The organism is Labrys neptuniae (assembly GCF_040797145.1).
Taxonomy (GTDB): Bacteria; Pseudomonadota; Alphaproteobacteria; order Rhizobiales; family Labraceae; genus Labrys; species Labrys neptuniae.
Map to the genome: position 1 here is coordinate 57,672 of NZ_JBFNQD010000017.1, position 54,067 is coordinate 111,738.

At 60.2% G+C, this 54,067-nt stretch carries 46 protein-coding genes and 5 pseudogenes (1 of these 51 running past the window's edge); 20 read left to right on the forward strand and 31 right to left on the reverse strand.

Annotated features, from left to right (window positions below):
- From ABXS05_RS29660 to ABXS05_RS29685, 6 genes and pseudogenes are all read right to left on the reverse strand, one after another.
- Positions 1-335: the beginning of a sigma-54-dependent transcriptional regulator gene (locus ABXS05_RS29660; RefSeq protein ID WP_367626361.1), read on the reverse strand. Its footprint begins 1,009 nt before the window's first position; 335 of the gene's 1,344 nt are visible here — the first part of the coding sequence; it begins with the start codon at positions 333-335; its stop codon lies beyond the left edge, outside the window.
- A gap of 175 nt (positions 336-510) precedes the next feature.
- Positions 511-1,461 carry a polyphosphate polymerase domain-containing protein gene (locus ABXS05_RS29665; RefSeq protein WP_367626362.1) on the reverse strand — a complete coding sequence of 317 codons (951 nt, stop codon included), beginning with the start codon at positions 1,459-1,461 and terminating at the stop codon, positions 511-513.
- An 80-nt stretch (positions 1,462-1,541) separates the two neighbouring features.
- Positions 1,542-2,117 carry a DUF4956 domain-containing protein gene (locus ABXS05_RS29670; protein ID WP_367626363.1) on the reverse strand — a complete coding sequence of 192 codons (576 nt, stop codon included), beginning with the start codon at positions 2,115-2,117 and terminating at the stop codon, positions 1,542-1,544.
- A gap of 398 nt (positions 2,118-2,515) precedes the next feature.
- Positions 2,516-2,986: pseudogene (locus ABXS05_RS29675) on the reverse strand (ParB N-terminal domain-containing protein); the annotation flags it as partial.
- Between the two features lie 143 nt (positions 2,987-3,129).
- A complete protein-coding gene (locus tag ABXS05_RS29680; RefSeq protein WP_367626364.1) occupies positions 3,130-3,630 on the reverse strand; it encodes an SRPBCC family protein in 501 nt (166 codons plus the stop codon).
- A complete protein-coding gene (locus tag ABXS05_RS29685) occupies positions 3,614-3,970 on the reverse strand; it encodes an ArsR/SmtB family transcription factor (protein ID WP_149250183.1) in 357 nt (118 codons plus the stop codon). Before ABXS05_RS29685 ends, ABXS05_RS29680 begins: the two co-directional genes overlap by 17 nt.
- Positions 3,971-4,109: 139 nt before the next feature.
- Between ABXS05_RS29685 and ABXS05_RS29690 the strand changes: the two genes are divergently transcribed.
- A complete protein-coding gene (locus ABXS05_RS29690; RefSeq protein WP_367626365.1) occupies positions 4,110-4,751 on the forward strand; it encodes a dihydrofolate reductase family protein in 642 nt (213 codons plus the stop codon).
- A 277-nt stretch (positions 4,752-5,028) separates the two neighbouring features.
- On the opposite strand, the gene ABXS05_RS29695 is transcribed toward ABXS05_RS29690, so the two are convergent.
- The 3 genes from ABXS05_RS29695 to ABXS05_RS29705 all read right to left on the reverse strand — a co-directional run bounded on the left by ABXS05_RS29695 (position 5,029) and on the right by ABXS05_RS29705 (position 6,900).
- A complete protein-coding gene (locus tag ABXS05_RS29695; protein ID WP_367626366.1) occupies positions 5,029-5,799 on the reverse strand; it encodes a hypothetical protein in 771 nt (256 codons plus the stop codon).
- A gap of 3 nt (positions 5,800-5,802) precedes the next feature.
- Positions 5,803-6,273, reverse strand: coding sequence for a hypothetical protein (locus ABXS05_RS29700; protein ID WP_367626367.1), 471 nt, complete (start codon positions 6,271-6,273; stop codon positions 5,803-5,805).
- 255 nt (positions 6,274-6,528) lie between these two features.
- Positions 6,529-6,900 (reverse strand): winged helix-turn-helix transcriptional regulator, encoded by a 372-nt coding sequence (locus ABXS05_RS29705; protein ID WP_367626405.1) that lies wholly within the window; start codon positions 6,898-6,900, stop codon positions 6,529-6,531.
- Between the two features lie 134 nt (positions 6,901-7,034).
- Between ABXS05_RS29705 and ABXS05_RS29710 the strand changes: the two are divergent.
- Together ABXS05_RS29710 and ABXS05_RS29715 are read left to right on the forward strand one after the other, a co-directional pair.
- A pseudogene (locus ABXS05_RS29710) lies at positions 7,035-7,154 on the forward strand (KR domain-containing protein); the annotation flags it as partial.
- A gap of 7 nt (positions 7,155-7,161) precedes the next feature.
- Positions 7,162-7,830 (forward strand): annotated as a pseudogene (locus ABXS05_RS29715) (LysR substrate-binding domain-containing protein); the annotation flags it as partial.
- A 604-nt stretch (positions 7,831-8,434) separates the two neighbouring features.
- Here ABXS05_RS29715 and ABXS05_RS29720 read toward each other — a convergent pair.
- The 6 genes from ABXS05_RS29720 to ABXS05_RS29745 form a co-directional block, all read right to left on the reverse strand.
- Positions 8,435-9,448: a methyltransferase gene (locus ABXS05_RS29720; RefSeq protein WP_367626368.1), complete on the reverse strand. Its 1,014-nt coding sequence runs from the start codon at positions 9,446-9,448 to the stop codon at positions 8,435-8,437.
- Between the two features lie 781 nt (positions 9,449-10,229).
- Complete coding sequence (locus tag ABXS05_RS29725) at positions 10,230-10,943, reverse strand: IclR family transcriptional regulator (RefSeq protein WP_367626369.1); 714 nt, start codon at positions 10,941-10,943, stop codon at positions 10,230-10,232.
- Positions 10,944-11,051: 108 nt separating this feature from the next.
- Positions 11,052-11,717 carry an amino acid ABC transporter permease gene (locus ABXS05_RS29730; protein ID WP_367626370.1) on the reverse strand — a complete coding sequence of 222 codons (666 nt, stop codon included), beginning with the start codon at positions 11,715-11,717 and terminating at the stop codon, positions 11,052-11,054.
- Positions 11,718-11,720: 3 nt separating this feature from the next.
- Positions 11,721-12,392 carry an amino acid ABC transporter permease gene (locus tag ABXS05_RS29735; RefSeq protein WP_367626371.1) on the reverse strand — a complete coding sequence of 224 codons (672 nt, stop codon included), beginning with the start codon at positions 12,390-12,392 and terminating at the stop codon, positions 11,721-11,723.
- A gap of 11 nt (positions 12,393-12,403) precedes the next feature.
- Positions 12,404-13,135 (reverse strand): amino acid ABC transporter ATP-binding protein, encoded by a 732-nt coding sequence (locus tag ABXS05_RS29740; RefSeq protein WP_367626372.1) that lies wholly within the window; start codon positions 13,133-13,135, stop codon positions 12,404-12,406.
- Between the two features lie 82 nt (positions 13,136-13,217).
- Entirely contained in the window at positions 13,218-14,126 is a 909-nt protein-coding gene (locus tag ABXS05_RS29745) for a substrate-binding periplasmic protein (protein WP_367626373.1), read from the reverse strand.
- A gap of 210 nt (positions 14,127-14,336) precedes the next feature.
- Here ABXS05_RS29745 and ABXS05_RS29750 point away from each other — a divergent pair, with 210 nt between their 5' ends.
- The 4 genes from ABXS05_RS29750 to ABXS05_RS29765 all read left to right on the forward strand — a co-directional run bounded on the left by ABXS05_RS29750 (position 14,337) and on the right by ABXS05_RS29765 (position 19,992).
- Positions 14,337-15,662, forward strand: coding sequence for a pyridoxal phosphate-dependent aminotransferase (locus ABXS05_RS29750; RefSeq protein WP_367626374.1), 1,326 nt, complete (start codon positions 14,337-14,339; stop codon positions 15,660-15,662).
- 15 nt (positions 15,663-15,677) lie between these two features.
- Positions 15,678-17,372 carry a dihydroxyacetone kinase family protein gene (locus ABXS05_RS29755; RefSeq protein WP_367626375.1) on the forward strand — a complete coding sequence of 565 codons (1,695 nt, stop codon included), beginning with the start codon at positions 15,678-15,680 and terminating at the stop codon, positions 17,370-17,372.
- 142 nt (positions 17,373-17,514) lie between these two features.
- Positions 17,515-18,411, forward strand: a complete 897-nt coding sequence (locus ABXS05_RS29760; RefSeq protein ID WP_367626376.1) for a dihydrodipicolinate synthase family protein — start codon at positions 17,515-17,517, stop codon at positions 18,409-18,411.
- Between the two features lie 198 nt (positions 18,412-18,609).
- Positions 18,610-19,992 (forward strand): MFS transporter, encoded by a 1,383-nt coding sequence (locus ABXS05_RS29765; protein WP_367626377.1) that lies wholly within the window; start codon positions 18,610-18,612, stop codon positions 19,990-19,992.
- A gap of 711 nt (positions 19,993-20,703) precedes the next feature.
- Here ABXS05_RS29765 and ABXS05_RS29770 read toward each other — a convergent pair.
- On the reverse strand, positions 20,704-21,627 hold the full coding sequence (locus ABXS05_RS29770; RefSeq protein ID WP_367626378.1) for a LysR family transcriptional regulator: 924 nt from the start codon (positions 21,625-21,627) through the stop codon (positions 20,704-20,706).
- A gap of 398 nt (positions 21,628-22,025) precedes the next feature.
- Between ABXS05_RS29770 and ABXS05_RS29775 the strand changes: the two genes are divergently transcribed.
- The 6 genes from ABXS05_RS29775 to ABXS05_RS29800 all read left to right on the forward strand — a co-directional run bounded on the left by ABXS05_RS29775 (position 22,026) and on the right by ABXS05_RS29800 (position 27,584).
- A complete protein-coding gene (locus ABXS05_RS29775; protein ID WP_367626379.1) occupies positions 22,026-22,811 on the forward strand; it encodes an amino acid ABC transporter ATP-binding protein in 786 nt (261 codons plus the stop codon).
- A 13-nt stretch (positions 22,812-22,824) separates the two neighbouring features.
- Complete coding sequence (locus ABXS05_RS29780; protein ID WP_367626380.1) at positions 22,825-23,484, forward strand: ABC transporter permease; 660 nt, start codon at positions 22,825-22,827, stop codon at positions 23,482-23,484.
- A gap of 11 nt (positions 23,485-23,495) precedes the next feature.
- The gene (locus ABXS05_RS29785) at positions 23,496-24,227 is read left to right on the forward strand and encodes an ABC transporter permease (RefSeq protein WP_367626381.1); all 732 of its coding nucleotides are present in this window, start codon (positions 23,496-23,498) and stop codon (positions 24,225-24,227) included.
- A complete protein-coding gene (gene alr / locus ABXS05_RS29790) occupies positions 24,217-25,353 on the forward strand; it encodes an alanine racemase (RefSeq protein WP_367626382.1) in 1,137 nt (378 codons plus the stop codon). Before ABXS05_RS29785 ends, alr begins: the two co-directional genes overlap by 11 nt.
- Positions 25,354-25,385: 32 nt before the next feature.
- The gene (locus ABXS05_RS29795; protein WP_367626383.1) at positions 25,386-26,231 is read left to right on the forward strand and encodes a transporter substrate-binding domain-containing protein; all 846 of its coding nucleotides are present in this window, start codon (positions 25,386-25,388) and stop codon (positions 26,229-26,231) included.
- 63 nt (positions 26,232-26,294) lie between these two features.
- A complete protein-coding gene (locus tag ABXS05_RS29800) occupies positions 26,295-27,584 on the forward strand; it encodes a CapA family protein (protein WP_367626384.1) in 1,290 nt (429 codons plus the stop codon).
- Positions 27,585-27,660: 76 nt separating this feature from the next.
- Here the strand turns inward: ABXS05_RS29800 and ABXS05_RS29805 are convergent.
- Together ABXS05_RS29805 and ABXS05_RS29810 are read right to left on the reverse strand one after the other, a co-directional pair.
- Positions 27,661-28,011 (reverse strand): annotated as a pseudogene (locus tag ABXS05_RS29805) (IS21 family transposase); the annotation flags it as partial.
- Positions 28,012-28,124: 113 nt separating this feature from the next.
- Entirely contained in the window at positions 28,125-28,703 is a 579-nt protein-coding gene (locus ABXS05_RS29810; RefSeq protein WP_367626385.1) for a TetR/AcrR family transcriptional regulator, read from the reverse strand.
- An 86-nt stretch (positions 28,704-28,789) separates the two neighbouring features.
- Here ABXS05_RS29810 and ABXS05_RS29815 point away from each other — a divergent pair, with 86 nt between their 5' ends.
- Both ABXS05_RS29815 and ABXS05_RS29820 read left to right on the forward strand, forming a co-directional pair.
- Positions 28,790-29,902, forward strand: a complete 1,113-nt coding sequence (locus ABXS05_RS29815; protein WP_367626386.1) for an efflux RND transporter periplasmic adaptor subunit — start codon at positions 28,790-28,792, stop codon at positions 29,900-29,902.
- Positions 29,902-33,018, forward strand: a complete 3,117-nt coding sequence (locus ABXS05_RS29820; protein ID WP_367626387.1) for an efflux RND transporter permease subunit — start codon at positions 29,902-29,904, stop codon at positions 33,016-33,018. The genes ABXS05_RS29815 and ABXS05_RS29820 overlap by 1 nt, the downstream gene beginning before the upstream one ends.
- Positions 33,019-33,405: 387 nt before the next feature.
- Here ABXS05_RS29820 and ABXS05_RS29825 read toward each other — a convergent pair whose 3' ends face one another.
- The 8 genes from ABXS05_RS29825 to ABXS05_RS29860 all read right to left on the reverse strand — a co-directional run bounded on the left by ABXS05_RS29825 (position 33,406) and on the right by ABXS05_RS29860 (position 44,083).
- Complete coding sequence (locus ABXS05_RS29825; protein ID WP_367626388.1) at positions 33,406-35,043, reverse strand: GMC family oxidoreductase; 1,638 nt, start codon at positions 35,041-35,043, stop codon at positions 33,406-33,408.
- A gap of 1 nt (position 35,044) precedes the next feature.
- Positions 35,045-36,559, reverse strand: a complete 1,515-nt coding sequence (locus ABXS05_RS29830) for a GMC oxidoreductase (RefSeq protein ID WP_367626389.1) — start codon at positions 36,557-36,559, stop codon at positions 35,045-35,047.
- 11 nt (positions 36,560-36,570) lie between these two features.
- Positions 36,571-37,668 carry an ABC transporter ATP-binding protein gene (locus tag ABXS05_RS29835; RefSeq protein WP_149249142.1) on the reverse strand — a complete coding sequence of 366 codons (1,098 nt, stop codon included), beginning with the start codon at positions 37,666-37,668 and terminating at the stop codon, positions 36,571-36,573.
- 4 nt (positions 37,669-37,672) lie between these two features.
- A complete protein-coding gene (locus tag ABXS05_RS29840) occupies positions 37,673-38,551 on the reverse strand; it encodes a carbohydrate ABC transporter permease (protein ID WP_367626406.1) in 879 nt (292 codons plus the stop codon).
- Positions 38,552-38,561: 10 nt separating this feature from the next.
- On the reverse strand, positions 38,562-39,458 hold the full coding sequence (locus ABXS05_RS29845) for a carbohydrate ABC transporter permease (protein ID WP_367626390.1): 897 nt from the start codon (positions 39,456-39,458) through the stop codon (positions 38,562-38,564).
- Between the two features lie 80 nt (positions 39,459-39,538).
- Positions 39,539-40,789, reverse strand: a complete 1,251-nt coding sequence (locus ABXS05_RS29850; RefSeq protein WP_367626391.1) for an ABC transporter substrate-binding protein — start codon at positions 40,787-40,789, stop codon at positions 39,539-39,541.
- Positions 40,790-40,871: 82 nt separating this feature from the next.
- A complete protein-coding gene (gene hisD, locus ABXS05_RS29855; protein WP_367626392.1) occupies positions 40,872-42,188 on the reverse strand; it encodes a histidinol dehydrogenase in 1,317 nt (438 codons plus the stop codon).
- Between the two features lie 92 nt (positions 42,189-42,280).
- Entirely contained in the window at positions 42,281-44,083 is a 1,803-nt protein-coding gene (locus ABXS05_RS29860; protein WP_367626393.1) for a thiamine pyrophosphate-binding protein, read from the reverse strand.
- Between the two features lie 407 nt (positions 44,084-44,490).
- Here ABXS05_RS29860 and ABXS05_RS29865 point away from each other — a divergent pair, with 407 nt between their 5' ends.
- Complete coding sequence (locus ABXS05_RS29865; protein WP_367626394.1) at positions 44,491-45,180, forward strand: hypothetical protein; 690 nt, start codon at positions 44,491-44,493, stop codon at positions 45,178-45,180.
- Positions 45,181-45,203: 23 nt separating this feature from the next.
- Here the strand turns inward: ABXS05_RS29865 and ABXS05_RS29870 are convergent, their stop codons facing one another.
- Entirely contained in the window at positions 45,204-46,028 is an 825-nt protein-coding gene (locus ABXS05_RS29870; protein WP_367626395.1) for a helix-turn-helix domain-containing protein, read from the reverse strand.
- A 170-nt stretch (positions 46,029-46,198) separates the two neighbouring features.
- Here ABXS05_RS29870 and ABXS05_RS29875 point away from each other — a divergent pair, with 170 nt between their 5' ends.
- The 3 genes and pseudogenes from ABXS05_RS29875 to ABXS05_RS29885 all read left to right on the forward strand — a co-directional run.
- Positions 46,199-47,155, forward strand: coding sequence for a Gfo/Idh/MocA family protein (locus ABXS05_RS29875; protein WP_367626396.1), 957 nt, complete (start codon positions 46,199-46,201; stop codon positions 47,153-47,155).
- Positions 47,156-47,197: 42 nt separating this feature from the next.
- Positions 47,198-48,124 carry a sugar phosphate isomerase/epimerase family protein gene (locus tag ABXS05_RS29880; RefSeq protein WP_367626397.1) on the forward strand — a complete coding sequence of 309 codons (927 nt, stop codon included), beginning with the start codon at positions 47,198-47,200 and terminating at the stop codon, positions 48,122-48,124.
- Positions 48,121-48,618 (forward strand): annotated as a pseudogene (locus ABXS05_RS29885) (DUF1349 domain-containing protein); the annotation flags it as partial. The gene ABXS05_RS29880 and the pseudogene ABXS05_RS29885, both read left to right, overlap by 4 nt.
- Here ABXS05_RS29885 and ABXS05_RS29890 read toward each other — a convergent pair.
- The 4 genes from ABXS05_RS29890 to ABXS05_RS29905 all read right to left on the reverse strand — a co-directional run bounded on the left by ABXS05_RS29890 (position 48,572) and on the right by ABXS05_RS29905 (position 52,409).
- The gene (locus ABXS05_RS29890) at positions 48,572-50,539 is read right to left on the reverse strand and encodes a recombinase family protein (protein ID WP_367626398.1); all 1,968 of its coding nucleotides are present in this window, start codon (positions 50,537-50,539) and stop codon (positions 48,572-48,574) included. The pseudogene ABXS05_RS29885 and the gene ABXS05_RS29890 sit on opposite strands and share 47 nt — an antisense overlap.
- Positions 50,536-50,811 carry a hypothetical protein gene (locus ABXS05_RS29895; RefSeq protein WP_367626399.1) on the reverse strand — a complete coding sequence of 92 codons (276 nt, stop codon included), beginning with the start codon at positions 50,809-50,811 and terminating at the stop codon, positions 50,536-50,538. Before ABXS05_RS29895 ends, ABXS05_RS29890 begins: the two co-directional genes overlap by 4 nt.
- Positions 50,812-51,020: 209 nt before the next feature.
- Positions 51,021-51,488, reverse strand: coding sequence for a Ros/MucR family transcriptional regulator (locus tag ABXS05_RS29900; protein ID WP_367626400.1), 468 nt, complete (start codon positions 51,486-51,488; stop codon positions 51,021-51,023).
- Positions 51,489-51,767: 279 nt separating this feature from the next.
- Positions 51,768-52,409: a methyltransferase gene (locus ABXS05_RS29905; protein WP_367626401.1), complete on the reverse strand. Its 642-nt coding sequence runs from the start codon at positions 52,407-52,409 to the stop codon at positions 51,768-51,770.
- Between the two features lie 771 nt (positions 52,410-53,180).
- On the opposite strand from ABXS05_RS29905, the gene ABXS05_RS29910 reads away from it, so the two are divergent.
- The gene (locus ABXS05_RS29910) at positions 53,181-54,029 is read left to right on the forward strand and encodes an AfsR/SARP family transcriptional regulator (protein ID WP_367626402.1); all 849 of its coding nucleotides are present in this window, start codon (positions 53,181-53,183) and stop codon (positions 54,027-54,029) included.
- Positions 54,030-54,067: the final 38 nt, after the last annotated feature.

A 54,067-nucleotide genomic window follows, 5' to 3' on the forward strand; every position in this document is an offset into this window, starting at 1 on the left:
TGCAGCACGGGCAGTTCGATAGGCTTGGTCAGGAATTGCTCGGCGCCTTCCTTGACCGCCTCAACCGCCAGTTCAATGGTGCCATAGGCCGTCAGCACGATGAGGGGAACACTGGGGTCGACCTGCTTGAATGCGCGCAACAGATCGAGGGCGGTGCCATCGTGTAACCGGTAATCGATAACCGCGGCGTCCGGTGTGGACGCCAGAAACAGTTCCTTCGCCTTCTGGCAGCTGTCGGCTTCGAAAACGCGGTATCCCTGCGATTCCAGAAAGGCATGCACCCCAAAACGAATGCTGTCTTCATCGTCGACGATCAATATGCGCTTGCTTGACAAGGTGTGCCCTCCGCAGATTCCCGTTGCCCTATCGGACAGGCTGCATCGGCATCGGGTCTGGATTATCCGCTCTTGTCCAGCACTCGATATAGCTCAGCATGATACGTAGATGTCCATTCCAATAACAGCCGGGCCGTGGTGGCCCTGCTTTTGCAACCAGCCAACGGCCTTCCTCTCAACAGGTTGCCGGATGCCGATGTTCGAGCGAGGCTGTCTTGACAGGCTGCGACGGCTTCGCCAGCCATGCGCCGCTCGAGGTCGGAACCACGCCGAGCCTGCGCAAGGCGCCCAAGAACTTGTTGGACTTGGAGACTTCATTCAATGCCGCCATCGCCACGCAATATTTCGAACAGGTGTTGGTAGGATGCTGGTGCAGCCGCCGCAGGATCTTGTCGGCAATGCCGTTGGCGTTGCCCGACTTGACTTCCACTAGGATCAGATCGCCGTCGATGGTTTGTGATCCCGAGGTGCCCGCAAACACAATTCCGGTATCGATCGTTACACGCTCGCCACCCCGCTTGGCCACGAGCGTCACGCGCTGATAACGCATCGCGAGCGTGGGTTGCAGTTCACGCGTGAACTCGCGCCGGTAAAGGTCGCGATAACTGGAGGCGACGAACTGACGTGCCTCATCGTCCATCGTCCCGTACATTTCCACCGGACACTGAAGCCGCTCCTTGATCGTCATCCCGCGCATATGCTTGAGCTTGACTTCGACAAAGCAAAGATCTGCATCGACATATTTGCGCATCCGGACCTTGCAGCGGATACGCCGCCCCTTGTGGTGATCAAAATAGGCGGAGCGTTCCGCATCGTCGAAATAACAGGTATCGTATGTGAAATTGCGCTTGCCGTCGATCTCCAGAATATCGAATTGCTGGATCAGCTCACCGATCGCCTGGTGGAGCATATCGGCACGCACCACATATTTGTTGTCACGCCGGTCCAGCATATCGGCCTTTGCGTCGAGTTGCTCGAGCCCAATCGGCCGATAGGGTTCAACCAGCCAGCGAGGAACAATGGTGCGAGGCGCCGGAAAACTGAACAAGGGCTGTATATCAGCCTGGGCCGCGGCATCTTGGCCAATGCTGCCTCCCATCGGAAAGCCTCTTTCTCTGGTGAACATGGCATAGCCTCTCCAGTTCTCATTGTCGTGAGCGCACGGGACGACCGGGCACTGCATGTCTCGGCGCCGCTGTCAGGGCGTCACTTGTTGCGGAAGAAGACGTTGATCAAGGCGGTTTCGTTCACATAGTCGAATGCCTTGATTTCATAGTAGATCACCTCAACTCCCAGGCGTTTGCCAAGGTCAGTGCGCATCGCCGGCTCATCGGTAAGGGCGCGATGGTCGATCTCGTCGAGTACGATCTTCACGCCACTGACGGCTTGCAGGAAGCGGGGATGATCGAGAATGAATGCGCTGAGCAGCAGAAACACCACCACCGTGGCGACCAGCCCGAGCATCGTACCCGTTACTGAGCAGACCAGCGCGATGGCGATGGAGGCAAAGAAATAGCTGATTTCGACCTTGTCGAACTGCTCCGACCGCAGCCGGAACAAGGCCAGGATTGCAAAGAGGCCAAAACCGGCAGCGACACCGAATTCGACCGAAGACAGGATGATGAGGACCGAAAATGTCGCAACGTTGAACATCACCGCCGTCGTTGCGAATTCCTTATCGTAGCGACGGCGGTAGTACATGCCGAAGATCAACAAAAGCACGGCAATGATGTCGATGCCGAACCGCATCAGCAGTTCGAGTGGTGGGATAGGCAGCGCCAATTGTGTTCTCCGCAACAGCATGAGGGACCTTGCGAGTGACTCCGCAAGATGTGTGCCAACAACGGGAAATTCTCGAAAAACTATGAATATACAAGATATAACAATGAGTTACTTAAGTTTCCGGCGCATTGCTCATGGCGACCAGCCGTGAGGCTGTCATCTTGGAGAGAGCAGAATCCAGAATCTGGACTCATCATTTTCCAAATACTGTACTGCGAGCATAAGGACGGCAGGCGGGCGAATACCGGAACGGGTCGGCGCCGCCTTTCAGACAGCCCAAAGCGCGAACCCTGCTTTCGGTGACGAATGTGTATTATACGCAAGGAGGCAGCTAAATCGTTTGCCACCGGCATCGCCGACCTCCGACATCATAAAACGCCAAAAATCCCCGTCCTGGCCCGGCTGTGGCACAGCCTCACATTTGCTACCTTCACCGTCACCGTGGCGTTGTTGATCAGGACGGCCTCGTGGCCCCAGTCGAACTGGTGGGCGTCGCCCTCTGCAAAACACAGCGGAATGAACGCCTGCGCCATGATCGCGCCGCGCTCTTGCTCCCAAGCTCGAGCGTATCGGCGTACCGCCGCAAGCCGCAGGCGCTGCTTCACCACCTGGGCCGTGGTGAAGAAGGCGGCGGCGATGGCCTCCTCGCTCAGGCCCTTGGTGCGCAGGTCGGGGAAGGCGCGGAATTGGTCGAGGGGATGGAGCGCCACGCGCTGGGTGTTCTCAGCCGGGCTGTCGTCCTCGGCGAGGATCGAAATCGAGGGCTCGCGCACGACACAGGGTACAGGCGTGGTCTTGGCCAGGCGCTTTTGCTTCACGAGCAGTGCAAGCGCCTGATAGCGGCGGCCGCCGGCCGGTACCTCGAACATGCCGGTTTCGGAGCCCTTGGCATCGAGCACCGGACGGACATTCAGGCTCTGGAGCAGCGTGCCGCGGCGGGCGATGTCCGCGGCCAGTTCCCCGTCTCAGCCATTCGACGCCTTCGACGCAGCCCCTGAAGGCCGCTGCCCGACTAGTCGGCCTCAGCTTTTGCTCGCCCGTCCAGCCAGGCGGCGAGGCCATCCAGCGTCTGCAGTCCGTATTCCACCGCGCCGAAGCCGATGACCGCCTGGCGCCGTTCGCGGCTGGGGTGGAGCTGGCGCATGGTCAGCACCGTCTTGCCATCGGCCTGCTCGTCGAAGGTCACCGTGACGCGGAAACGGTTGGGGTCGTGCGGGTCGGGCGTGCCATGGTCCATCACGATCCGCTCGTTCGGCACGATTTCCAGGAAACGCATGAGGTTGGGGAAGCGCTGCTCCTTGCCTTCGAACATGCCAACCATATCGAAACGCCAGACCCCGCCCTCGCGGATATCGGCTTCGTGGCTCTCGATGTTGAGGGCGGTCGGGCCGAACCATTGGGCGAGTGCCTTGGGATCCATCCAAGCGGCAAAGACCTTGGCGCGCGGGTGGTTCAAGAGCTTGACCAGCACGATCTCGCGGTCAAGCGACCAGGTCTCAAACTGGCTTGCCATGTCTTTCCTCGTCCTCTTCCGTCTTGTCCAGATAGGCTTCCAGTCGATCCAGCCGTTCGGCCCAGCGCCGGCGCTCCGCTTCCATCCAGTTCGCCGCCTCGTCGAAACGCGGCCGCACCAGCCGGCACCAGCGGCTGCGCCCGCGCTTTTCGCTGGCGATCAGCCCGCAATCCTCCAGCACCCTGAGATGCTGGGCGAACGAGGGCAGCGCCATGTCGAACGGCTCGGCCAGGACGCTGACCGGCACCTCGCCCTCGGCAAGCCGCGACACCACCGCGCGGCGGGTCGGATCGCTGAGAGCATGAAAGGCAAGGTCGAGGGGGGTCGAATGGTAGGGCATGTGCATCCGTAAAGCGGTCGCGGACTCCGGTCAACGACAAAAAGGCACTTGCCTTAGTGTTGCAGTTCAAACATAAAGGCACTTGCCTTAGTATTTGGCTCGCACAGGGCGAGCATGCAACCACACCAAGGAGGCCCCGGTGGCAGTTCGTGTCGATTTCAACCTCTCGCTCGACGGTTTCGCGACAACGACGGACCAGACGCCCGAGCAGCCGATGGGCGCCGACTGGATGCGCCTCGTCGGCGCCTATATCGCGACAAGGACGATGCGTGAGCGCGTATTCAAGGACACCAGCGGTGAAGGCACGACCGGCGTCGACGACAGATACGCCAGGGCCTATTTCGACAATATAGGTGCGGAGATCATGGGCGCCGGCATGTTCGGGCTGCACAGCTTCCCCGATGACCCGAACTGGAAGGGGTGGTGGGGTGACGAGCCACCGTTCCGTGTCCCGGTCTTCGTCCTGACCCACAGGAAACGGCCCTCGATCGAAATGGCCGGCGGCACGACATTCCATTTCCTCGACGCCACGCCAGCCGAGGCGCTCCGGCAAGCCGTTGCCGTCGCAGGTGGAAAGGACGTGCGGGTTGGCGGCGGCGCCAGCACCGTCCGTGATTTCCTCAAGGCGGGGCTCGTCGACCGCCTCCACGTCGCCATCGTCCCGATCCTGCTCGGACGCGGCATCCGCCTTTGGGACGATCTGCGTGGCTTCGAGCTTGGCTACACGGCGGAGTCGGAAACGGCAGAGAGCGGCACCATTCACCTGACATTCCGGCGCTAGCCGCTAGCCCATGGACAGAATGATCATGGACTGCCCACAGGCGTCCATGATGTCGGCTTTTCGAACAGTCAGCGCCGGCGCCGCCAGTCCGCTTCTGGGTCCGTATTTGACTGTCCGCAATGCGCCCCATCCTGGTCGTTCCGCCTTGTTCAGCGTGACCCTGAAACCTGCCATGCGGGCATCCCGTTGCCGGCGATGACGGCAGCCCTCTAATGACTCCGCTTCGGCACTATCCCGACCTTGCTGGCCACGCGCCCCCGAGTTGCCTTGCCTGTGGTCACTTCGTAACTAGCAGGCCAGACTTCTCCACATGCGCCTGTCCGGTCGGCAATATCTGGACAGTGGCCGCTTTCTCGTCAAAATGAACCAAGGCTTTCTTATGCAGATCCTTCAGCACCTTGCGTTTGAAGTCGGTTCCGTTCTTATACTCGACCCACGCTTGTAGCTGCGCCACCGAGACGGGTTTGCTTTCAGCATAGAGCAGGATCAGTACCTTCTGACCCGACGTTTTCGCCGGTTCGAGCACGCGCCGAACGTTGCCGCTCGACCAAACAATGTGAAAAGTTCTAGCGGTGACCGCTTCGACAACAGCATGTGAATCTGCCAGCGGGAGTTGCGAATAATTACGAACCAGTTCGCCCATTACCCACTTCATGCCACGCAGGAAAAACTCCGCGTCCATGTGGTTAGGGCTAATCTCAGCAGAGACATGGCCAATCGCTCTATTATTACGAAGCTCATACAACGCCGCTAATGCCTTCGGCACCTGCATACAAAGCGAGCGTCCTTTAGTACCGTTGTACTGCTCTAGATCGCGACATGCCTGCGGGAAATTGCCCGGCTTCGACGGGCTTGTGGCATGGGTTCCGGTCGCATGACCTGCACATATACAATACGCTACCTCGCAGAACTTTCCTGCTTTGAGGCCAACCTTTTCCCAGTCTGCCGCGCGATATTCGTCGAGGGCTTGCTCAAACTCCTCGATCAATGGATTGCGCAACCCAGCAGGAATGGCGCTGAGGGCATCTTTGAGAGTTGGTAGGGTCAAATGTCACCCACGATCCCAGAAGTACTGCCAAGGTCCTTTTCCAACCTTTGTCCGCTGGATGATGCCCTTGCTGAACATTTGGCTCGTGGCAGCGCCAACTTGATTGAGATTGTGCGTCCAACCTTTGGTCTTAAGAGCTTCTACGATATCCGCTGGAGAGCGATGTTCCTTGAAGAACCCTTCTTCTTTCAGAATTTGGATTCGAGCCGGACATGATTGACCAGCAGGTGGCTGTTTAACCGATTTGCGGACACGCTTCTTGGATGTCTCTGTCGCATCGGCTGATACTTCATCAGCGACATCGCTTACCGGATCAGCGATTGGATCAGTGCTGACCGTGCTTCGCGGACGACTTCCGAATCCCACTTCCTCAATCAGAGGGAATAGCTTTCCAAGAAGCCCTTCAACGAAATCCTTCTCGCCTTCGATCTCGACCACGCCAGCAGGCGCGTCGATATGAACCCTGTTCGTCATGATACCCCCATAATCGCAACCGGCATACTTGCCTGAGTATCCCGAACGATCAAGGGATTCTATATTTGTTCTGTCTTCCTGTAGTCCCACGAATCGCCGACCCACAAATATCTCGGCGAACGGCCGCTTTCCCAACTACCGTTCTCAAAATCCGCCATTCCCCTTCCGGCCTCTCAGTTGCCCTTCGCGGGCGCTTCTTGTTGTTGAGATTGTTTCCAATCCCTTCCGAAAACGAAGTTGGACAAACGGGCCGTTTCAACCAGCCGCATCGAACGCCATACGGGCGACCTTGATCGCGGCATGGCTTCGATTGGCCCATTGGACGAGGGATGCCAACGGTTCAAGAATTGTGGCGCCAAGGGGCGTCAGCCGGTACTCGACGCTTGGCGGCCTGGTGGGGAACACCGTGCGTGCGACCAGGCCGTCACGTTCCAAATCGCGAAGGGTCTGCGTCAGCATCCGCTTGGATATGTCCGGAATCGCCCGCAGGAAGGCGCTGAATCGGTGCGGGCCTGCCGCGAGAGTGGCCAGGATCAGCGTCGACCATTTGTCGCCGATACGGTCCAGAACATCCCGCACCGGGCATTGGGAGTCGAGTGACCCGTCGGGCCGGCGTGCCAATACCAATCCGCTCGGTGTTGCATCGGGTGCCGGCACGGTTACTTCTGTCTCACCCTGTCCCAAAATTCTGCCTCCTTCACGACGGCATCGGTCTCACTTAATTACCTTGTGCCAGATATGAACCACAAGGAGAACGACCCATGCCCACGACGCCGAAGCTTTTCGTGACCGGCGCAGCCGGCCAGCTAGGCACGCTCGTCATCGACGCGCTGCTCGAGATGGTGCCCGCCCGTGCCATCGTGGCGGGCGTACGGGATATCGCCAGGGAAGATCGAGACTGAGATCGCGGCGCTCATGGAATTCCGTGACAAGCCGGCTGGCAAGATCCGCATAACGTTGTCGGACCATGCTTTGAATTCACTGGTGTGGCCGAAACTCCGGCCTGTTCTGGCGTCCTATCCCGATATCAAGCTCGAGTTCAGCGTCGACAATGGTCTTCGCAACATCATCGAGGACGGCTTCGACGCCGGTATCCGGCTTGGAGAAAGCGTTGAGAAGGACATGATTGCCATCCGTATCGGGCCGGACTGGCGCATGGTCGCCGTCGCCTCGCCCCTCTACCTCGAGGCGCATACCCCGCCGGCGCATCCCCAAGACCTGATCCGGCATAATTGCATCAACATGCGCCAAGCCACGGCCGGCGGTCTGTATGCCTGGGAGTTTGGAAGAGACGGACAGGATTTGCGTGTCAGAGTGGATGGCCAGCTCACCTTCAGCACGTCCTATGCGATGATCGATGCGGCCTTGAGTGGCTTGGGCGTCGCCTTTTTGCCAGAGGACCTTGTCGAGTTCCATGTCGCCTCTGGAGATCTTGTCTTGTTGCTGGACGAATGGTCGCCCAAATTTGCGGGCTACTACATTTATTATCCAAGCCGGCGCCAAAACCTGCCCGCATTCAAAGTCATCGTGGACGCACTTCGGCATCGGAATGCTTGATCGTCACTCGCCGCTCGTTCGGCAGGCCGATGCTCCAAGATCTACGACCATTGCGGCTCGATGAATCGAGCTGAGCGGCTACCGGGAACGCAGCTGAGAGGAGCTCTCCTGCTCCGCGCGGTATGCGGAAACGTCGATGTGACGCCGAAGCGCGGCGGCTCTGAACGCTGTTATCGATCAACGATGCAATCATGCCGGTCGCTCCGAGCGGCTGTGTCGCAAACGGAGCATCGGGATCTGACAGCCGCGAGACGGTTTATCCGCAGGGCGCTTCAGCGGCATGACCGACCCTAGCGCACTGTCATCGAAGAGGAGTGCTATTGTGCCGCCTTAGTAGCCTATTCGCCTGATCGGAGCGGAGCGATTGCCGTAGTGCGCCTTACCCGAAATGGAGGTATGCGTGTCCGACCCCACAAGCCGATGAGATCATGGTTGCCATCGCCGACAAGGACCGCCCGCTGCCGCGCGTCGGGCCTGACCAAGCCGAGTCCAAGGGCAAGAACGACCTGCGCTGAAGGCCGTCCCTCAACATGCCTCCGTCTTTCCTGGCGAGGCCGAATGCCGAGGAAGAACCATGGCAGATCAGAGCTGAAAGCCGCTGGTATCATCCGGACTTGAAGCCGATCACCATCGAATCTGGCCCCAACAGCCGCTCGACGCGCGTGGAGACGAAACCGGCGTCGTGCATCCAGGCCTGGCAGTCCGCGCCGGTGTAGTCGAAGCCTCCGCGGGTTTCGATCAGCATGTTGAGGCTCATCAGCAGGCCGAAGGCGTTCTCGCGGCGCTCATCGTCGATGACGGCGTCATAGGCGATCACAGCCCCGCCTTCCGGCAGTGCGGCGAAGGCCTTTTCCAACAGCATTTTCTTCTCGGTGAGATCCCAGTCGTGCAGGATATGTCCCATCACGATCACGTCCGCGGTCGGCATCGGGTCGTCGAAGAAACTACCGGCCTGAAAGCGGATCCGGTCGGCGAGGCCTTGCTGGGCGACAAACTCCTCGAAGATCGGCTGCACGGCAGGCAGGTCGAAGCCGATCGCCTTGAGATGCGGATGAGCCCGCGCGACCACCACCGGCACCATACCTTGCGCCGCACCCACATCGGCGAAAGTCGTGTATTTCGACCAGTCGAACTTGGCCGCGATCGCTTGCGCCGCTCCAGCGCTGATGCCGCTCATCGCCTTGAGAAAGCCGCGCAGCCGTTCCGGCTCCGCATAGATCGCGGCGAAGAAGTCCTCGCTGTGCTTGCCTTCGTTCTGCATTTCCCCCGTCTGCAGGGCTTCGGTGAGCGAACCCCAGAAACCGTAGAGCCGGGCATTGGCCATTTCGAGGATGCCGCCGACATAGGATGGCTTGGCCTTGTCGAGGAAGAGGTCCGTATCGGGGGCATTGCGGTAGATGCCGTCCTCGCGTTCGAGCAGCTTCAGGGCCACCAGCGTATCGAGAAAGTCGCGGGCCGCGCGGGGATGCAGCTTCAGCCTGGCCTGCAGGGCCGGCAGGTTGGCCGGGCCGGCTGCGAGCTCGGTGAAGACACCGAGTTCGACGGCGCTGAGCATCGCCTTGGAGGCCCAGAAGCCCATGCCAAGCTGCATGATGTGGTCCGGCGTCGTTGCGCACATCGCTCGTCTCCTCGCAAATCTTATCGTTGATTGGCGTCCGGGTCCGGTGCAGAAACCGATGCGATCCGACAGCGGCCCTAAGCCGGAGACGTCCCGCTTGTCGCAGCACCATGCAAGGAAAATATATCGTTTTGCGATGGGATGGAATTAACAACAATCATAGGTTGCGATAACGATCGGGGCCAGAGCAGAAACTGCCACTCGGCCTGCCCGCAAACGGTCTCGGCCGGCCCGAAGCCGCGTCCGCCCCGACACGTCCCTGGCCTTCGGCAACGGGTTACGGAAACGACACCCCTGATTTGAACCTGCGATTGTAACTGATGGATTTTGCTTGTGGGGCAATGGGCCTGAGAACACGAGACCTCGCCAAGCCATTGCTTGAGCGAGGTCTTCATCTTCAAACTTGGTTGCGGGGGCCCGCAATCAAGTCCGACGCTGCGACATGCCACAGCGCCCGAAAACGCGATTTCCCTCGACATACTGCGACTTAGAACCACCCACATCACAGCTGAGTTGACTGGGCCTATGCACAGCGACTGGTGAAAACCAAGGTCGTTGTGCGCCGTGGAAGTCAGGAATTCTACAACGGCGGCGTGCTGCGGGAACTCATCCAAGAGTCAAAATGCTCTTTCAACTTCTGCGCATCATACCCATCCTCGCCGCTTCGCGATCCATTGCTCGTAGAGGCGCTTCTCGCCAACGCCTGATCTGTCACCGCCGACGAGTGGAATGGCCTGCCAATGTTGAGATCCCAGAATATTACTTAGCCGCCTCCACAGGGCTACTCGGCAAGCGCTTGGGAAATCTCATTCGCAGTTTGGATAACCACCGGTGCCAACCCTGCTAGACGGCCATCCGGCATGCGATCGACCGGACCGGAGACGCTGACCGCCGCGAACACCCTGCCCGAGGAGTCACGAACAGGGGCACCGATGCAGCGCACCCCCACCTCGATTTCTTCGTTGTCGATGGCGAAGCCCTGCACCCGGATGCGCGCCAATTCCGACAGGAGATCGTCGAGATGCGTGATTGTGCGAACCGTGTAGCCGTGCAGCCCCTCCCCGGCGATCTTCCTGACGAGACTTTCGTCTTGAAACGCCAGAAACGCCTTGCCCACGCTGGTGCAATAGGTCGGCGCGGCCTGCAGCGTCGTCATGCTCGAGGCGATCATCTGTTCTCGCTCGACGCAGACCATCTGATGCCCGTCGAAAATATGGAAGTGAATGATCTCGCCGGTCAGTTGCTGAAGCTTGGCGATGTGAGGATGGGCACGCGTGGGCGTATCGAGGCTGGCCAGGACACTGCTGCCATAATGGAACATCTTCAGGCCGAGCCGGTATCCCTGGCGCCGCCCGTCCTGATCGAGCAAACCGACCTCCCGGAGCGAGGTGACGATACGGTGGATCGTGGTCTTGGGCAGACCGGTGGCTTCCGAAAGGTCAGCAATGGTCATACTCGGCCGACTGCGGGAAAAGGCGTCGAGGACGAGAGCCATCTTGCGCAGCGACTTGGCACCCGCATCCCGGCTTTCCGAAGCCGTTGAAGTTTCGGGGCTGAGAGCTTCCTGGAATATTGCGTGCACATCCATGTCTTTATCTCACTTTTAATGCCCTGATGTGATCCGTCTTACCTTTTCTTCCAACTTGCGTGCAACGAACTCCAGGGAGAAGCAGACGACGAAGTAGGTGAGAGCCAGAATGGTAAAAACGATGAAGGGCTGGTTGGTGCGGATGACCACCTCTTTGGCGAGCCTTGCAATCTCGCTGATCCCTACGACGGAGACCAGCGAGGTGTCCTTGATGATCAGGATAATCTGGCCAAGGAGCGAGGGGATGATCGCCATCAGCGCCTGCGGCAGCGTAATGTCCCGCAGGCGCTGGAATAGACTGAACCCGAGAGCCACCGACGCTTCGTTCTGGCCTTTGTCCAATCCCAGCAAGCCGCCTCGGACGATCTCTGTCATGTAGGCACCGTGAGACAACGAAAGAGCGATAATGGCGGTCGTGACAGGGCCAATATCGAGGCCGAATTCCGGTAGCCCGTAGTAAACCAGAAAAATGAACATCAGGAACGGCGTGCTGCGGAACAGGTAGACATAGACGCCGATCAAAAACCGCACGATCGCGAGAGGGGAGGAGGCAAGGAGCCCTCCGACGATGCCAAGGCCGAGTGCGGGGAAAAAGGCGGCGAATGCCAGGAACAGAACGATCGGCAATCCCGTCAGAATGAGCTGAAACGCATCGAGCGCAACGGAAAGGATATTGCTCATGAGTTATGCCCGTTTGTGCTTGGAGAAGCCGGCGCGGCTTTCGTAGACGTCCGACAGGAGGTTCAGCACGACGCACAGGGCGATATAGATCACGCAGCTCACGAGATAGGCCGGCAGGAACTGATAGCTGTCGTTGCCGACGTCGTCGGCCGCTTTCGTGATTTCAAGAACGGCGATCGTGAAGAGCAGGGAGGTGTCCTTGACCAATTGCACGAATTGGCCGGTGATCGCCGGCAGGATCGTCGGCGCGGCCTGCGGCAGGAGGACCCGGTACAGCACTATGCGCCGGCGCAGTCCAAGCGCGAGCGCGGCCTCCGTTTGGCCTCTGGGAATGGCGTTCAGCCCCCCACGCACCATTTCGGCAATGTAGGCGCCCGAATTGAACGTCAGGGCAAGAACACCGGTAGAAAAAGCAGACAGGGTTATGCCAATTGCAGGCAAGCCGAAGTAGATGAAATAGACCTGCACGAGCAGCGGCGTGTTGCGCACCAGCGAGACATAGACGGCAACCACGCCCCGAAGCAGGCCGCACGAGCTGTAGCGGGCGATACCGGCCAACACCCCTATTGCCAGCGCCAGCACCAATCCGAATGCGGCAGCCAAAAGAGCGTTGCGAATGCCGGTCAGATAAACATCGCGGTACTGCCAGAATAGGTCGTATGCATTGGAGATCATGTTCACCCGGCCTAGTGACGAAGGATTTGGTCGAGGAACATGCGGGTCCGTTCCCGCCTGGGCTGGCTGAAGAACGCCGAGGGCGGAGCCTTCTCAACCATCTGGCCGCCATCGAGAAAGGCGATCTCGGTGGCGAGTTCCTTGGCGAACCCCATCTCGTGGGTCACAACGACCATGGTCATCCCCGCTGCTGCTAGGTCTTTCATGACCTGCAGTACTTCGCCGACCATTTCCGGATCGAGTGCGGAGGTAGGCTCATCGAACAGCAACAACTCGGGCTCCATCGCGAGCGCGCGGCAGATGGCGACACGTTGTTGCTGGCCACCCGACAGTTGAGCGGGGTAGCGAGCGGCCTTGTCGCTCAGGCCGACACGCTTCAGGAGCCCCATGGCACGTTCGATGGCATCCTTGCGGGAGCGCCGAAGAACGCGCCTCTGCGGCAGGGCGATATTGTCCAGGACGGTCAGATGCTGAAACAGGTTGAAGCGCTGGAACACCATGCCGACCCTGCGATAGAGATCGCGGCGTGGCATGCTCCCAAGATCCTGGCCCTCCAGCAGGAAACGGCCCGACGACAGCGGTCCAGCCAACTTGTTGATGGCGCGAATGAACGTGCTCTTGCCTGAGCCCGATGGACCGCAGATGACCAGCACATCAGACTTCTCGAATGAGACGGAGATGCCACGCAGTGCGTGGAAGCTCTTGAAATGCAGATTGACATCATGCGCCTCAAAAAACGCCATGGCGGCTTTCTCCCTCCTTGATCGAAAAGCGGCGACAGGCGCCCGTCCTGCGTGCTAACGGGCTCCCGATCGACGATGAGCCCTATTGGAGAGTCATGCGGTTGCCGCTGCCGCTTTCCGGCACATAGGCGCCGATCCCGAGTTTATCGACGAGCTTCTTTCTCTCCTCGGACACGCTGCTGTTCTTCTCCAGGAAGTCCTTCTTCCAGGCCTCGCTATCGACCCAATAAGCGCGCAGTGCCTCGAGCCGTCCGTCCTTTTTAATCTCCGACAGGAAGGCATCCAGATATTGCTGAGTGGCGACATCCTTCGGGCGAACCGCAAAGGCCCAGTTATCCTGGCTGATCAGTTCGCGCGGCGTTTTGGAGGAGACGAAGCCATACTCTTTACGAACGACCCCTAATACGGCGAGATCGTTGAGCGCTGCATCGACACGGTTGGTCTTCAGAGCCTGATACGTGTCGGTGTCGTTGGGATAGCTTTGAATTTCGGCCTTGGCGAAGAACTGCTTGGCGATGTCGACCGCACTCGTGCCGGCCTTGACCGCGATCCTCTTGCCCGACTGATTGAGATCCTCCCAGGACACATTTTCAGCCTCGGGCCGTACGATCGCGACGACCCCCGTGGAATACCAACTCTCCTTGGTGAAAAGAATCTGCTCGGCCCGCTTCGGCGTCACCGTCATGCTGGTCGCCAGAATGTCTGATTTGCGCGTCAGCAAACCGGGGATCAAGCCCGCCCACTCGACGTTTCTCAGTTGCAGGTCGACGCCGAGCTTGGCGGCGATCATGCGGTCAAGGTCGATCGAGAAGCCGGCGGCATTCCCATTCGCGTCACGAAACTGCCAGGGCGCCGCCGACAGATCGTTCATGATGACGATTTTCTTTGCTTCGAGGATCGCCCCGATCGCGCCTTTGGGATCATCTGCCGCCGATGCCTGACTTGTTACGGCCAACATGGCGACCGCCGCGATCAAGGCGAGTTTCTTCATTTCCAGCTCCCGCTCCATTTGTTCCGCATTGCGGAATATTATATGTTTGCAACCTGATAACCACATAAAATGAAACAAAATTCAATACGTATGTTGACTGATCATAATATATTTATTTAAGTGAAGATGAACTCAAATCATATTCCGCAATGCGGAATTACAAATTAAACCACGCGCTGGGTGGGAGGGCGCCGACGATACAGCGAAGCCGTGAAGATCGAGCGCCAAGGTCGCGACGATCGACGCACTGCACCCACAAAGGATTTTGAAATTGGCCCCGGCTGCCTCGCGGCACCGAGCTGGGCGCAATGCGCAGCTGTATCCAAGCGCTGCTCAAGGAGAGACGTTATGAACTATCGGGCGGCCGAATGGCCGGCATCGGGCACCCCAACACGGATTAGCAGGATCGAGCTCAACCAGATCTGCGATATCGCCGATCTCGCGCGTGAGGATCCCAACGTCATCAAGCTGTGGATTGGTGAGGGTGATCTTCCGACGCCGGCGTTTGTCCGGGAAGCCGCTGTTGCGGCCCTTGCCGCCGGTCACACGCGATACACCTATTCAACAGGCGTGCCTGCGCTGCGTGAAGCGCTCGATCGCTATCACAAGCGTCACTTCGGGATCGATGTCGGCGCGGGGCGCTTCAGCGTCACCGCCGGCGGTGTCCAGGCCATCATGCAGGCGATGCAGGCCATTTTGAGCCCGGGTGACGAGGTGGTCGTTCCGGTTCCAGCCTGGCCAAACCTGATCGAGATCATCGGCATTCTGGGGGGAAAAGTTGTTCCGGTGCCCTATCGCACCGTGGAAGGGGGTGGCTTCAAACTGGAGCTCGACGATCTCTTCGCTGCGGTAACGTCGAAGACCCGTGCAATCGCCATTAATTCCCCCTCCAACCCGACGGGTTGGATTATGCCCCGCGAACAGATGCTGGCTGTCCGTGATTTCGCGCGGGACAGAGGTCTCTGGATCGTTTCCGACGAGGTCTATGCCCATTTCACCTATGGCGACGGATTGGCTCCGTCCTTCCTGCAGATCACCGAGCCGAGCGATCGGTTGATCGTCACCAATACCTTTTCGAAGAACTGGTGCATGACGGGCTGGCGGATTGGCTGGCTGGTCTATCCAGAAGGCATGACGACGATTTTCGACAATCTGAGCCAGTACAACACCACCAGCGTCTCGACCTTCAGCCAGCATGCCGCCATCGCGGCCCTCGATGATGGGGATGACTTCATCAAATCTTTGGTCGAACGATCGGCCAGGGGACGGGAAATCATCTGCTCCATCCTCGATAAGCTTCCCAATGTTCGCGTCTTCTGGCCCGAAGGAACATTTTACTTCTTTTTTGCCGTCCATGGGATGAACAGCGGCTACGACATGGCACGCCGGATCCTGAAGGAAGCGAGTGTCGGGGTTGCTCCCGGATCCGCTTTCGGTCCGGGTGGAGAATCCTTCCTGCGAGTCTGCTTTGCCGTCGATCCTGCCCTCATCGAGGAGGGGGCACAAAGGCTGGCGCGGTTCCTTCAAGACCAATAGCGAGGAGAAACGATCTTGAAGAAGCTCATCAACAGACCGGCCGATGTCGTCAGGGAGATGTTGGAAGGCATCGTCGCCCTCTCACCGGGCCTTGCCCTGCTGGACAGTGAGAATGTCGTGATCCGCGCCGATCTGCCGGCTTCGGCCGGTCGACCGGTGGCCCTGATATCGGGAGGGGGTGCGGGGCATGAACCAGCCCATGCCGGCTATGTCGGGCCCGGCATGCTGACGGCGGCGGTGACGGGCGAGGTTTTCACTTCCCCGAGCGTCGACGCGGTCCTCGCTGCGATCCGCGCCACGGCCGGCCCCGCCGGCGCCCTTCTTATCGTGAAGAACTACACCGGCGACCGCCTGAACTTCGGCCTTGCCGGCGAGCTTGCTGCCATCGAGGGCATCCCGACGGAGCTTGTCGTGGTCGCCGACGATGTTGCCCTATCTGGCATCGTCGCCCGTGAACGCCGCCGTGGCATCGCCGGCACAGTCCTGGTCCACAAGATCGCAGGCGCTGCCGCCGCCGAAGGCAAGGGCCTGGCGGAAGTCGCCGATATCGCCCGGTCGGCGGCCTCCCGCATCGGCACGATGGGCGTTGCGCTCGGATCATGCATCGTTCCTGCCGCCGGCAAAGCCGGCTTTACGCTGGGCGAGGACGAGATCGAACTCGGCCTCGGCATCCACGGCGAAAAGGGCGTCGAGCGCGTCGGATTGCTGCCTGCCGACGCCATCACCGATCGTATCGTCAATCAGCTCGTCCGCGACATGGCACTCGAGGCAGGGGCTCGGGTAGCCCTGCTTGTCAACGGCCTCGGCGCAACGCCGCCCATGGAACTGGCCATCATGACCCGACGAGCCCTCGCCACTTTGCAGTCTCGGGGCATCGGCATAGAAAGAGCCTGGTCCGGCAATTTCCTCACGGCCATAGAAATGCCGGGCTGCTCGATCTCGCTTCTCGACATGCGCCCGGGCGACGTCGAGCGGCTGGATGCCACCACCGCTGCCACGGCGTGGCCACGCGGTGGCGAGACGACGGGTTTTCCTCATCTGATTGCCGCTCCCGCCTCCACGGATGCAGAGGCTCCCTTGGGCGAGGCAGGTCACTTCGACCCACGAGAGCTGCGTCGCCTCGGCTTGGCCGTCGCCGATGCACTCGAGGCGGAGGAAGCCCACCTGACGGATCTCGACAGCAAGGCCGGCGACGGCGACCTGGGCGCAAGCATGGTCCGTGGCGCACAAGCCATTCGTGCACTGCCGGAAGGCGCCTGGATCAATCCGGCCAACGCGATGGTCGCTATCGGCAACACCTTGCGCCGCGCCATCGCCGGAAGTTCCGGCCCCTTCTACGCGATTGCTCTGACGCGGGCCGGCCGCCATCTGGCGCAGGCCAATCGATTCTCTCCCGATGATTTCCGAGAAGCCCTGGCGATTGCAATTGCCGCAATCAGCGAGATCGGCGGAGCAAGGCAGGGCGATCGGACCATGTTGGATGCTCTCTATCCCGCCCTCCAGACGGTCCAGTCACTTGGGGACAGCGTCTCGCCGGCGCAGGTCTGGCGAGAGGCGGCCAGGGCGGCGAATGACGGAGCCCGCAAGACCGCGGACATGACGGCCAAGCTCGGGCGTGCCAGCTATTTGGGCGAGCGAGCCCGTGGAACCCAGGATGGTGGCGCGGCGGCTGTCGCGATCTGGATGGAGGCGCTCGCCACAAGTCTGTGAAACTTCGGGCAGCGCAAGCGCCCTGCCCGAACACCCAACTGAATCGAATTTCATGGCGCCTCCATCTGGAGCGATCCCTGGCGTGCGCCCTGATGCATCGGCCGTTCGACGGCCAACCTCTGGTCAAACAGGAACTCACCTTATGAATCTCGACAAAGTCACGGGGATCATTCCTCCCATCGTCACCCCCTTCACGAAATCCGGTGACATCGATGAAGCCGCTTTTCGCAACATCGTGAAATTCAATCTGAAGAAGAAGGTCCATGGCGTCTGCGTCGGCGGCAGCTCCGGTGAAGGCCATACGCTCACCTTCGAGGAATTCGTCCGCCTGATGGAAATCACGGTGGAAGAAGTCGACGGAAAGATCCCGGTCCTGGCCGGCATCATCGCCAATTCCACCCGCGAGGCCGTCCGCCGCGCCCAGGCCATTTCGCACCTGTCGATCCAGGGCCTGCAGGTGACACCCGTCCATTATGTCTTCAAGCCGGATGACAACGCCACCTTCGAGCATTTCAAGACCCTGACTTCGGCAACGGATGTGCCTGTCATCATCTACAACGTGGTGCCGTGGAACTATCTGAGTCCGTCGCTGCTCATCCGCCTCATGAAGGAGTTGCCGGGCGTCCAAGCCGTCAAGCAGAGCGCAGGGGACCTCAAGGCGATGGCCGACCTGATGATCGGCGTCCCCGATGGCTGCAAGGTCTACACCGCGGTGGACGCCCTGCTCTATCCTTCGTTCGCGCTCGGCTGTCATGGCACGATCGCCGCCAATCCGGCCGCTGTTCCCGGTGTATGCATCGCGCTCTGGAATGCCGTCCAGCGCGGCGAGCACAACCGTGCCCGCGAGATCCACGAGGCGCTCCTGCGCTTCTGGAACGCGATCTACGCCGACAACCTGCCCGCCAACATCAAGACCTCAATCGCCTTGCAAGGCACGGAGGCCGGCTTGCCGCGCATGCCGATGCCAGCAACCACGCCGACTCAGTTCGAGAACATCAAGCGCGAGCTCCAGAACGTCCTTCGCTACGAGGAAGCCTAAACAAAGGCGGGCGCTGCGCGTAGCGCCCGCTTTCCGACCGCGAGATTAGAAGAGCGTCCGTTTGAAAGGCCGTCCCGGATCTGCACCATGCCACCGCGTGCTGCAGGTCCGGGATGCTCCCGTGCGCAATTCGGGTCCGAGAAATCGCCCTTTTGTCACAGCGGCCGGCCGCACGCGTGACTGGCTCCTTATCGGGGGATGGTCTCCGACGCGGCCAAAACAATAAAAACCAATGGCGAGGAAGCAATGACGACACCACTCCCGACGAACTATTCTCGAGCCGAGGGCCAAGCGGCCTTTTCGCACGCAACCAAGGCGAGAGACATGCGCAAGGTCGCGCTGGCCAGCGCGGTAGGCAATACGATCGAGTATTACGATTTTACGCTCTACGCGACCGCAACCGCCCTTGTCTTCAACAAGATATTCTTCCCAAGCGACAACGCCTTGGTTGGAACGCTGGCGGCTTTTGCCACCTTCTTCGTCGGTTATTGCGCGCGCCCGATCGGCGGCATCCTGTTCGGTCATTTCGGCGATCGCATCGGCCGCAAGACGGCGCTCCTGTTGACGATGATCATCATGGGCGCCGGCACTTTCCTGATCGGCCTGGTCCCGTCTTACGAGACCATCGGGATATGGGCTCCAATCAGTCTACTCGTCCTGCGCCTGGCCCAGGGGATCGGGATCGGCGGTGAGTATGGGGGCGGCATGGTCATGACCGTCGAACATGCCCCGCCCGAGCGCCGCGGATTCTACAGTTCGCTGGTCCATATCGGCGTCCCCGCAGGCTTCCTGATTCCCATTGCCTTGCTCGGCGTCCTCTCGACGCAGATGAGCGAGGAAAGCTTCCTTTCCTGGGGCTGGCGCCTGCCGTTCCTGTTCAGCATCGTCCTGGTCGGCCTCGGCCTCTTCATCCGCTTTCAGATCTCCGAAACGCCCGCTTTCAAGAGAATCCAGGAGCAGGGGGAGACGGCCGCCCTCCCTGTCGTAGAGGCCGTTCGCGACCATCGTTTCAATGTAATCCTCGGCATCGGCGCCAAAATCGCCGAAAGTGGCCTGTTCAATATCTATGCCGTGTTCGCCATCACCTATTGCGTCAATACGCTCGGCCTTCCTCGCCAAACCATCCTCAATGGCGTACTCGTAGGATGTGCCCTCGAATGCCTGACGCTACCCCTGTTCGGCGCACTTTCCGATCGCGTAGGCCGCCGCACTGTCTACATAGCCGGCCTTTTGTTTCAGGCTGCCCTGGCCTTCGTCTTCTTCACCATGCTCGACAACGCCAGCACAACCATGATCTGGCTGGCCATCGCTCTTGGCCTGGCTATCGGACATGGCTCGGTATTTGGGGCCCAGGGCGCATTCTTTTCCGAGCTGTTTCCTGCTCGTATCCGCTACAGTGGTCTTTCCCTTGTGCAGCAGATCGGTCCGATCCTCGGTGGCGGCCTTTCACCGCTCATTGCGACAATGCTGCTTGCGGAATATGCCGGCACCACAGTTCCAATTGCAGCCTATATGGCTCTCATGGCCATATTTTCCGCGATTTGCGCGCTTGCCCTGCGGCCCATCGGCGACACGGCATAGGCTGCACCAGCACCCTCGGTTTGCATTGGTGATGTGCGCTTCGACCTCGGCTGGCTCATTGTAGGAAATCAGCGGTCCGGCATCGACTTCAGAGTCGTTGCCTCGACGGACGAGTATTCCTACTCGGCGAGCGGCGACATTGTCCCATCCAGACCCGCTGTGCAAATTCCGGGCTGTCCAGCGAGCACGCAGACATATTGATTAACAGCTTTCTCCTCGACCATCGCGGAGAGATGTTGCGCAATTGACTTGTGCACGCTCCCAAAGGGCGTCTTCCGCGCCGGAATTCGCTGACAGCGGTTACGATGTGAAAGCCGCCCGGACGCTGGGGCAATTATGTCAATATCCGCTCGGCACGCTCAGACATCAAGGACGCACACCGACTGTGTCAGTTGGAACAGGATGTGCCGAACATGAGAGCAGGTTGACCGCTCTCGAATTTCAACGGATTCGCCTTGTATTAGCGCCGCCGCTCCGCCTCTGAAGGCGAGGGAATGCAGATCTCACACGCAAGCGCTTTCCCGATCGCATCGTCGATGTGCGCCTTCATCAACGATCGCATCACCAGAAAGTCCGAGCTTGCGCATCCGGCGGCGAAGGAATTTGCCAGCCGCCATAAGCTCCTTTGCACGCATCTCCCGCGCACGGGCGATTTGACCCGGCCGAACCAAATTTGCGAGCGTGTGCACGCCGCTCCATCAGATGGCGGGACTAAACACAATTCTCAACATCGGCCTGCGCGCACTCCACCAGCACCTTAATCGCGTCTTGGAGCAGCGTTCCGAGTCTCCGCCCCTTTTGCCAGAATATGACATAGTGATAGAGGGCACTCGGCTCGAAGGGGCGGACTTCGACCGGGAAGGACGCGAACTGGCTGGCGGCAAAGGTATTGCTGCTCGAGATAGCAAGACCTGCGGCAACAAAACTCACCTCCTGGCCTATGACGTCGACCTGTATCGCCAGATGCGGTTCCGCCCCCATATATCGCATGGCGTTCTCATTCATGAGATGGGACTGCATCCCTGGTTCGACATCCGCGAGCGGCTCCCCCACGAGATCTTCAGGCCTGATGATGTCCTTGTGGGTGAACCGGTGACCGCGGGGGCAAATATAGACATTGGTCGCAGTCGTTGCCGGGCACCAGTCGAAGACGTTCCCGTCCAAAGGCAGCCGAGCAATTCCAAGGTCGGCCCGTCCCTTCAGAACATGCTCGGCCACCTCAGGGTAGGTGCCCGATTTGAGCACCATTCCCGCCATCGACTGGCGTGAGCGCAGCTTGCGGAAAGCCTCGGGAAGCAGACGAAGCGTGAAGATATGCGGTGCCGCGATGCTGATCGTGTCGCTATCAACGCCCTTCAAGGATGCAACCGTTTTAGCGACCCTTTCGATCTGGACGAAGGTAGCGTCGGTATCGCGAAAAAGGGCCATCGTATGGGCAGTCGGAACAAGCCGCCCTTTGTCGCGCACGAATAATTGCACGCCGAGCAGGCTCTCCAGGATCCGAACTTGCTGGCTGACAGCAGGCTGGGTGATTTCGAGTGCCTTGGCGGCGCTGCGCTCCGAGCCCGATCTGACAACCTCGCGCAGGATCTGAAGTTGGCGGAGCGTGACGCCCGTCTTTGAGATTTCCACCATAATGAGACTTTCGTAGGCTTCCGATTGTCGCCTTCGGGATAAAGCTCAACTTATATCATCATACCGATCACGCCAGATCGACCGCCCATTACGACCTACAATTGGCTATTCTCGTTATGATGACAGCAAGCCATATTAGCTGAGCTTATCGAAAAATAATTCGGCTTATAAATTGATCTCGGCGAGCGCGCAGGCAATTCTGGGGTCAGGACGCGGTTCGGAAGGCACTCGGCGCCATCGGAACAAAAAAGCGCCCCATGCATCGACAACACACATCGAAAGGGTGGTGCCGCTCCCATGCGCGCAGCAAAGGCCTCGCCGCGTCCAACAGTCCCCATTGCCCGTATCGACACCAAGCAGCCTGCTCCGGCGCGGAGTGCCTGATGCGGAGCAGTCCCATGTTTCATCAGGCTATCCAGCACGGCATCCGTGCGGAGCGGATCGAAAAACGGCTGGGCGGCCACGCTGTCCTCCGTGGTGTTGATCTCGACGTTCGACCCGGCGAAATTCTCTCGATCCTTGGTAGCAGCGGCTCGGGCAAGAGCACGCTTCTGCGCTGCCTCAATCTCCTGACGGTTCCCGACCGGGGCGATATCTGGGTCGACGGCGAGAAGCTGGCGATCCGAGCTGCATCGCGGCAGGGCGGCCACCCCTGCGTCACCGACCATCGGCAGGTCCGGCGCATTCGGGCCTCGATGGGCATGGTGTTTCAGAACTTCAATCTCTGGCCCCACAAGACAGCGCTTGAGAATGTCACGGAAGGTCCCGTCCTCGTCAAAGGGATCCAGTGCGATGCGGCCGCCGATCGCGGGCATCATTACCTCGCCAAGGTCGGACTTTCCGACAAGGCGGATGCCTATCCCCGCCATCTCTCCGGCGGCCAGCAGCAACGCGTCGCGATCGCTCGCGCGCTCGCCATGGAGCCGAGCATATTGCTCTTCGATGAGCCGACCTCGGCGCTCGATCCGGAGCTGGTCGGCGAGGTCCTTCGCGTCATGACGGCGTTGGCGAAGGAAGGACGCATGATGGTGATCGTCACTCACGAGCTCGCTTTCGCAAGAGAGATTTCAACACGGGTCGCCTTCATGCACCAGGGGCGGATCGAGGAAGAACGCCCCCCGTCGGAATTCTTCGCCACACCTGCTTCCAGCCGGCTTCGCAGCTTTCTTGCCTCCCATCGATAAAGGGGTTTCGCGCATGGACGGATTTGCCGTGCAATTCGCCAACGGGCTGAAGACGACCGTAATGCTGGCGCTTGTCAGCGGCGTGCTCGGCATGGCGCTCGGTTTGCTCGCCGCAGCCGGGCGCCTGTCTCGGTGGAAGGCCGTGAGCCTCGCCATCGGCTTCTACACCACCATCATCCGCGGCGTGCCCGAACTGATCATCATCCTGTTGATCTATTTCGGGGGCACGGTCGCCATCAGCGCCTTCTTCGGCCGCTATGTCGAGGTCAATGCGTTCCTGGCGGGCGTCGTTTCCCTCACCGTCGTCTTCGGCGCCTACACGGCGGAGATTTTCCGAGGCGCTGTGCTCAGCATACCGCAGGGACAGATCGAGGCAGCCCGCTCGCTCGGGTTGCATCCCTGGCAGACCTGGCTGCTCGTCACCCTGCCGCAGATGCTGCGCATCGCCCTGCCGGCGCTTGCGAACCAATGGATCTCCCTGGTGAAGGAGACCTCGCTGATCTCGATCGTCGGGCTGACGGATATCATGCGGGTCGCCGCCATCGGCGCGGGCTCGTTGCGGGCTCCGCTGACCTTCTATCTGGCCGCTTCCGCCCTTTATCTCACGCTCACCAGCCTCGCACTGGTGATCTTCAACCTGCTCGAACGGCGTTTCGCCGTTTCCGGGCGGTGAGGCGTTCCACCATGGATATCGCACTCCTCCTCACCAGCACTGTCACGCTCGCCGGCGGCATTCCGCTGACGCTTCTCCTGACATTCGCGTCGCTCCTGGCAGGCCTCATCCTCTCGGTGCCCCTGGCCTTCATGCGCGCGTCGTCGCGGCGCTGGCTGTCGCTGCCGGTACTTGCCTACACCTATGTCTTTCGTGGCACGCCGCTGCTCGTCCAACTCTTCATCGTCTATTACGGCCTCGGCCAGATCGGCCTCATCCGCACGAGCGTCCTGTGGGTTCTGCTGCGCGATCCTTTCTGGTGCTGCCTGCTTGCCTTCTCGCTCAATGGCGCCGCCTACACGACGGAGATCTTTCGCGGCGGGATCCAGGCCGTAGCCACTGGCATGATCGAGGCGGCACAAGCGATCGGCATGTCGCCCTTGCAGATCAAGCGCCGGATCATCTTTCCGATCGCCTTCCGAAGCGTGCTTCCCTCCTACGCCAATGAAATCATCAGCCTGGTAAAGGCGACTTCGCTCGCCAGCACGGTAACCCTCCTCGAAATCACAGGGCTGTCGCGAAAGCTGGTTGCAGAGACCTTCGCGCCCTACGAGATCTTCATCGCCGCCGGCTTGCTCTATCTTGGCCTGACATTCGTGCTGACCGGTGCTTTCCACCTGCTGGAAACGCGATTGAACGGTGAACCGCGGGCCAAGTCCGAACCAAGCCGGGTCGCCCTCGCGCAGGTGGCCCATGAACAATAGGTCTCACCAAAGTCCGCTTCAGCTCGGCGAGACCGCCTGGCGCGAGATCGATCTGTCGGCGATTGCCTCCAACTACCGCGCCATCCGGGCGGCGATCGGACCGAACACGAAAATCATCGCCTGTCTCAAGCAGGATGCCTATGGATGCGGGGCGGAAGAGGTGGCCTGCCTCCTGTCCGCAGCAGGCGTCGATGCCTTCGGCGTCGTGTCGATCGCCGATGCCCTGGCGGTACGAAAGGCGGCGCCGCGAAAGCCTATCCTGATGTATCCGGGCATTGGCCCGGATGCCATCGAGCTTGTCCGGGAGCTCGATCTGACGATTTCGATTTCCGGTGAGGAGGATCTGCGTGGTTGGCTGTCGACCGGCGTGCCCCTGAAGATTTTCGTGAAGGTGGATCTGGGTTTCTGGCGCGCAGGCGTGGCTCCCTCGGGCCTTCGGCGCCTGATCGATCTGTGCACGTCGCAGGCCAATATCGTGGTCGAGGGTCTTTATGCCCATCTCAGCGAATTCGGCCAGGCTGGCGCCTCGGCGCAAGAGCAGGTTGCGCGCCTCACACCTCTTCTCGAGGGGCTCGAGGCGACAGGCCAGCGTCCCGCTAAGGTCATGGTGTCGAGCAGCGAAAGCCTGCTTCGCCATCCCGAATTCGACATGGATGCGGTCGATCCCGGCGCTCTCCTTTTCGGACTGACCGGCGCCTGTGCGGGTCGCCGAGCGTTGCCAATTCGTCCTGCCCTGTCGGCGATCAAAGCCCGCATCGTCGCCCTCAAGACGAGCGACCACAGCATGGGCGCGCCGCCGGACCTGCCAGGATACCATGGAGCCATGCGCCTTGCGGTGCTGGGCATCGGCTGGGGACACGGGGTGCCGCGACATCCCGGCGCCGAGGCCGCAGTGCTGGTCAGGGGACGGCGTGCTCCCGTCATCCCCCCTGTCCATCTCGAGCACCTTCGCGCGGACGTCACCGATATTCCCGAAGCCGAGCTCGGGGATGAGGCGATCCTGCTCGGCGCCGCGGGTGCCGAGCGCATCACGCTGCAGGACCTCGCATCCGCCTGGGACACGGACGAAACGGGCGCCGCCTGCGGCCTCCGCGAGAACCTGCAGCGAATACACCTCGGCGAATAATCAAGAACCGAACCAAGAAGAAGGGGAATACCATGAAACGACATCTGGCTTTGGCCGTTCTGGCAACCCTGCTCGCCAGCAGCGTTGTCCGTGCCGAGGAAAGCAAGGCGGTCACCATCGCTTCGGAAGGCGCTTCGCCGCCCTGGGACTATATTGACACGAACGGTGCGCTTGTCGGGTTCGACATCGATGTGGGCAATGAACTCTGCGCCCGCATGAAACTGCAATGCACCTTCGTCGCCCAGGATTGGGACGGCATCATCCCCGGCCTTCTGGTCAAGAAATACGATGCGATCATCGCCGGCATGTCGATCACGGAAAAGCGCAAGAAATCGATCGCTTTCTCCGTTCCCTATGCGGTGGGGCCAAACCAGATCGTCATGCGCCGCGACCTTGGTCTGCCGCCCGGCGATACCAAGGCCAAGCTTGATCTAACGGACATAGACGCGAAAAAGAAGGCGCTCATCGACAAGCTGAGGGAAAGCCTGACGGGCAAGACGCTCGGCGTGCTTCGATCCTCGAATTCCGAGGCCGTCGTCCGGGAACTCTTCGGCGATATCGCGCAGGTGCGCAGCTATGACAGCCAGGAAAATCTGAAGCTCGATCTCACGTCCGAGCGCATCGACGGCGGTTTGGGAGACTATCTCGTCTGGAAGCAGTTCCTGGAAACGCCGGAAGGAAAGGCCGTCGACTTCTTTGGGCCCCAGCTTTCCGGGGGCACCTGGGGTCCTGGTGTCGGGATCGGCCTTCGCAAGGAGGACGCCGATCTCGCGCAGGCCTTCAACGGAGCCATTGAGGCAAGCACCAAGGACGGGTCGCTTGGCAGGATCAGCCTGAAATGGTTCGGCATCGATATTTCTCCGCAGACCGGAAAGTGATTGCTCCCCCTTCCGCCGGCCGGCCTGCCCCATTTTCTGAATTCATTTCCAAGGAACTCCATCATGTCTTCGCCGTTCACGCTCGTCCTCACCGGGCAATCCCTGATTCATCATGATGTTCGCCAGGTTGCCGACGAAGGATTTGCGGCGATCAAGTCGTTGATCCAGCGGGCCGACATCGCCTTCACGAACTTCGAGACCACGGTGTTCGGTCGTCATGGCGGATGGCCGATGAAGGGAAACTACTTTGGTTGTTCGGAGCCCACGGTCCTGGACGCCTTGAAGGACATCGGCTTCAATGCCCTGGCGCTTTCGAACAACCATGCCTTCGACCTTGGCCCGCCCGGCATTCTGTCCACCCTCGAAGAGGTTGTGGCCAGGGACTTCCTTCATGCCGGCATCGGCACCGATTTGTCGCAAGCGCGGCAGCCCGGCCTCAAGACCTTCGGCAAGAGGTCGGTGGCACTCGTGGCAATGGATGCAGGGCCTGGGCCGGCGACGATGTATGCCGCTGACGCAACGGACCAACGACCGGCACGCCCCGGTGTCAACGGACTTGAGGTTTCAAGAATATTCGAGGTGGACCCGCCGCGCTTTGAAACACTGAGCGGCATTCAGGAGGCGTTCCAGAGCAGTTCCATGGAACGGAGCAACTATGCCCAACCCCACGATCCACCTCAGCTGCACTCCGCCGACGACATCGATTTCTATGGCACGATCTTTCGCAGGGCGAACGAAAACAAGCGCAGGATCGTGGTAGACACGGCCAGCCTGGCGATCCATTTGTCGGCGATCCACAAGGCGGCCGCAGAGGGTGCCTTCGTCATAGCCTACCTCCATCATCATCACTGGGAGCCGAGTTGGCGCGAGGTCCCGGAATGGGTCCAGGCGTTTGCCCGCGCCTGCGTTGATGCGGGTGCCGGCGTGTTCGTCAGCCACGGCGCTCCGGTCCTGCAGCCCGTCGAAATCCATCGGGGTGCGCCGATCTTCTATGGGCTCGGCAATTTTCTCTTCCACCTCAATGAAGGCGAGGTGGTCTGGAGCGCGCCGGAGGTTTGGAAAAGCGTCGTCGCGACATGCCGTTTCGACGCCAACGCCCGTCTCCGGTCGATCGATCTCCAACCCATCGTGATCGGCGGCGAGAAGCTGGAAGCCCGGAACTATCATGAGCGCATCGTGCCTGTTCGCGCACCTGCGGCTATGGCAACCGAGATGATCGAGGATCTGGCGGCGCGCTCACAGGCACACGGAGTGTCTATTTCTTTCGAAGGCAATTCCGGGAGGATAAGTCTGTGCCGTCCCTCCCCAGACGTTGGGAACATCCGCCAATCGAAAATCCAGCATCTGAGCTGAGAGCGGCTGCGGCCGATCGCTTCGGGGCCGGAAGCCGACTGACGGCTCGTGATGCCGGGCTTTCTTAAACGGACGTTGGCGTCGACGCATGTTCGAGCCGCCAGGCTTTTGTAAAGCGATGGATGCTGTCATGCGCGCCTTCATAACCCCGGCCACGCAGTTCTTCGAAAAGCCGGATCGTCGAGCGGCGTTCACGGCGCGGAAGCTTCGCCTCGGCTTCCAATATGCCTCTCAGCACATCGACCCAGAGTCCAAGCTTGCGCTGCGGCTGCACCTCTCGTTTGTAGCTGAATGACGTCGCGCCAGAACGCAACACCTTGCGCACCGTATCGCGTGCGATCCCGAGCTCCCGGGCGATACGCTTGATCCCCTTGCCGTTTTGAAAATGCTCAAAACGGATCCGCGCTCTCGTCTCCACGCCCGTCATCCCCGGCCCCCTCCGCTTAATCGGAAGGGGCATCCCGAAGCACATCAGAGGGTCTAAGATTCAACGCGATAACCACCCATCAAGGGGACAACATTCCACACGTTCTCACAAGTTCAGGTTGCGACGGTCTCACGGATATGATGCGCAGCCGAAGTCAGAAAACTCTGCGCAAGCTCAGGGTCGTTCACCACGCGCGATAGCGTCAATGCGCCAAGCATTGTCGAAAGAATGGCCATTGCCTTGCCGTTCGTTGGCTCGCCGTCCGGCCCGGGAAGCATGCTGCCGAGCGCCTCAAGATGCGTCTTAATTCCGGCTTCGAACGAGTCCTTCACGCTTGTGCCCTGTCTTGCTGCATCAGAGCCCAGCGCCGCAATCGGACAGCCGTCCATCTTCTCCTGGCTGTGCTCCATGCTGAGATAGAAGCCCAGCACTGCGCCAAGCGGATCGTCAGGATTTGCCGCAACTGCGGCGGCCCATCTTTGCCCAGCGCTTTCCATCGCTCGTTTGGAGGCCTGCGCCGCCAGATCCTCCTTCGACGTAAACTGCTTGTAAAAGGCGCCCTGGGTCAGGCCAGCTCCCTTCATCAAGTCCTTGAGCCCGATGCCGTCAAAGCCGTGCTCGCGAAAAAGGCGGCCCGACACATTGATCACGGCTTGGCGGTTTTCCTCGGCCTGAACGCGACTTACCCGCATCACTGATCCTCGTATTTAGATTGCATTCGTAATCTATATCAGATATAGAGGTCGAACGCAATCTATCTTTCAAAGAGGCCACGGACATGAAACTGAAGCCCGTTCTGGTTGGGGCAGGTGCACTGGTCGCAGCATTGGGCGTGGCCGGGTTCGTTGTGCTTTTGGCGCGGCCCCACGAAGCTTCGGCTGAAAGCGACCCCAGACAGGAACCGCCTTTGGTCAGAGTGATACGGGCAGGCAACGCGGTCGAAAACGAGCGCAGCTTCACCGGCCTCATCGGGGCCAGGGTGCAGAGCAATCTCGGCTTTCGCGTTCCCGGCAAAATCCTGGAACGCCTGGTTAATACGGGTGAACAGGTGAAGGGCGGCCAACCGTTGATGCGGATCGACGAAACGGATCTTCGCCTCGCAGTGACGGCAAAGCGCAACGCTGTTGCCGCAGCACGGGCTGCCTTGGTTCAGGCGAGCGCAGACGAGAAGCGATATGCAACATTGGTGAAGAGCGGACTGGCAGCGACCCCGCAACGTTATGACCAGGCCAAGGCGGCCCTCGATACCGCCCAGGCACAAGTTGCCGCGGCCGAGGCGGATGCCAAGGTTGCAGAAAACGAGGCGACCTATTCCGTCCTGGTCGCAGATGCAGATGGAACGGTCGTCGAGACACTCGGAGAGCCAGGTCAAGTTGTCTCCGCGGGCCAGCCTGTCGTTCGGCTTGCCGTGGCCGGGCCTCGCGAAGCAGTGGTGGCCCTTCCCGAGACGATGCGGCCTACGATCGGTTCTGTAGCCGAGGCGACTCTTTTTGGAAGCGACGAACATCCCTACACGGCGCATCTGCGCCAGTTGTCGGATTCTGCCGATCCGCAGACCCGCACTTACGAGGCTCGCTATGTGCTCGATGGCAAAGCCGCGACAGCTCCGCTCGGCGCAACAGTTACCATTCGAGTCGCAAGCCAAGCGGACCAGCCGCAGCGCCAGATTCCTCTTGGAGCCGTGCTTGATGACGGCAGCAAGACCGGCGTCTGGATACTCGATCCAGCCACCTCGACTGTGCATTTCCGCCCTATACACCTTGTTCGCATGAGCAGCGAAACGGCCGTGATCTCCGGGCTGAACGAAGGAGACTCCGTTGTCTCCCTCGGGGCTCATCTCCTCCAGGAAGGCGCACGCGTCAAGACCGTGTCTGAGAGCGGGAGCCGGTGATGTCGTTCAATCTTTCCGCGATCGCAGTGCGTGAACGGGCTGTTACCCTGTTCTTCATTCTCCTGCTGGTGGCTGCGGGCGCATATGCCTTCGTCATGCTCGGACGGGCGGAGGATCCCAATTTCACCATCAAGACACTGACCGTCACGACCGCATGGCCCGGCGCCACGGCGCGCGAGATGCAGGACCTCGTCGCCGAACCGCTGGAGAAGCGGCTTCAGGAATTGACCTGGTACGACCGTGTCGAGACGACGACGCGGCCCGGCTATGCCTATATGACGGTAACACTGAAGGACAGCACACCTCCGTCCATCGTGCAGGAGGAATTCTATCAGGCCCGCAAGAAGTTGGGAGACGAGGCTCGCAATCTGCCGCCCGGCGCCCTCGGCCCGTTCGTCAACGACGAATATTCGGACGTGAGTTTCGCCCTTTATGCGCTCAAGGCCAAAGGCCTTCCGATGCGCGAACTGGCCAGGCAGGCCGAGACCATCCGCCAGGAACTCCTGCATGTTCCCGGCGTGAAGAAGATCAACATCATTGGTGAGCGCCCCGAGCAGATATTTGTCGAGTTCTCCTATCCCAAACTGGCAACTCTGGGTGTATCGGCCCAAGATATCGTCACTGCCTTGCAGCGACAGAACACTGTCACTCCAGCGGGCTCCATCGATACCCAGGGTCCGCAGGTTTTCATTAGGGTCAATGGGGCCTACGACAGCGTCAAGACGATTGCCGATACACCGATCGTTGCTGCAGGGCGAACGTTGAAGCTTTCCGACATCGCCGACGTCCGCCGCGGATACGAAGACCCACCCACCTACATTATCCGACGTCAGGGCGAACCCACCATCATGCTCTCCGCAGTCATGCAGGAGGGATGGAACGGACTAGAGCTCGGCAAGGCGCTCGAGGCGAAGTCCGCAGCAATCGCCCAGGCGATGCCGCTTGGGCTGACGCTTGAAAAGGTTACCGACCAGGCTGTCAACATCTCCTCGGCAGTTGACGAATTCATGCTGAAGTTCGCGATGGCCCTCGGCGTGGTGCTGCTGGTGAGCCTGCTCAGCCTCGGCTGGCGCGTTGGCATCGTCGTGGCGGCTGCCGTGCCGCTCACGCTTGCTGTTGTCTTCCTTATCATGCTGGAAACCGGCCGGTTCTTCGACCGCATCACCTTGGGCGCACTGATCCTTGCACTTGGCCTGCTGGTGGACGACGCGATCATCGCCATCGAAGTCATGGTGGTGAAAATGGAAGAGGGCATGGATCGCATCAAGGCGGCGGCTTATGCCTGGAGCCACACTGCTGCACCCATGCTCTCCGGGACACTGGTGACCATCGCTGGTTTCCTGCCGGTGGGATTTGCCCGATCCACGGCGGGGGAATACGCCGGCAACATCTTCTGGGTTGTTGGGTTCGCCCTTATTGTCTCGTGGATCATCGCCGTCGTCTTCACCCCTTATCTGGGCGTCAAGATGCTTCCGGCGTTCAAGCCGATCGAAGGCGGACATCACGCGATCTACGATACGCCGAACTATCGGCGCTTGCGGCACCTCATCACATTTGCCGTGCGCCACAAATTCGTCACCAGCGCCATCGTTGGTATTGCCTTCGCTCTCTCGGTTGTCGGCATGGGGGCCATCAAACAGCAATTCTTCCCGACATCCGATCGTCCCGAAGTGCTGGTGGAGGTACGCCTGCCCGAAGGCACGAGCATCGAGACGACGACGGCCACGGTCAAAAAGTTGGAGAAGTGGCTGGACCGCCAGCCCGAGGCCAAGATCGTCACAAGCTATGTCGGGCAAGGCGCGCCGCGCTTCTTCTTTGCGATGGCGCCCGAACTGCCCGACCCAGCCTTTGCAAAGATCGTCGTCCTGACGCCAGACGCTGAAGCGCGTGAAGCTTTGAAGCATCGGCTCCGAGCGGCTCTGGCACAAGGACTTGCTCCCGAAGCCTATGCGCGTGTCACTCAACTCGTGTTCGGGCCCTATACGCCTTTCCCGGTCGAGTTCCGGGTGATGGGCCCCGATCCTGCGCAACTGTACGGGATCTCCCAAAAGGCTCTCGATATCATGCGCAGTGTGCCGGACGTCAGGCAGGCTAACCGTGACTGGGGCAATCGCACGCCCGTGCTTCGCTTTGTTCCCGATCAGGATCGTCTGAACCTCATTGGTCTCTCGCCGGCGGAGGTGAGCCAGCAGTTGCAGTTCCTCCTCACCGGCATCCCCGTTACCCAGGTTCGCGAGGATATACGCAATGTCCCTATTGTGGCGCGTAGCTCCGGCGGCGAGCGCCTGGATCCGACACGCCTTCAGGATTTCTCATTGATGAGCCGGGACGGCCGGCAGATTCCGCTTGGCCAGATCGGACACTCTGAAATCCGTCTGGAAGAGCCGATCCTGAAACGCCGCGACCGTACGCCTCTCATTACGATCCGTTGCGACATCAATGAGGCGACCCAGCCTCCGGAGGTATCCAAGCACATCATGTCGGCCCTTCAACCGCTGATCGCGTCACTCCCGGCGGGCTACCGCATCGAGATGGGCGGATCGATCGAGGAAGCTGCCAAGGCCAATGTTGCCTTGGGCAGGGTCTTCCCGGTCATGATCGCCGCCACGTTGATTGTCATCATGCTGCAGGTGCGATCCTTCTCGATGATGGCCATGGTGTTGTTGACCGCACCGCTCGGGCTTGTAGGTGTCGTGCCTATGTTGCTGGCGTTCAATCAACCTTTTGGATTCAATGCGATCCTGGGGCTGATAGGGCTGGCGGGCATCCTGATGCGCAACACGCTGATCCTGACCGAGCAGATCAAAGAGAACCGGGCAGCTGGCCTCGACGATTATCACGCTGTTATCGAGGCCACGGTGCAGCGCACAAGACCAGTGATCCTAACCGCACTCGCAGCCGTGCTGGCGTTCATTCCCCTCACGCATTCCGTCTTCTGGGGATCAATGGCCTTCACGCTGATCGGCGGCACGGCGGCGGGCACGGTGCTCATTTTGCTGTTCCTCCCAGCGCTCTATGCTGCGTGGTTCCGGATCAAGCCGACTGCGATTGACTTCCATTCGCAGACTTCCGCGGGCGAGCGAATAGGCTCGCACGCAGCGATTGCCGCCGAATAAGGCACTATCGTTGGCTCGAGTACTCTGTGTCCACTTCAGGGCTTTGACGATGCTTTCAAGGATTCAACGGCAGCTTCGGCGCAAACGCAAAAACCGTCCTGACGGTCAGATCAGGACGATTATTGATTTATGGCAGAATTGGTTGCGGGAACCGCAACCAATTCTTACGCCGCAAGTACGCCACAGCGGTAGTAATCACGATTTCGCTCGATAAACTACGATTGAGGCGATTAAGCTTCAGCCGATTTCGACAAAGAACACCTTTTCTTGCTGAGCTTCCCGGCCTTCAATCTTGAGCGACACCTTCGCCTCCCGAATCGTAGGAAGCTAGCACTTGGGCTGGGGTGCCATCAGCGCTCAATCCTGAGCCTGGCCCAGCGACGACGTCTACTGCTGATCGCGCAAAATATCAGCGGCGCGCTCGCCGATCATGATGCAAACCGCATTCGGATTGCCGGATATCAAGGTCGGCATGATTGAAGCGTCGGCGACCCGCAATCCCTCGATTCCTCGGACCCGCAGTTGCGGGTCGACGACAGCCATTTCATCCCCGCCCATACGGCAGGTTCCCGCAGGATGGAGCGCCGCATGGGCCTCTTGCTGGCAGAAGGCTCTGATATCGGCCCGCGCCGTCAATTGGCGTGACGGCGTGTGCCTGGCCGCCAGATACTTCGCGATGGCCGGTTGTGACATGATGTCGAGAGCGGCCATCGTCCCATCCGTGAGGGCGTCGAGATCATAGGGATCGGAGAAATAACGCGGCGTGACCCGCGGGTTGTCGGCGAAATCGGCGCTGGCGAGCGTCACCTCCCCTCTCGAGCGAGGCCGGATCTGACCGAGATTGACGGTGCAGCCATTGCCGCCGGGCACCGCGTCGACGCCTTCCTCGATGCCGGCGCCGACGACCATGAAATATTGGATGTCCGGCGTCGCCTGGCTCTTGTCGCCCCACCAGAAGGCGCCGCCTTCAATGAGGTTGGAAGCGGCCGGTCCATGGCGGAACAGGGCATAGTTCAAGCCCGCCAGGGCCTTCCAGTGCAGTTTTTTGTATTTGTCATAGCTGTGCGGACCGTTGAGCTGATAAATCAGCGAAATCTCGATGTGGTCCTGGAGATTTTGGCCAACGCCCGTCAGGTCGGCATGAATGTGGATGCCATGGCGCGAGAGCTGCGCGGCCGGACCGATGCCCGACAGCATCAGAAGCTTGGGCGTGGCTATCGCACCGCTTGAGAGGATGACCTCCCGGCGTGCCTTGTAGACGCATCGGGTGGCGCCCTGGATGCATTCGACACCGACCGCGCGGCCTCTCTCGATGATCACGCGCGTCACGGCCGTTTCCGTCCGGATCTGAAGGTTGCGACGCCGGCGGGCGGGCCCGATATAGGCGGTGGCGGCAGAACTGCGCCGTCCGTTGCGGGCAGTGATCTGATAAAATCCGCATCCCGTCGGATCGCCCGAATTGAAGTCGGGATTATAGGGGAGCCCCGCCTGCTGGCAAGCCTGGAGCCAGGCGCGCGTCAGCGGATGGATATGGTCGATGTCGGAGACACCGAGCGGGCCACCCACACCGTGCACCTGGTTGCAGAACCGGTTGTTGTCCTCGGCGCGCTTGAAATAGGGCAGCACGTCGGCATAGCCCCAGCCCGTCGCACCCATGGCAGCCCACTGCTCATAATCGCCCGGAACACCCCGGATATAGATCATGGCATTGACGGAACTGCCGCCGCCCAGCACCCGTGCCTGCACCATGGTCGGGTTTTGCGGCTGTCCCTGCTCCGATGTCGGCTCCCAGGCGATCCGCTTGAGCAACGAGCCTTGCGCCGTCTTGTAATAGGCACCGGGAATATGGATGTAGGGGTTGCGGTCGCGCGGCCCTTCTTCCAGAAGCAGGATGTCCACATCCGGGTCTTCCGACAGGCGGGAGGCGACGACGCAGCCGGTGGAGCCGCCGCCGACGACGATATAGTCGAACGTCCGGACATCCGCCGACTGAGATGCCAGGATGCCGAAGCGAGCCGATCCCATGTCAAGCTATCCTATCGCGTCTGTCGAGAATGGATGCCCCCGCCTTGAGCGCCAGTGCGGCAATGGTCAAGGCAGGGTTGACGGCAGCCGAAGTCGGCAGGACGGAAGCATCTGTAATGTAAAGATTATTCACATCATGGCTGCGGCAATCCGGATCGACGACGGAGGTGTGCGGATCGTCGCCGAGGCGCGCCGTACCGCATTGGTGTGACGTCGTCTTACGGCCGAATGTGTGGCTGAGAACGATCGGAAATCCCGCCTTGCGCATGACCGCCCGGGTCTTGGCGATCAGTGCCTCGTGAGCGGGCATGTTCGAACGCACCCAATGCATGACGATGCGTCCGTCACGCACCGTGACGCGGCTTTCGGGATTGGGAAGATCCTCGCTCGTCAGGAACCAGCCATAGGCATAACGCGCGAGGAGCTTGGTGAACCAACCCGGCGCCGGCCCCGGGAAATTGGCCTTCAGAATATTGCCGGTGATGCGACCGAGCAGCTGGACGTTGCCGAGCGGGAAACCGTACTCATTGTCCTCGTTGTAGAAATCATTGAAGGCGATGGTCTTCTGATAGACGCAGTCATTCGGCTTGAACGGATCGATGGCGAGCATCGCCGTGGTATTGTGGTTCATGAAGTTGCGCCCGAGCTGGTCCGAGCCATTGGCAAGCCCGTTCGGATGCGCCTGGTTGGCAGAACGTAACAGCAGCGCCGCCGATTGCACGGCGCCGGCAGCAATGGCGAACGATCCGGCCGAAAGGCGCTGCTCGACACCATCCTTCACATAGACCGCAGCCACGACCTTGCGACCCCTTTCGTCCGTCTCCAGGCGCGAGACGTTGGCGCCCGTCACCAGGCTGACACTGGGATGGGCTAGCGCGCTCGCCAGAGGGCCTACCTCGGCGTCGATCTTGCCCAGCCCGGTATTGGGAAAGGCATCCCAGCCCGTCCGCGCCCGCTCCAGCCAGGCATCGAGATCGATCGCAAGAGGAAGCGCAGAAGGATGCACACCTGCGCCTTCCAGCCGCCGGCGAATGACTGCGATCGCCGGCTCGTCTGGAACCGGTGGATAGCCATAGGCATGCGCATGCCGGGGCTCCGTCGGATCCTGCTCGGCGGAGCCTCGCACCCGGAAGAGCGCTTCGGCCCGGTCATACCACGGCGCCAGGTCTTCGTAGGCGATGGGCCAGCCCGGCGAAGCGCCACCCATATGCGCTCGCGGCGCGAAGTCCTGGCGGCGATAGCGATACATCACCGCGCCGAAGAACTTCGAATTGCCGCCGACATAGTAATAATTGCCTGGCAGGAAGCTCTGACCATCCGTAGCCAGCCATTCCTCCGATGAGCGATAGTAACCCTGCTGGAAAATCGCGATGTCGTCGCGCGCCTGCGGCGCGTCCTTGAGATAGTCCCCTCTTTCGAGAATGACGATACGGAGGCCGGAGGGCGCGAGGCTGTGAGCCAGCGATGCTCCTCCGATGCCCGAACCAACGATGACGATATCTGCCGCAATTGTCATGAAAGCCGGCCTCAGTCGATGCGGGTTTCGGTATCGGCGTCGAATAGGACGACGCGTGAGGTATCGACGCTGAGATGGGCTTCGCGTCCGGGGAACGCCTGCTTCGGTGGCAGGCGGGCGGTGACCTCGGCGCCGCCGAGCTGGAACACCACCAGCGTGTCCGGTCCGGTTGGTTCCACGACGTCGACATCGATCACAAGGTTCGCACGTGCCTCGTCGGCGGCGGCAAAGTTCTCCGGGCGGATGCCGACAAGGACTCTTCGGCCGCCATATTTCCGGGCCGCCTCTTCCGAGATGGCAATACCCGAGATGCGGGCAGCCGGCCGGTTGGCAATCTCGAAGACGACGTTCGCAGTCGCCCCCTGGATCTCGAGCACGGCTGGAATGATGTTCATGGCGGGTGACCCGACGAAGCGCGCCACATAGACATTGGCCGGACGGTCATAGACCGCCTGCGGTTCGTCGAGATGCTGCACCACGCCATCCTTCATGACCGCCACGCGGGTCGCCAGGGTCATGGCCTCGATCTGGTCGTGGGTGACATAGACGATCGTCGTGCCGAGCCGCGCGTGGAGGCGCTTGATCTCCGTGCGCATGTCGACGCGCAGCTTGGCATCGAGATTGGAGAGCGGCTCGTCAAACAAGAACAGCTTGGGCTGGCGCACGATGGCGCGCCCCATGGCGACGCGCTGGCGCTGGCCGCCGGAAAGCTGCGAGGGCTTGCGCTCGAGGAGATGGGTGATCTGCAGCATATCGGCCGCAGCCTTGACCGCGGTCTCACGTTCGGCCGGCGCCACGCCGCGGATCTTCATGCCGAACTCGATGTTCTGCCGCACCGACATCGTCGGATAGAGCGCGTAAGACTGGAACACCATGGCGATGTCGCGATCTTTGGGGGAGAGATCGTTGACGACCTTCCCGGCGATCCGGATCTCGCCGCCCGTGATGGTTTCGAGTCCCGCGATCATGTTCAGGAGCGTGGACTTGCCGCAGCCGGACGGACCGAGCAGCACGAGAAAGTCTCCGGTGTCGATGGAGATCGAGACCTCCTTCAGGACGGCGAGGTTGCTGTAGGACTTGCGGACACGGTCGATTTCAAGCGTGGACATGGGCTCAGCCTTTCACGGCGCCGGCGGTCAAGCCGCGGACGAAAAAGCGTCCGGCGGCGACATAGACGATCAGGGTTGGCAGGGCGGCGATCATGGCGGCGGCCATGTCGACATTGTATTGCTTGCGCCCCATGGTCACGTTGACGATGTTGTTGAGTGCCACCGTGATGGGGGAGGATTGCCCAGCGGTGAAGGACACGCCGAACAGGAAATCGTTCCAGATCTGAGTGAACTGCCAGATACAGGACACCACCATGATGGGAAGCGCCGTCGGCAGCATCACTGAAAAGAAGATGCGGAAGAAGCCAGCGCCGTCGATCTGCGCCGCTCGCGTCAGTTCATCCGGGATGGTGATGAAATAATTCCGGAAGAACAGGGTCGTGAAGCTGATGCCATAGACGGTATGGACCAGAACCAATCCTGGAATGCTGCCCGACAACCCCAATTTGCCGAGCACCTGCGCCATGGGCAGGATGACAGCCTGGAACGGCAGGAAGCAGCCGAACAGCAACATGCCGAAGACGAAATTCGATCCTCGGAAGCGCCATTTGGTCAGGATATAGCCGTTGATGGCCCCGATGCCCGTCGAGAGGACCACCGCCGGGATCACCATCAGCAGTGAGTTTACGAAATAGGGGCGTAGCCCGTTGCAGGCTGTGCCTATGCATGCCTGCCCCCAAGCCTTCTGCCAGGCCTCGAAGGTCAGCACCTGCGGTGGACCGATGAAGGAGCCGGCATAGATTTCGTCCAGCGACTTCAATGATGTCACGATCATGACCCACAGCGGCATCAGATAAAAGGTCGCGAGTGCCAGCAGGGATCCGTAGATGAACAGCCGTCCAAGCCTGTGCGAGCGGCGCGCCGATGCAGCTTCAGTGCTCATTGCCGCAACCTCAGTGCTCATTGCGGTTCTCCCTTAATTCCGAATAGAGGTAAGGGACGATGATGGCGGCGACCGTCATCAGCATCATCATGGCACTGGCGGCGCCCACGCCCATCTGGTTGCGGCGAAACGTGGCCGAGAACATGAAGGTCGACGGCATTTCCGTCGCGCTTCCAGGTCCGCCATTGGTCAGAGCCAGCACGAGGTCGAAGCTCTTGATCGAGATGTAGCTGAGCAGAACGATCACGCTCAGAAAGGCCGGCCGCAGCATCGGGATGATGATGCTCACATAGGTGCGTGGCAGGCTTGCGCCTTCGATCTGTGCGGCCTTGATGATCGAATTGTCGATGCCGCGAAGGCCGGCGAGGAAGATCGCCATCGCAAAGCCGGTCGACTGCCAGACAGCGGCGATAACCACGCAGTAGATTGCGTATTCGGGCCGCGTGATCCAGTCGAAGACAAAGCTGGTCCAACCCAACCCGTTGACGACCTTCTGAATTCCCAGATCCGGATTGAGGATCCATTTCCAGGCCGTCCCCGTCACGATGAAGGACAGTGCCATCGGATAGAGATAGACGGCGCGCAAGACCCCTTCGGCGCGGATACTCTGATCGAGCAGGATGGCGATCAGCAGGCCGATAGCGATCGTGATGGCCAGGAACAAGATGGTGAAGATGAACAGATTGGCGACCGCGGTTTCCCAACGCGGGGTAGACCAAAGGCGCAGATATTGCTCAAGGCCGACAAAGTCATATCGGGGGACCATCTGGGACGAGGAGAGAGAGATCCAGCCCGTCCACACAATAAAGAGATAAACCCCGACGAAAACGACGACCAGGCTGGGAGAAAGTACCAACCTAGGGAGCCATAAAGTAAATCGGTCTTTCAACGAAATCGTGCTGCGCATAAGTCCGCGCTCCCGCTGTTCCCGCGAATACGCCAATTTGACAACCGCCAACAGGCCCGCTGTCGGCGGATTGATTGGCGTTAGCGCGCGTTGTTGATCCCGGACACGAGCGCCTGGACGGCATCTTTCGATGACATGTCGGAGACGAAAAACTTGCTGACGACGTCACTGAAAACACCAGTGAACTGAGGCTGTGCGGCAAATCCTTCGGTTAGACCGCCGAGCATGGTGCCGTTCTCGACGGAGGCTTTGCGATCGGCGAAGCTGCGCTGGGCGCAAGCATCGAAGTCATCAACCGACACATCAGACCGTGCCGGGATGGAACCTTTGATTTTGTTAAAGTTCTTTTGAACTTCGGGATCCATGATGGACTCTGCCCAAGCGTCCTGCCCTTCGGTTGTCTTGGCGTCGTTTATCTTGAAGAGACCGAACGCGTCGATGACGAACTTGTAGTTTGGGGTGGCGGTCGGTGTCGGAAAGCAAAGGAAATCGACGCCGGGCTTCATACCCTTGGCCAGAAACTCGCCCTTGGCCCAATCGCCCATGACCTGCATCGCGGCCTTGCCGCTGGCGACCATACCGGTAGCGACGGCCCAGTCCCGACCGGTAAAGCCGTCATCGACGAGCCCACGAACCTTGCGCAGTTTATCGAAGGCGTCGACCATCTTGTCGCTGGAAAGAGCTCCCTCATCGAGATCGATAACGGCCTTCTTATAGAAATCGGGGCCGTTGACATCGACGAGAATGGCTTCGAACACCTCGAGAATCTGCCAAGGCTCATCGCCGATGGCGAGCGGTATCACGCCCGCTTTCTTGAGCTTGTCCCCGGAACCGATCAGTTCGTCCCAGCTCTTGGGTTCGGAGATGCCGGCCTTGTCGAAGACAGCCTTGTTCGCCCAGACCCAGTTCTGGCGATGCATATTGATCGGCAGCGAAATATAGTCGTCTCCGCTCTTCACGAAGGCCAGCAATTGAGGGGCGAGCGCCTTGTCCCAGCCATTCTTGGTATAGAGGTCGTTAAGCGAGCGGAGCACGCCCTCCTTGGCCCAATCGAGCCCCTCATATCCGAGAAACTGCATGGTCGCCGGCGGATTGCCTGCGGCCAGGCGCGTACGAAGCGCCTGCAGGGCATTGGCCCCGGACAGACCTCCCACAGCACTGTCCTGCCACTGATATCCCTTGGAGGCGAGCTTGTCGGTGATGACCTTGAGGGCCTTCACCTCGCTCTCGGACACCCAATGATGAATGCCCTCGACGGTGCCCTTACTCTGCGCCATGGCGGCGGCCGGTATGAGCAAAATCGAAGCAGCGAGAAGCGTGGTCCATTTCATGTCAGTTCCCCTTTTTTCATTTTTAAAGTCGAGACAAGTCGGCAGATCCGCTGGCTTCTGCGTCTGTCGGATCCGCCTTCGGCTAGATGTCGGCCGGCTCGACCGCGGCCGCGTAAGGCACGTTGCGCCCGCCATAGCGGCGGACACGGATGTTGGCCTGCTCGGCATGGCCGGCAAAACCTTCCATCAGGCACAGCCGTGAGCCATAGGCGCCGATCAGAGCGGACGCCTCATCGGTTTCGATGCGTTGATAGGTGCAAGTCTTCAGGAACTTGCCAACCCATAGGCCCCCTGTATAGCGAGCGGCCTTGTTGGTCGGCAGCGTGTGATTGGTGCCGATGACCTTGTCGCCGAAGGCAACGTTGGTCCGGGCACCGAGGAACAGCGCACCATAATTCTTCATATTGTTCAGGAAGTATTCGGAGTCGCGGGTCATGACCTGGACATGTTCGGACGCCACGAAATCGGCCTGCGCGACCATCTCCTCGAGCGTGTCGCACAGGATGATCTCGCCGAAATCTTCCCAAGCCTTTGCGGCAATTGCCGCCGTCGGCAGGATCTTCAGCAGGCGCTCGATCTCGGCCAGCGTATCCCGCGCCAGATTTTCGGAATTGGTGATCAGAACAGCCGGCGAATTGACGCCGTGCTCGGCCTGGCCCAGGAGATCGGTCGCCACCAGTTCGCCGTCGACACTGTCATCGGCGATGACCAGGGTCTCGGTGGGACCGGCGAAGAGGTCGATCCCGACCTTGCCGAACAACAGGCGTTTTGCCTCGGCGACATAGGCATTGCCGGGCCCGGCCAGCATATCGACCCGGTCGATCGTCTCCGTACCATAGGCCATCGCCGCAATGGCCTGAACGCCGCCGAGGCAGTAGATTTCGTCCGCGCCGGCCAGCGCCTGCGCTGCCACGATCTTGGCGGAGATCTTGCCCTGGAACGGAGGGGCACACGTGACGATCCGTTCGCAGCCGGCAACCCGTGCAGTCAGCACCGTCATATGCGCCGAGGCCAGCAGCGGATATTTGCCGCCCGGGACATAACAGCCGACATTCTCGATCGGTATGTTGCGATGACCGAGAACAACCCCCGGAAGCGTCTCGACTTCCAGGTCCTTCAGGGCATCTTTCTGGGCCTGCGCAAAGGTGCGGATCTGGTCCTGCGCGAAATCGAGATCCTCGCGTTCGCGCCGGCTCAGCGCATTGATGCAGCTGTCGATTTCCGTCTTGGTAAGGCGGTAGGAGACTCGGTCGAACTTGTCGAACCGGATGGAAAGGTCGCGGACGGCCGCGTCGCCGCCGGCTTCCACCTGGGCAAGCAGTGCCTGCACGGCCTCTGTGATGCCGCCGTCGGTCTCTCCGGCGACGGTGGCTTGCGCCGTTTTGATGTGCCGTATCATGGCAATGAACCTTGGTTTGCGGAAACGAGGCGTTCCGCACTGCAAAGGGATGAGAGAGGATGGAATCGGGGGTGCTACGCCCCCCGGGTCATCTAGAGATGCTGTTCACGGGCACGCATCTCGGCATAGGCGGCCTGTTCTTTCTCGTAATAGGCCGGCGAGGGAAAATCCCACCAGCCCGTGGCAAAGGGCCCCGCCGCATCGCGCGACACGATGACCTCGACCAGGGCCGGTCCGCCGCATTCCAGCGCCGCCTTCAGGCTGCTTTCCAGATCTTCGTCCTTCTCGACCTTCCAGGCCTGCAGGCCGAAAGCGCGGGCCGAGGCGGCGATATCCGCGGAATAAGGCTCGCCATTGCCGGAATGGTGATTGAATTCAGAGGCGACATGGCGGCCCATGAATTTCCGTTGTCCGCCGCGGATCGACATGTAGCCACTGTTGTTGAGCACGAGGAAGACAGTGTTGATACCGTTCATCACCGCCGTCCCCATTTCCGGCAGGGACATCATGAAATCGCCATCGCCGACGATCGCCACGACCTGGCGGTCGGGACAGGCGAGCTTGGCGCCGAGTGCGGCCGGTACCGCCCAACCCATCGGCGAATACGATCCGGATGTCAGATGCGTGCGCGGTTCATAGACCGGGAAGCTCTGCTTGACCGAGCCCTGCGTATTACCCGAACCGACCACGACGACGCCGTTGCGATCGAGAACCTTGCGCAAGGCGGCCAGCGGACGCTGGGAGGTAAAGGGGGTTTCGCGGCTGTTGATGCGCGGAGCAACCTGCGCCTCCCAGTCGGCCTTGGCCTTCTGCACATCGGCCAGGAATGTTTCGCGGCGCGCCAGCATCCTGGACGACTCGGCCTCGGAGATCAGCGACAGGAGCGCCTCGAGCGTGACCCTGGCATCGGCGACGATCCCGACTTCTGTCTCGTAATTCTTGCCGATCTCGCGCGGATCGAGATCGATATGGATCAGCTTTGCCGACGGGATCGAAAAAGACACGCCCTTGGCATAGGAGGAGGCCGACCAGTCGGTGAAGCGGCAGCCGACGGAGACGACGACGTCGGCGGAGGCCGTGATCGCGTTGCCGCAGGTCGTGCCGGTCTGGCCAACGGCGCCGATGAACAGAGCGTGGTCTTCCGAAATGGCGCCCTTGCCGTTCCAGGTGATGGAAACGGCCGCGCCAAGCTTTTCGGCCAAGCGCGTCAATTCAGCCGACGCATTGGCGGTAATGGCGCCGCCACCGGCGACGATCACCGGCCGCTCGGCCGTCAATAGCAGCTTGACGGCAGCCTCGATCGCTTTGGGGTCGGGATAGGCGATGCCGATCGGCAGGCGCTTGTCCAAGGGATGGATGGTCACCTCGGCCGCTTCGACCTGCACGTCCATCGGCACTTCGACATGGACAGGACCGGGCCGGCCGGTCAGCATGGCATTGAAGGCGCGGTGCATGATGCTCGGCAGCACCTGAACGGAATGGGCCTGCCAGGCGCGCTTGGTGACCTGCTCGGTGATGCGGGCAAAGGCGTTGTCCTGCTGGCGCTCCAATTCCTGCATGGTGCCATGACCATGCATATAGGTCTGCGGCGAACCCGAGACATAGAACAGCGAGGTGGAGTCGCAATAGGCCGTCGCCAGGCCGATGATGGTGTTGGCGGCACCTGGGCCGACCGAGGTCGAGCATGCCATCGGGCGACCGCTGGCCCGGAAATAACCGTCGGCCATGTGGACGGCACTCTGCTCATGCATGACCTGGATGAAGGGAAGCTGCGAACCTTCCTCCAGAAAGGCGTCGAACAAGGACCAGATACCATGGCCGGGCACACCGGCCACATAGCTTACGCCATACTCCTTCAGCGCCCTGGCAACAACCTGCCCGCCCGTCAACTTCATTGGACCATCCCTCACTGCTCGTTGTGATTTCGAGCTGGAGGGTTGTCTGCAAACACCCTGCCCTCCAACGATGGCTTATTCTTTGGCGGAGCAGCAATGCTTACAAGTTCGCAGGCAACGATTCACTGACGCAGGATGACGCGTAGCTGGGTTCGCTTTGCGTCGCTCGCTTATGGTGATGGCGGCTGGGGTCCCTCTCGTCATTGCCAGGACGGGCACCTGTCTTGCCCGCCAGCAATGGCGGCGGCCCCCGCCGAAAAGTACCTCGATCGTGCCCTCTCCCTTCGCAACAAGCACCTCTGTTTGCTTCATAATGCGTCGAATAAAATCGATGCGCGCAATTTTGTGCACGCGCGCGGTGTGGCTTTCTGCAAGGCAAGACGTCATGGACGAGGAGAGACTGCGCCATGCAGAACCAGACGAGAGACCTGGCCTTTGCCGATGATTTCATCATCGCCAAGCTGGTGGAGAATGTGGCCGACTACGAAGTCTCGGACGCCGTCGTCGTCAATATCAGCCCTTCTGCCATGGTGACAGGGGACGATCACCCTGCCATCGTGCCGGCCTGGAAGTCGACCTGGCTCAAGGGCGGCTGCATCCGGTCGGCCAACCGCGCTGTTCTCATCAAGGTGGTCAGGCCGACAAATCTGGGCGGCTGCATGTTCCGTGGCTGGGACTGGCTCGGCAACCGCATTCGCAGTTTTCCGCGCGACACGCCGCTCTTCATCTCGGCACAGGATGAGGTCGGCCGCGTAACCGTCGATCCCCGCGTCTTCACCAACGAGTTAGCGGCCGCACAGGTCGCACAGGATTTCACCTTGAAGCTGAACCTGTGGTGGTCACCGGGCGATACGGACTGCTTCATCCACAACGAGCATCCCTTTCTCGAGACCCACACGCAGATCCACGGCATCGGCCGTATGCAGAAATTCAAGGAGCGTGATCCGTCGACGATCTACGAGGACGTCGTGATGCCGATCGGCTATTCGCACGATCCGTTCTGCCGCGTCACCGGCCCTAATCAATGGACCTATCCGTGGCATCGCTATTACGCCGAGACAGACAGCATCTGGCTCGCCATCGAACTCCACCCCTGAGCGTCGAACGGCGATAGGCAACTTCAACTCATCTGGATCATGTCCGATCCATCGCCGAGATATTGAAGCGCCTCACGCGGAATCGCCGGATCATTGCGATCCATGACGGTAAGGGCCTTCAGATGCTCGCGGCGCAGCAGGCCGGGCCCGCGATAATGCAGCGCAACCTTGGTCGAATAAGGCTGGCGAAAGACATTCGCCGCAACGCCGCTCGCAATGCCGAACATGAACTTCTTCGAGTTGCGTTTCACCTGGGCGTAGACGCCGAACGTCATTTCATTGGACTGAATGCCTTCGAAATCGGCGGTGAACAGACGGTCGGCAACTGGGAAGCAGAAACCGTAATATTTGAAGACATATTCGATCTTGGACGGATCGTCGAAGCTCGGAAACCTCTCCACATAATAATGTTGAAGAAATTCCTTGTTTCTATAGATACAGAAGGCGGATTTAAGGACGAAGCCCTTATAGATCGAAGAAAACTGATAGCGATCATAAACACCGACAATATCGTTATGATCGGCATTGTTTTCGACGATCATGCTGGAGACGAAGCGGGAGAACTCCGGCAGCTGGCGAGCCGTGGCCATGGCATGGAAAAAGTTTCCATCGACAAGCGTGCGGAATTCATCCGGATCCGTGAAAAGTATCGCTACGCTCAGGCCGAAATAATTGGCGATGATGCGCAAATTGGTGGCGGAAGGAACATGCGCACCCGACAGATATTTATTGAATTGCTGCCGGTTAACATTGATCTTGCGGCAGACGGCTGCCACGGACCCGTGCCGGTCGCACAATGTCCTCAGATTGGCTGCAAGAGCGCCGCCATCCCTGCCCAGATGTTCCACCACTTGCTCTCCCAATCTGACGCGACCTGACGCAGATTCTACGTCATAGTGAGAATGACTTCAACGGCCTGCGAAATTGTGGTCCGGCCTGAACCCCGCCACTCTCTCCTGACCGCGGGCTGAAAGAGGTTCTGGCTGTGAATTCAATGCAAATAGCGGGCTGGTCTGTGATGGGAACCGGCACGATCGCCACCGAACATATGGTTTCGGCAATCCGCTCGGTTGGCCATGAACCATTGTGGGTCGTCAGCCGGAACAACGATTATGCCAAGTCCTTCTCGGAAGACCTGGGCATTCCGAGAACGTCGACCGAGGCGCAGCAGGCGCTGAGCGATCCGGCAGTGAGCTTCGTCTATGTCAGTGCGGCCCGTAGCCGACGAGGACACTATGTTTCGGCCGCAGCGGCAGCCGGTAAGCACGTTCTGTGCGACGGCCCGCTTGCCGATACGAGCCGCGTTGTGCGGGCTCTCGTCGAGCGCTGCGCGCATTCGGGCGTGGCCCTCGCCATGAACCAACCGCTACGTGCCTCCAACATCCATCAAACCATGGGCAGACTGGTGATCGAGGGCGAGATCGGTGCCTTGCGCTCGCTCCTGATCATGCGCGGCGCACCGTCTCAGTCGCCGAACCGCAGAAGCGAGGCATTGGAAGAACCCGCCGACCTGCTTCTCGACATGTCCGTGCAGGACGTCGATCTCGCCCGCTTCCTGACGGGCCGGGACCCAATCGAGGTTTCTGCCCTGCCGACAACGCCCGGCGACGGCCGCCGGCAGCAGATGGCCTATGCGATGCGCCTAGCCGGTGATGTCGTTTTCCAGGCTTATGAGAGCGTCACCACGGCCGAGTTCGATAGCATGGTCATGCTCGCCGGCGATCAGGGCGCGTTGATCGCCCACGGCACCCTTAACGGCAAAGCATCGGGCACGCTGGTGCGGCGCCTTGGTGCACGCAACGAGCTGATCCCCGTTAGAGACCGGGACGCCCATTGCACCACCGTCGAAGGCTTTGTCGCATCGATCCACAAGCCCACGCCGTGGTTATGCCGCGGCGAGGATTGCATCATGGCCCTGCGAACGGTCGAAGCGCTTGCGGCGTCGGACAGAAAACGCCGCACCATCACCATGTGAAGGCGTCCCCCCCACACCTGCAACAGCCGAGACCTCCAAGACATGGAAACCAAACCCAATCAGTTGATCTTTCATTCGATGGCTTCGCGGTGGAATACGCTGGCCATCGACATCGATATCGCACGCAGCCTCGGCTTCGATGGCCTCGAAAGCTCCGGAGCCAAGATTGCCGCCTTTCTCGACGCCGGCTTCAGCAAAACCGATCTGCGCGACCGTCTCGCGGATCTCTGCGTGCCCGGCATCGGCTTCCTGATCGATCTGGAACGACAGGGCAAGCGTCGGGGCGACATGCTGCGCGAGGCAGAAGAACTCTGTCAATTGGCGGTCTCTGCGGGAGCGAGAGGGATCGAGGCGATTACCGGTCCTCTGGATCTACGCGCTTTCGAGCCTGGAGCGGCCAGGTGCTATCCGCAGCTCTACCGGGGTCTCATCGACTTGCCCGAAGAGGAACAGACGACCCTGACCGCCGCGAACCTCGGTGCTGTCGCCGATATTGCCGCAGACCATGGGCTCATCGTCTATCTCGAGGCTCTATCCTGGACCCCGCTGAACAGCATGGACGCGCAGTTGCGCGTCATCGACAGATGCGGGCGTGACAACGTTCGCCTGGTCGTCGATTTCTGGCATGCCTATACCGCAGGCGACACCCCTGATCGGATCGCCCGGCTGGACAAGAATCTCATCTACGGCGTGCATCTATGCGATTCCCTGCCCTATCTGGGCGGCATCCCGAATGAAGCCGCTTTGCGCGATGTCCCCACAGGAAGCGGCACTCTCGATCTAAAAAGCTGGGTCGATGCAGTTAAGGCCACCGGATATACGGGCTGGTGGAGCTGCGAGCTCTTCTGCAGGCGCCAGCATCAGGACAACAGCTATGCCGTCGCTCGGGACCTGAAAATCCTGATGGAGCGGCTGATTCTGGATCAACCAGACAGTTCTCAGATGAAGAATGAAGGAACAAACACATGAAGCTCGAGACACTGCTTCTGGAAGGCAGCCAGCATGGCCGCACCGAGATCAGTCACGATACTGTCGAGCTTATTGCCGATGGCAAAACGGATTGGTTCTTCAACCCGTCGGACGGCTCGCGCCTGTCGAATGTCATCCGCTTGACACAAGAGGTCGCCCACGAGGCCTTCTCTCTTTCTGCCAGAATTTCCGTCGACTTTGCCTCGCCCTATGACGCTGGTGCACTCTTCATCCAATGCGACGAGGAAAACTGGGCGAAGGTTGCCTTTGAATATTCCGCCAACCGCAAGCCGACGATCGTCAGCGTCGTGACCCGAGGAACGTCGGATGACGCCGATGGCCCGAGCTATCATGGGGACCATGTCTGGCTTCGCCTTTATTGCGACGGGAAAATCGTCGCTGCCCACTTCTCCGAAAACGGACGGTATTGGCACTTCCTGCGCGTCTTCACCCTACCAGGCATCCGGCAAAGGCCGGTCCGCATCGGTCTCGGGGCGCAATCCCCGACCGGAGAGGGCACGCGCGTAGTGATGTCAGATGTGAGATTGTCGCCGATCCGGATCGAAAATCTGCGCAACGGGGAATAGACGGCATCAAGCACCGTCGGCTTTCAAACCGGGGTGAGTGGGTGTCGCCAACCCGCATCGCCTCGCCGGTGGCATCCGAGAGGATGACAGCGGACGGGGCCTCGCAGAGGGTCCAGTTTCCGCCGCCGTGGTCAGAAACGCAAAAAAGCCCTGCGCGGTTAGCGACAGGGCTTATTCGAGAACGTTGGTTGCGGGGGCCCGCAACGGCTTTCATCATAATATCGCCAACCCTTTGATTTCGTTCAGGATTGACGAATTCGAGAATGCCAAACAGCTCGCCGCGTAACTCGGCATGGATCTCGCCGCGCTTCTCACCGGGCGTGAGCACGATCTGACCGATCAAAGAGCGCAGAGCCTCGGCGGCCTGTCTTCCGCCCTCGTCATCGGCGAGCGCTTGCGTGAAGTGCTCAACGCGCTTGCGATAGAGATTGGCGATGTTGGGATGCAGGTCGGGCACGTCGGCCGGTGCCTGCGCCAGACGCTGGGTGATGTCGGCCTTCTGGCGTTCCAGGTCTTCCATCCTTGCCTTCATGGAAGGCTGATAGAGTCCATCCTCGATCGCCGCCATGATGCCGGCGATGGCACGTTCGATCTTGTCGAGAGCCTTGCGATCCTGCTCGCTCTGGGCGCGACGTTCCTGGTTGAGCCGGTTGGTCTCATGAGTATAGGCCTTGACCGCCTCGGCCACGGCATCGGCCGAGACCAGCCTTTCCTTCAAACCTGAGAGAACACGTTCCTCGATCTTCTCGCGGGTGATCGTGCGACTATTGTCGCAGATACCCCGGCGCTGGTGGTTGAGGCAGCCAAAACGCTCTTTCGTGAACAGGCCATAGCGTCCGCCGCAGCAGCCGCAGGTGAGCAGGCCGGAAAGAAGGGAGACGGGTCGCTTCATAGTGTGCAACCTTCTTGCCCTGGCATCGCGGATACCGATGGTCACCGCCTCGAACTTGCTGGCGATGACCTTCTGCCTGTCCTTCACGGCCTGCCAGAGCTCGTCATCGACGATCCTCAGATGCGGCACCTCGGTGCGGATCCATTTGGCGGGCGGATTAATCCGCGACACGCGCTTGCCGCTAGTCGGATCCTTGATGAAGCGCAGGCGGTTCCAGACCAGCACACCGGTATAGAGCTCATTGTTGATGATGCCGGTGCCCCGGATCACATGGCCCCGCACACTGGTATCGCCCCAATGGCGGCCGAGCGGGCCTGGAATGCCTTCCTTGTTGAGATCGACGGCAATCGCCTTCGGGCCCTTGCCGGTGGCGAATTCCTGGAAAATGCGACGGATGATTTTGGCTTCCTCCGGCACGATCTCGCGATCGCCCCTGATGGGCTCGCCCTCGGCATCGAGCTTCTTCATCACCCGATAGCCGTAACACAGGCCTCCCCCGGCCTTGCCCTTCTCCACCCTGCCCCGCAGACCACGATGGGTTTTGAGGGCCAGGTCTTTCAGGAACAGGGCATTCATGGTGCCCTTGAGGCCGACATGGAGCTCGCTGATCTCACCCTCGGCCAAGGTGACGATGGTGACGCCAGCGAATTTGAGATGCTTGAACAAGGTGGCGACATCGGCCTGGTCGCGGCTGATGCGGTCGAGCGCCTCGGCGAGCACGATCTCGAACTGGCCGCGCTGGGCGTCACGCACCAATTGCTGGATGCCATGCCGCAAGATGGTGCTGGAACCTGAGATAGCCGCATCCTGATAGGTCCCGGTCACGTTCCAGCCTTCGCGCGTCGCCTGCTCACGGCACAGGCGGAACTGATCCTCGATGGAGGCGTCCCGCTGGCTGTCGGAGGAATAGCGGGCATAGAGCGCGACACGGGTCATGGTGGATCAACCTCTCTCTTTCCTAGTGGGGGATCATCCTTCTTCCCCCTGCCCTTTTCCTCTCGGCGACCGGGCCGATTGTCGTTGGCCGCCCGGTGCTTCTCGAACGCTTCCCGGGCCAGCTGCCGGCCGATCGAACGGGCGATATCGAGCACGATGCGATCCAGCTTGGCGGGACCGCTGTCCTCGCCGGCATGGCTGGAGCCGGCGGGATCGGAATTGTCGTTGGACGGGGCCGAAGGTATCGGCCCTGTCTTGGTTTCTTCTGCCATCAGGTCGCTCCCGAGAATGGATCGACCTGCCATCAGATGCCTCCGATGGAGGAAGGAAAGCACGAAGTTCATGGCGCAGGGCCATGGCGTGCAATGACTTGCGCATTACGGTTTTGCCTCATACGCCAGACCTGCCGGAAACGAGGCTGGAGAACCTTGATCTCGATCATCCAGCCCTTCGCAAATCGACATGTCTGGCGTCGAAACCGCTACGCTGCCTTCTTCCTTCTGCCCTTGCTTGGCGCGGGAGGGGGCGGCGGCGGTGCACTGTTGGCCTTCCGGCCTTGTTGGCCGAGCCCGAGTTCCTTGGCCAAACGCGATCGGGTGGCCGAATAGTTCGGCGCGACCATGGGATAGTCCGAAGGCAGCCCCCACTTCTCCCGATACTGCTCTGGCGTCAGGCCATGAGCCGTTCGAAGATACCGGGTCAGCGATTTGAGTTTGCGCCCGTCTTCCAGACTGATCAGATAATCTGGGGTGATGGATTTCTTGATCGGAACGGCGGGTTTGAGGGGAATATCCGCCTCGACCGGCCTGGGATTGTTCAGGTTGGTCAGGCTTCCATGCACGGCGCGGATCAGATCCGCAAGGGAAGCGGTGGCGACCTGGTTGTTGGCAACATAGGCCGAGACGATGTCAACCGTCAGGTCGACCAGACTTGTGTCTTCTTCGAGCATGTTCAGTCACTTTCTTTTTTGCGTTGATGTCGAAGTGAGTGACATTTTTTTATATGCGCAGCTTTGTGGACCCGATCGCTACGCTGACTCGGATTCTCAGGCAATTGCAGGCTGGTGTAAAGATCATCTTCAAAAATGATCGTAGTTCTCGGCAGCACTATTTCCTGCTTTTCAGGTTTTGCCTCGATCGCGGCTCTCTCGGTGCAAATCAGGACAAACGTCAGTGATCAGAGAACATTCGATTTACATTCGGCTGTCTCTGAACACCGAGCTTTTTCCTTAAAGCAAGACAAGCTGCCCGCTTCCATCAGCCAAAGCCCGCACCCGGCGGCGTTCCCGCCACTCGGCGAATTCCACGGTGACGATCTCGCACAAGGGCGCGACGCCGCGCCATTGATCGCGATAGATGCTGGTGTCGATGCCAATACCGCAGTCCATGAACAGGCCCGTTCGCTGCTCAAACTCGACGCCTGCCCCTGAGGTCAGCCGCTCGAAGCAGGGACGCCCGGAATAGCGGAACGATGTCGAGTTTTGCGGCAGGAGGAATACGCCGTTGTCCGCAATCTGAGAGGCAATCTCGATCACCGCGAACTCGAAGGATTTAAAGCCACGGCGACCGCCCGATGTCGCCACCTTGCCGAAGGGCGGATTGGCAATCGCCCAGTCGAACATGGCTCCCTCAAGCTCGTCCTTCCACCATTGCCACCAGTCGAGCACATCGGCGCAGATCCAGCGTGCTTCCGGCAAGAGTTTGCGGCCGATCTCAACGAAACGCGGATTGATCTCGACGCAGGTCAGTTCCACCCCGCCCCGCCATTTGGCACGCTGCTGAACCCAATAGGAAAGGCCGCCGATCCCGGCGCATAGATCGATCACCCGGCCCTGCCCTGGCTCAAGGGCAAAATCAGCCGCCAGATCCATCGGCGTGAAGAACGCGCCAGCGGCCGCGACATTGTTCTCCGCACCCGGATGCCAATTCTCCAGGACAAAGTCTCGTCCTCGCTCAGCACATCCTGTCGCAACAAGGCTTCCGCCTCAGCGTATGCCGTCATCTCCACCTTGCTCAACTTGCCCATCTTGCTGCCCTTCCCTGGATCGGCGAAGCAGGTGCCCGCCTGCTTCCCGAGCTCGTGCGGAACAGCGTGTGGGTGGGGGGCAAGCTTGAACTGGGGAGGGGTATCACCCGCCCGCAGGGCGCCGCCCCTATCGGCGGCGAGATTGTCTGAGCGCAGCGAAGAGAATTTCGGGGAGACCCCAGTTCATGCTTGCTGGGGAGGGAGAGCAGCGCTCTTCCTCCCCACGCACTGCCGAAAGATCAAGAGAGTGTTCTCAACCGCATCCCGGTTCTCCCTCTTGCCACTGTCCTGCACGAAGGACGAAGCAACCAAACGCCACAGGAGCTACACTGAAACCGGCTAGTGAGGATTGCCTGTGTTATGGAAGTTCAATCTTCACCCTAGGCGACACTACTCATCCGTGACACGAGCGTGAAACCCGTTTCGGAATTGGCTTTGACTTGTTGACTTCGCGGCGCGTGGCGAACAGTTAGGGATGTGGAAGTCAAATACTGGATTTGGCGCGAGCGTTCTCATTCATGCGCGCGAGTTTTATTATGGGTGGCACTCCATTTTGGGCGGGAAACAACGGCATCGATGGGACGCGAGTCCAGCCTCCTAGCGCAAGGAGGATCGGATGAAGCCCGAAAGCGACATAGTTCTGCATTTGTCGGGCGTGCCGCATATGGCCAAGCCAATGGAAGGCGTGTTTCCCGCCAAGGGATACATTCTCATTGCGATGTTGCTGCTTTCCAGCGGAAAGCGCATGAGCCGACAGGCCATTGCAACCCTCCTATGGGAGGATGCGCCCGAGGGAAAGGCATCCACCAACCTTCGGCAGTTACTGGCACGGATCAATCGTTCCTGGCCTCAGGACGAGCCCATTTTCCAAGCACAAGGCGCCAATCTCGTAGTCGGACCGGCTGCTGATCGCAGCGACCTGGCGGAGATCGCGAGGTGGCGCAACTCAAAGGTGTTGGCAGAGCGCGTCGCCGCAATCCATCTCGTGAAGGGGGATCTCCTCGCCACGCTCGATACCGGTGGCAATGAACTGTCGCAATGGTTCCGCGGCGAGCGCGAGCGTTTCCGTCAGAGGGTCTTGTCCCTGGGTGACGATGTTCTCATGGAAATGACGCGCTTTGCTCGGGCGCAGAAGAACGAAATCGAAGAAATCGGCGAACGCATGCTGATGCTGGAACCGGAGCGCGAAGAGACGTTTCGGGTTCTGATCGAGGCCTACGGACGTAATAACAACCTCGAAGCCGTGAGCCGCACATTCGAGTTGCTCAAAGCCATGATGCAACGCGAATTCAATGCCGAACCGAAAGCCGAAATTGTCGGTTTGGTGCGTCGCATTTTGGCCAACAATCCCAAGCCTTCCGCAGAGGTCAATCACCAGCCTGCAGATGCAGTTGGAGAATTCAACGCCGCCAAAGAGAGCGAACCTTGGCCTGCTGCCGGTTTTTCGGACACCAGGTTAAGCTAACATAGCTTTCTCCTCGAACTCGACAGGGCTCATATATC

Excerpts from the sequence above, each read along its gene's own strand:
- ABXS05_RS29890 (WP_367626398.1), bottom strand. The coding sequence starts at position 50,539 with ATGACCCGTGTCGCGCTCTATGCCCGCTATTCCTCCGACAGCCAGCGG.
- ABXS05_RS29865 (WP_367626394.1), top strand. The coding sequence starts at position 44,491 with ATGCAGAACCAGACGAGAGACCTGGCCTTTGCCGATGATTTCATCATC.
- ABXS05_RS29815 (WP_367626386.1), top strand. The coding sequence starts at position 28,790 with ATGAAACTGAAGCCCGTTCTGGTTGGGGCAGGTGCACTGGTCGCAGCA.
- ABXS05_RS29680 (WP_367626364.1), bottom strand. The coding sequence starts at position 3,630 with ATGGCAAGCCAGTTTGAGACCTGGTCGCTTGACCGCGAGATCGTGCTG.
- ABXS05_RS29825 (WP_367626388.1), bottom strand. The coding sequence starts at position 35,043 with ATGGGATCGGCTCGCTTCGGCATCCTGGCATCTCAGTCGGCGGATGTC.
- ABXS05_RS29685 (WP_149250183.1), bottom strand. The coding sequence starts at position 3,970 with ATGCCCTACCATTCGACCCCCCTCGACCTTGCCTTTCATGCTCTCAGC.
- ABXS05_RS29905 (WP_367626401.1), bottom strand. The coding sequence starts at position 52,409 with ATGGATCTGGCGGCTGATTTTGCCCTTGAGCCAGGGCAGGGCCGGGTG.
- ABXS05_RS29780 (WP_367626380.1), top strand. The coding sequence starts at position 22,825 with ATGGACGGATTTGCCGTGCAATTCGCCAACGGGCTGAAGACGACCGTA.
- hisD (WP_367626392.1), bottom strand. The coding sequence starts at position 42,188 with ATGATACGGCACATCAAAACGGCGCAAGCCACCGTCGCCGGAGAGACC.
- ABXS05_RS29810 (WP_367626385.1), bottom strand. The coding sequence starts at position 28,703 with ATGCGGGTAAGTCGCGTTCAGGCCGAGGAAAACCGCCAAGCCGTGATC.
- ABXS05_RS29785 (WP_367626381.1), top strand. The coding sequence starts at position 23,496 with ATGGATATCGCACTCCTCCTCACCAGCACTGTCACGCTCGCCGGCGGC.
- ABXS05_RS29795 (WP_367626383.1), top strand. The coding sequence starts at position 25,386 with ATGAAACGACATCTGGCTTTGGCCGTTCTGGCAACCCTGCTCGCCAGC.
- ABXS05_RS29850 (WP_367626391.1), bottom strand. The coding sequence starts at position 40,789 with ATGAAATGGACCACGCTTCTCGCTGCTTCGATTTTGCTCATACCGGCC.
- ABXS05_RS29720 (WP_367626368.1), bottom strand. The coding sequence starts at position 9,448 with ATGTGCGCAACGACGCCGGACCACATCATGCAGCTTGGCATGGGCTTC.
- ABXS05_RS29665 (WP_367626362.1), bottom strand. The coding sequence starts at position 1,461 with ATGTTCACCAGAGAAAGAGGCTTTCCGATGGGAGGCAGCATTGGCCAA.
- ABXS05_RS29740 (WP_367626372.1), bottom strand. The coding sequence starts at position 13,135 with ATGGCGTTTTTTGAGGCGCATGATGTCAATCTGCATTTCAAGAGCTTC.
- ABXS05_RS29830 (WP_367626389.1), bottom strand. The coding sequence starts at position 36,559 with ATGACAATTGCGGCAGATATCGTCATCGTTGGTTCGGGCATCGGAGGA.
- ABXS05_RS29880 (WP_367626397.1), top strand. The coding sequence starts at position 47,198 with ATGGAAACCAAACCCAATCAGTTGATCTTTCATTCGATGGCTTCGCGG.
- ABXS05_RS29725 (WP_367626369.1), bottom strand. The coding sequence starts at position 10,943 with ATGGCTCTCGTCCTCGACGCCTTTTCCCGCAGTCGGCCGAGTATGACC.
- ABXS05_RS29900 (WP_367626400.1), bottom strand. The coding sequence starts at position 51,488 with ATGCTCGAAGAAGACACAAGTCTGGTCGACCTGACGGTTGACATCGTC.
- ABXS05_RS29840 (WP_367626406.1), bottom strand. The coding sequence starts at position 38,551 with ATGAGCACTGAAGCTGCATCGGCGCGCCGCTCGCACAGGCTTGGACGG.
- ABXS05_RS29800 (WP_367626384.1), top strand. The coding sequence starts at position 26,295 with ATGTCTTCGCCGTTCACGCTCGTCCTCACCGGGCAATCCCTGATTCAT.
- ABXS05_RS29730 (WP_367626370.1), bottom strand. The coding sequence starts at position 11,717 with ATGAGCAATATCCTTTCCGTTGCGCTCGATGCGTTTCAGCTCATTCTG.
- ABXS05_RS29860 (WP_367626393.1), bottom strand. The coding sequence starts at position 44,083 with ATGAAGTTGACGGGCGGGCAGGTTGTTGCCAGGGCGCTGAAGGAGTAT.
- ABXS05_RS29735 (WP_367626371.1), bottom strand. The coding sequence starts at position 12,392 with ATGATCTCCAATGCATACGACCTATTCTGGCAGTACCGCGATGTTTAT.
- alr (WP_367626382.1), top strand. The coding sequence starts at position 24,217 with ATGAACAATAGGTCTCACCAAAGTCCGCTTCAGCTCGGCGAGACCGCC.
- ABXS05_RS29770 (WP_367626378.1), bottom strand. The coding sequence starts at position 21,627 with ATGGTGGAAATCTCAAAGACGGGCGTCACGCTCCGCCAACTTCAGATC.
- ABXS05_RS29760 (WP_367626376.1), top strand. The coding sequence starts at position 17,515 with ATGAATCTCGACAAAGTCACGGGGATCATTCCTCCCATCGTCACCCCC.
- ABXS05_RS29875 (WP_367626396.1), top strand. The coding sequence starts at position 46,199 with ATGGGAACCGGCACGATCGCCACCGAACATATGGTTTCGGCAATCCGC.
- ABXS05_RS29895 (WP_367626399.1), bottom strand. The coding sequence starts at position 50,811 with ATGGCAGAAGAAACCAAGACAGGGCCGATACCTTCGGCCCCGTCCAAC.
- ABXS05_RS29910 (WP_367626402.1), top strand. The coding sequence starts at position 53,181 with ATGAAGCCCGAAAGCGACATAGTTCTGCATTTGTCGGGCGTGCCGCAT.
- ABXS05_RS29845 (WP_367626390.1), bottom strand. The coding sequence starts at position 39,458 with ATGCGCAGCACGATTTCGTTGAAAGACCGATTTACTTTATGGCTCCCT.
- ABXS05_RS29700 (WP_367626367.1), bottom strand. The coding sequence starts at position 6,273 with ATGACGAACAGGGTTCATATCGACGCGCCTGCTGGCGTGGTCGAGATC.
- ABXS05_RS29765 (WP_367626377.1), top strand. The coding sequence starts at position 18,610 with ATGGTCTCCGACGCGGCCAAAACAATAAAAACCAATGGCGAGGAAGCA.
- ABXS05_RS29775 (WP_367626379.1), top strand. The coding sequence starts at position 22,026 with ATGTTTCATCAGGCTATCCAGCACGGCATCCGTGCGGAGCGGATCGAA.
- ABXS05_RS29820 (WP_367626387.1), top strand. The coding sequence starts at position 29,902 with ATGTCGTTCAATCTTTCCGCGATCGCAGTGCGTGAACGGGCTGTTACC.
- ABXS05_RS29745 (WP_367626373.1), bottom strand. The coding sequence starts at position 14,126 with ATGAAGAAACTCGCCTTGATCGCGGCGGTCGCCATGTTGGCCGTAACA.
- ABXS05_RS29835 (WP_149249142.1), bottom strand. The coding sequence starts at position 37,668 with ATGTCCACGCTTGAAATCGACCGTGTCCGCAAGTCCTACAGCAACCTC.